We start from the raw sequence: 55991 nt of genomic DNA on the forward strand, positions 1-55991 counted from the left end.
GCCTGGGCGACCATCGGCATCTGCGCGCGGCCGATGCCGAAGCCGGCCCAGGTCAGGCCGTCGGGGATGTTGTCGGCCATGGCCTTCATGGTGGTGGTGTCGGCCGGGGCGCCCCACGGGATGCCGAGGCAGATCTGGATCAGCGGGTCTTCCAGCAGGCCTTCCTTGAGCATCTGCTTGGCGAACCAGAGGTGGCCGGTGTCGAAGATTTCCAGCTCGGCCTTCACCCCCAGCTCGGTGATGCGCTTGGCGCCGGCGCGCAGCTGGGCCGGGGTGGAGACGTAGATGAAGTCGCCGTCGCCGAAGTTCAGGGTGCCGCAGTCCAGGGTGCAGATTTCCGGCAGCAGTTCCTCGACGTGCTTGAGGCGCTCCAGCGGGCCGACCAGGTCGGTGCCGGCGCCGAACTCCAGCGGCTGCTCGCCCTGGCCGATCTGCAGGTCGCCGCCCATGCCGGCGGTGAGGTTGATGATGACGTCGGTGTCGCTCTCGCGGATGCGTTCGACCACTTCGCGATAGAGGTTCACGTCGCGGCTGGGCTTGCCGGTCTGCGGGTCGCGGACGTGGCAGTGGGCGACGGTGGCGCCGGCCTTGGCGGCCTCGATGGCGGCGGCGGCGATTTCCTTCGGGGTGACGGGAATCGCCGGGTGCTTGCCGACGGTGTCGCCGGCGCCGGTCACCGCGCAGGTGACGATCACTTCATAGTTCACGGTGGCAGTCCTTCTTCGGGTCGAACGAACCCGCTGCGCGCCGGGCGACGCGCACGGAGTTACTGGTAGTGGGTTACTTCAGCGAGGCCTGGACGGCGGCGAGGCCGTCCTTGCCGTCGAAGGTGGTCACGCCCTCGAGCCAGGCCTTGAGCGGCTCGGGGTTCTGTTTCAGCCAGGCCTTGGCGGCGTCCACCGGCTGACTGCGGTCGAGGATCGGCACCATCACCTGGCTCACCTGCTCGCTGGTGAACTTGAGGTTGTGCAGCAGCTTGGCGACGTTGCCGCACTGCTCCTGGTAGCCGCCGGCAGTCATGATCGAGACGGTGGCGGAGCCTTCGTCGGGACCGAACACGTCGTCGCTGCCGGTGAGGTATTTCATGTCGATCTGCAGGTTCATCGGGTGCGGCTTCCAGCCGAAGAACACCACCCACTGCTGGCGCTTGATGGCGCGCTTGACCGCGGTGAGCATGCCGGCCTCGCTGGACTCGACGATCTGGAAACCCTTCAGGCCGAACTTGTCCTTGGCGATCATGTCCGCGGTGATACGGTTGGAGCCGCTGCCCGGCTCGATCAGGTAGATCTTGTTGCCCAGCTTGTCCTTGAACTTGGCGATGTCGGCGAAGGTCTTCAGGCCGCCGTCGTAGACGTACTTCGGCACGGCGTAGGTGGACTGCGCATCGGGCAGCGTCGGCGGGGTAATCACGTCGATCTGCTGCTTGTCGAGGTAGGGTTTGGCCACCGGCTGCATGGTCGGTTGCCAGTAGCCGAGAAAGACGTCGAGCTGCTTGTCGGCCATGCCGGCGAGGATGATCTGCTGCGAGGCGCTGGTCTGCTTGACCTTGTAGCCCAGGCCGTCGAGCACGGCCTCGGCCACGGCACTGCTGGCCACCACGTCGGTCCAGTTCACCGTGCCCATGCGCACGTTCTGGCACTGGGCGGGCTCGGCGGCCCAGCTGCTGCCGGCGGCGAGCATGAGCGCGGCACAGCCGAGCGCTTGGATCGATAGCTTCATGACTTCTCCCTCAAGGCCTTTGCGGCGTTGGTTATCGTTGTTGTGTGTCATGCGGCCCCTCACGGGGGGCTGTGTGATCAAGTTACGCAGCTGCGGGGCTGGTGAATCGCACTGCGGCGACCAGCTCTTGCACAGCAGCGACCTCCCCGATTGCCAGGGCGACGTCCCTGGTTCATAAGGGTGGGCACGCTGCCATCAAGCCGCCTTCAGGACGCACGGTACCCGCCATGTCCCAAGACTTCTGGTTCCTGCTGTTGCCCGGTTTTTCCGTGATGGGTTTCGTCTCCGCGGTGGAGCCGCTGCGGGTGGCCAACCGCTTTCGCGGCGAGCTGTATCGCTGGCACCTGATGAGCCTGGACGGCGGCCCGGTGCTGGCCAGCAACGGCATGTCGATGAATGCCGACAGCGGCCTGGAAGCGCTGCGCGAAGGCGACACGCTGCTGGTGGTGGCCGGCTTCGAACCGCTGCGCGCCTGCACCCCGGCGCTGCTGCACTGGCTCAAGCGCCTGGATCGCGAGGGCGTGACTCTGGGCGGCATCGACACCGGCAGCTTCGTGCTGGCCGAGGCAGGATTGCTGCAGCGCCAGCGCTGCACGGTGCACTGGGAGGCGCTGGAGGCCTTCCGGGAGACTTATCCACAGGTGCAGGCGACCCAGGAACTGTTCGAGATCGACGGGCCGCGCATCACCTCCGCCGGCGGCACCGCGTCCATCGACCTGATGCTCGACCTGATCGCCCAGGCCCATGGGCCGGAACTGGCGGTGCAGGTGTCTGAGCAGTTCGTGGTCGGACGCATCCGCACCCGCCAGGACCACCAGCGCCTGCAGATCGCCAGCCGCTACGGGGTGAGCAACCGCAAGCTGGTGCAGGTGATCGGCGAGATGGAGCGCCATACGGAGCCGCCGCTGACCACGCTGGAACTGGCCGAGTGCATCCAGGTGACCCGGCGCCAGCTGGAGCGCCTGTTCCGCCTGCACCTGAACGACACGCCGTCGAACTTCTACCTCGGCCTGCGCCTGGACAAGGCGCGCCAGCTGCTGCGCCAGACCGACATGAGCGTGCTGGAAGTCGGCGTGGCCTGCGGCTTCGAGACGCCCTCGTACCTGTCGCGCAGCTACCGGGCGAAGTTCGGCGTGTGCCCGAGCCAGGACCGGGTGGGGTTGCGCAAGGTGGTGGCCAAGGCTTGAAAACCCTGTCGTAGCGGGTCCTGCTCGTGATCGCGCGCATAGCGCGCTTCTAAAGGGAACTCCACTGCCCGATCGACCTTGTAGGAGCGAGCTTGCTCGCGAACCGCCCAGCTACGGTACTGCCGGTGAATTCTGTTCGCGAGCAAGCTCGCTCCTACGAAGAGCAATGGCTCCGTGCAATCCTGTAGGGCGCACAACGCCTAAGGATTATGCGCCCTACACGTCTGAATAGCCGAGGCCGATTCTGTAGGAGCGAGCTTGCTCGCGAACCGCTCAGCTACGGGACTGCCGGTGAAGTCTGTTCGCGAGCAAGCTCGCTCCTACGAAGAGCAATGACTCCGTGCAGCGATTGGCAATATCTGTGGGATTGCCGTCATTTACCCTGCAAAGGACCGGGCGGAGTATGGACACCAGACACCCAACCCCTCACTGCCCCTGGAGACCACCATGAGCGAAGCCCGTCCCCCGCTGCCGCCCTTCACCCGCGAAACCGCCATTCAGAAAGTCCGCCTCGCCGAGGACGGCTGGAACAGCCGCGACCCGCATCGCGTCTCGCTGGCCTACACGCCGGACAGCCGCTGGCGCAACCGCGCGACATTCGTCCAGGGCCGTGAGCAGATCGTCCAGTTCCTCACCGGCAAGTGGGTGCGCGAGCAGCACTATCGGCTGATCAAGGAACTCTGGGCTTTCACCGAGAATCGCATCGCCGTGCGCTTCGCCTACGAGTGGCACGACGACTCGGGCAACTGGTTCCGCTCCTACGGCAACGAGAACTGGGCCTTCGACGAGAACGGCCTGATGTTCGAGCGCCACGCCTGCATCAACGACCTGCCGATCAGCGAGGACGAACGCCTGTTCCACTGGCCGCAGGGCCGCCGGCCGGACGATCATCCGTCGTTGAGTGAGCTGGGGCTGTAGAAGCTTATCCACAGGGACGCCCGTAGGATGGCGTGGAGCGAAGCGATACCCATCGATTACCGGCAAGTCCGCTGATGGGTATCGCAAGCTCCACCCATCCTACGAATGAGCGTCCCGGGGACGGTGGGAGCGCCCAACCGTAGGGCGCATAACGCGCCGGCGGATAACCTGTTCCAGGTTGTTCGCCCTACGATCCAGCCAGCCACGCACGGCGCTCCCGTAGGAGCGGACCTTGTCCGCGAAAGGCGCCCGGAGGGCGCCCTCGATGTCAGGCCGGAACGGCCCGGGCGGGCGTAGTGGAAGAAATGCGGCTGTCTTCCAGGATCATCGCCGCCGCACGCTCGCCCAGCATGATGCAGGGCGCGTTGGTGTTGCCGCTGATGAGCGTGGGCATGATCGACGCATCTACCACGCGCAGGCCCTTCAGGCCGTGCACGCGCAGGCGCAGGTCGACCACCGCCAGCGGGTCTTCACCCATCCTGCAGGTGCCCACCGGGTGGAACACGGTGGCGGCGTATTCGCGCAGGTGCTCCAGCAGTTGTTCGTCGGTCTGCACCTGCGGGCCGGGGAGCATCTCGGCGCCGCGGATGCTGTCGAACTCCGGCTGGGCGAGGATCCTGCGCGCCAGCTTCACGCCTTCCACCAGCACGCGGCCATCTTCCTCGTTGGCGAGGAAGTTGTAGTCAATCTCGATGTCGCCACCGGACTTCACGCGCAGCTCGCCGATGCTTTTCGGCCGCAGCACGCAGGTGTGCACGGCGTAGCCATGGCCCCATTCGAACAGGCGGCCACGGTGGCTGCGGTAGCCGGGCACGAAGTGGAACTGCACGTCAGCCAGCCCGTCCGCCAACGGCGTACGCGCGAAGCCACCCGCCTCGACGTAGTTGGTGGTCAGCCAGCCCTTCTTCGCCAGCAGGTACTTGAACGGCGAGAGCAGGATCTGCCCCAGCGAGCCGAGGGAAAAGCCCAGGCTCAGCGGGCTGGGCGAGCGCACGGTGACCAGGCCGTCGAGATGGTCCTGGAGGTTCTTGCCCACGCCCGGCAGGTCGTGTTGCACCGGGATGCCGGCGGCCTTCAGCTCCTCGGCCGGGCCGATGCCGGAAGCCAGGAGGATCTGCGGCGAGCCGAGCGAGCCGGCGCAGAGGATCACTTCGCGGCGCGCCAGCAGGCGTTCGCCGCTGCGCAGTTCGATGCCGGTGACGCGCTCGCCTTCGAGCAGCAGGCGGCCCACCTGGCGCTCGGTCAGCACGCTGAGGTTCGGCCGCTGCAGCGGCGCGACGAAAGCGCGGTAGCTGCTCAGGCGCCGAGCGTTCTTCTGGGTCACGTTGTAGATGCCGACGCCTTCGAACTCGCGGCCATTGAAGTCATCGTTGCGGCGCAGGCCGATTCGCTCGCCGGCCCTGATGAACAGGCTGGACAGCGGGTTGGGGTCGCGCGGCTTGTCCACCACCAGTTCGCCCAGGGTGCCGTGCAGCGCCGGGTCCTGGCCGAGCAGGTTGCGCTCGGATTTCTTGAAGAACGGCAGGACGTCCTTCCAGCCCCAGCCCGGGCAGCCTTCGGCTTCCCAGCGGTCGTAGTCCGAGGCGTGGCCACGGATGTAGATCATGCTGTTCATCGAGCTGGAGCCGCCGACGGCCTTGCCGCGCGGGCAGTGCAGCGAACGATTGTTCAGGCGCTTCTGTGGCGCGGATTGGAAGTTCCAGCTGAACACCTTGCTCTTGTACAGGGTGATGGTGCCAGCCGGGGTCTGCACGCGCGGGCTGGCGTCGCTGCCGCCGGCTTCCAGCAGGCAGACGCGCACGGAGGGGTCGGCGCTCAGGCGGTTGGCCAGCACGCAGCCGGCGGAGCCGGCGCCGACGATGAGGTAGTCGAAGGTGGAGTCGTTGGTGGAGGACATTGGGGCTCCCTTTGGAGTGTGGCGTGAATGGGTTGAGGGGCAAGCTCACACACCGCCACAACACCCAACCTGCAGGAGCGAGCTTGCTCGCGAACAAACTCACCCGCAGGTCCGGCGTTGGGCGGTTCGCGAGCAAGCTCGCTCCTGCGAAAAGCACCGCGCTCGCCGGCTAACTACAGCAATAGCCGGGCTCCGTAGGGGGCCCCTCCTCACGGAGAGGGCTGAGGTGAGGGTGGGCGGCGCCGAGTCTCAATGAGCTTCTTCCAGGTCGTCGTGGAGCAACCCGAGGATCTCGCGCTTCATCTCGATGAACGGGCGGTCCATGACCATGTCCAGCGAGCGCGGGCGCTCGATGGGCACGTCGAGGATGCGCTTGATGCGGCCGGGACGAGCGCCCATGACGTAGACGCGGTCGCCCAGCAGAATGGCCTCGTCGATGTCGTGGGTGACGAACACCACGGTCTTCTTGCTGTGGTCCCACACGCGCAGCAGCAGTTGCTGCATCTGCATGCGGGTCTGGCTGTCGAGCGCACCGAAGGGCTCGTCCATCAGCAGGATCTGCGGGTCGTTGGCCAGCGCGCGGGCAATCGCCACGCGCTGCATCATTCCGCCGGAAAGCTGCTTGGGGTAGTTGTTCTCGAAGCGGCGCAGGCCGACCTCGTCGAGGTAGTAGTCGACTATCTCGCGGCGCTCGGCCGCCGCCATGCCGCGGCGCTTCAGGCCGAACTCGACGTTCTGGCGCACGGTGAGCCAGGGGAACAGGGTGTAGCTCTGGAACACCATGCCGCGGTCGGCGCCGGGGCCGTCCACCAGCTGGCCGCCGACGTAGATGTCACCTTCGCTGGGCTCGGACAGCCCGGCGGTGAGGTACAGCAAGCTCGACTTGCCGCAGCCCGATGGCCCGACTATCACGGCGAACTGCTGGTCCGGCACCTCGAAGGAGACGTTCTCCAGCGCGCTGAAGGTGCCGCCGTCCGGCGTGCGGTAGCGCAGGCTGACGTTCTCCACCCGCAGGCGGGCCGGGTTGGCGGCTTGCTGGCCGGTCACGGCGGGTTCTTCCTGCTTGATCGCTACTGCGCCCATGACGCCACCTTCAGTCGGATGAATCGGAAGAGTTGGTCGGTGATCAGGCCCAGCAGGCCGATGATGGCGATCGCCAGGAAGATCACGTCGACCTGGAAGCCGCGCATGGCCTTGAGGCTAATGTAGCCCAGGCCGCTGGAGGCGGCGACCAGTTCGGCGACCACCAGGTAGGTCCAGGCCCAGCCCATGGTCACGCGCAGGGTGTCGAGCACGCCGGGCAGCGAGGCCGGGCCGAGCACGTGGAGGACCACGTCGCGGCGGTTGCAGCCCAGGGTGTAGGAGGCGTTCACCAGGTCCTTGGCGACGCCGCGGGAGACGTCGGCGATCATCACCAGTTGCTGGAAGAACACGCCGAAGATGATCACGGTGACGCGCTGTTCCAGGCCGATGCCGATCCACAGGATGAACAGCGGCACGAAGGAGGTCACCGGCAGGTAGCGGATGAAGTTCACCAGCGGTTCGAGGAAGGCCTGGACGATGCGGAAGCTGCCCATCAGCAGCCCCAGCGGCACGGCCACCAGCGAGGAGACGATGAAGCCGATCATCACCACCTTGACGCTGGCCATCACGTGGGTGGCGAGGGTGCCGTCGCTGGCCAGGCGCACGCCGGCCGCGAGTACCGCGTCCGGCGTGGGCAGGAACATCGCCGGCACCACGCCGCCATAGGAAAGCCCGGCCCACAGGCCGAACACGAGCAGCCAGCACAGGGTGCCGGCGGACCAGACCAGCTTCAGCGGCAGGTCGACCTTGGGCGTCAGGCAACGGCTGAGCCAGGATTGCGAACGACGAGGCATCGCGGATTCCTCCAGGCGAGCGGCGCCAGGCCGCCCGCGGGGACAAGAGAGACGGTTACTCGGAGACGAAGCGCGGGTCGACCAGGTCGTCGTAGCTGACTTCCAGGCGCTTGCCCTGCAGGCCGCTCCAGGTCTCGTTGGCGAGACGGATCAGACCCTTGATGTCGCCGGGCTTGCCGGGGGTGCCGATGAGCTGCTCGCTCATCGCCTTGTCGTAGAAGCGCACGCCCTTCGCCGCATCGGCCAGGGCCTTGGGATCGGCGAGGTAGCCGCCGACACCCTTGGCCATGATCGCGTAGGCCTCGTCCGGGTGCTCCCTGGTGTATTGCACGGCCTTGTACAGGCCTTTCACCAGGGCCTTCACGTCCTCGGGCTGCTTCTCGATGACGTCGCAGTTGAGCGCGACCACGTCGACGATCACGCCGGGGGTGGTGGAGCTGTCCACCAGCACCTTGCCCTGCTGCTTCTCGCGCACCAGCGAGAGATGCGGCTCCCAGGTCACGGCGGCGGGTACGCGGCCGGCGATGAAGGCGCTGGCGGCGTCATCGGCGGTCATGTTCTGCACCTTGATGTCGCTCATGCTCATGCCGGCGTGCTTGAGCAGGTAGGCCAGCCAGAACTGCGAGACGGAGCCTTCGTTGACCGCGACTTCCTGGCCCTTGAGCTGGGCCAGCGAGGTGACGTCCTTGCCCACCAGCACGCCGTCGCCACCATGGCTGTCGTCCAGCGCGGCCACGGCCTTGAAGCAGAACTTGGGACGGTACTTGAGGATTTCGTCGATGGTGGAAGCGGAGCCGGACAGCTGGCCGGAGGCCTGGGCTGCCATGTACATCGAGGCTTCCTCGATGGTGGTCAGCTGCAGGTCCAGGCCCTGCTCCTTGAAGTAGCCCAGGTCACGGGCGAGGTACAGGGTGCCGTAGCCGACCCAGGTGGTGTGGCCGATGGACAGGGTGCCGGCCTGGGCGCCAGTCACGGCGGCGAGAGCCAGGGTGGAACACGCGATGGAACGCACGAGCAAGGACTTGATCATGAAGCACTCCCACAGCCGTTTGGCTTTTTTGTTGATTTACTGCGGCAGTGGCCAGGAGGCCGGTAAAACCGGGACATGGGCGGCGTTAGGCTCTGTGGCCCTTGCGTCTGAAGGCTTTGTCTCGCGACATGTCTGACAGACCGATGGTCGCCGAAGCGGGAGGCTCGGAAAATTATTAAATATGTCGTTGCGCCATAAGAAAAAGCTGCCTTGCCGGCGAAATTGCACCAGCATGGCGCAGGGGAGAGCTCGAACACGCGCGGGTTGTTTCGCGCTGCACTAAGGTTGAACGCAGCTCTCCTCAAGGAAGGTTTCCAGCATGGCTTTACGTCCCGTTCTGTCCGCCCTGGCGCTCGCCATCGGGCTGTCGCTGCACCCCGCTCTCTCCTTCGCCGCCGATCCCCAGGCCCCTGCCGTCACCGAGCTTAAATGGCCGCGGGACTTCGCCCTGGGCGAGCAGCACGTGCAGATCTTCCAGCCGCAGATCGAGGGCTGGGACGGCACCCGCATGAGCGGTCGCGCGGCCATCGCCGTCGGCCCGGCCAACGGCGCGCCGACTTACGGAGTGACGCAGTTCTCCGCCGCCGCCGCCATCGACAAGGCCACGGGGCTGGTGCAGCTCACCGACCTGCGTATCGACAAGGTGGAAGTGCCTACCGCCCCGGACAGCGCCGGCAAGGTGCGCGACGCACTGGTAGCACGGCTGCCCAAGGATGGCCTGACCGTCTCCCTCGATGAGCTGCAGGCCAGCTACGCGGTGAACCAGCAGCTCGACCAGTTGCGCCACGTGGCAGTGAAGAACGACGCGCCACAGATCGTCTTCGCCGCGAGCCCGACTGTGCTGGTGATGATCGACGGCCAGCCGAACTGGCAGGCGCTGCCCGGCAGCGACTTCCAGCGTGTACTCAACAGCCGCGTGCTGATCCTGCGCGATGCCCAGGGCAACCACTACCTCAATGCCGCCGGCAACTGGTTCACGGCGCAGGCGCTGGATGGCAGCTGGCTGGTGCTGAGCCAGCCGCCCAGGGCGCTGCTCAACGCGCAACAGCTGGCGGAGAAGGCCGGCCCGGTAGATGCTCTATTGCCCAAAGACGGCAAGGCGCCCGGTAAGGCGCCGGCAATCCTGGTCGCCACCCGGCCCACCGAACTGATCGTCAGCGACGGCACCCCGCAGATGCAGCCGGTGGACGGTGTCAGCCTGCTGACCATGCAGAATGCCGACCATGCGGTGTTCGTCGATCCGACCCACAACACCTGGTATGTGCTGCTCTCCGGACGCTGGTTCAGCGGGCCCGGCGAAAAAGGCCCGTGGCAGTTCGTCGAGGGCAAGGACCTGCCCGCCGACTTCGCGAAGATCTCGCCCAAGGACCCGAAGGCCAACGTGCTGGTGTCGGTGCCCGGCACGCCGCAGGCCAAGGAAGCGGCCATCGCCGCGAGCATTCCGCAGACGGCGTCTGTCTCGCGCAGCAAGGCGACCATGAAGGTCAGCTACGACGGCGCGCCCAGCTTCCAGCCCATCAGCGGCACCAGCCTGCAGTACGCGGTGAACACGCCGACGCCGGTGATCGAGGTCGCGTCCAACCAGTTCTTCGCCGTCACCAACGGCGTCTGGTTCGTCGCCCCCAGCCCCACCGGCCCGTGGCAGGTGGCGACCGAGGTGCCGGCAGCGATCTACGGCATCCCGCCCAGCTCGCCGGTGTACTACGTGACCTACGTGCACATCTACTCGGTCACCCCGCAGACCGTGGTGGTGGGCTACACGCCCGGCTACCTGGGCGTGGTGGTGAACAGCGACGGCACGGTGGTCTACGGGACCGGCTACACCTATCCGGCCTATGTCAGCCAGACCGTGTACTACGGCTATCCGCCCACCTATGGCTATGGCGCGGGCTTCGCCGTGGGCGCGCTGACCGGCTTCGCCTTCGGTTACGCGGCGGGCGCCTACTGGGGTTCTCCGGAACCCTACTGGGGTCCGTACTGGGGCCCCTACCCGCACGGAGGCTGGAGCTACGCCAACGTCAACCAGGCGAACTTCTACGGCCGCTGGGGCCAGGGCACGGTCACCCACGCCTACGGCTACAACGGCTGGACCGGCACCCAGTGGCAGGGCAGCTCGGCGGTGGGCTACAACCCGCGCACCGGCACGCACTACGAAGGCGCCCGCGGGGCTGCCTTCAACCCGTACAGCGATGACGCCGCCGCTGGCCGGCGCGGCTCCTTCTCCAACGCATCCACCGGCATCTCCGGCGCGGGCCGCAGCGGGGTGGCCGCACATACCGACAGCGGTGACTTCGTCGCGGGACGCCAGGTTGCCACCCACAATGCCCAGACCGGACGCACCACCATCGCCGAACGCGGTGTCTCCGGCGACGTGGACGAAGGGCGCGACAGCTATGACCGGCAGAACCAGGGCATCAGCTACAACCGGCGCACCGGCAACGCCGTGGCCTGGAAGAATGGCGACGTCTATGCCGGCCACGACGGCAACGTCTATCAGCACACCGACAACGGCTGGCAGCAGCACACCAGCAACGGCTGGCAACCGGTGCAGCAGAACCAGGCCAATGTCCGCAGCCAGCTGGACCAGCAGTACCAGTCGCGGCAGATCGGCCAGCAGCGCTTCAGCCAGACCCAGCGCCAGTGGAGCGGCGGCGGCTTCGGTGGCGGGCATTTCGGCGGTGGCCATTTCGGCGGAGGCGGCTTGCGTCGCTGAGTCTGTGGACAAGGTTTTCCACAGCGCCCGTGGCTGTGGAAAACCGCTCCGGGCGAGGTCGTAAACTTACCCACAGGCCTTGCCCTTCCCTGCACGCTCTCGGCATGATGCCCGCACCCACCACCATCGCGGGGTTGCCGTGACCGCTCTGTTCCAGGCCCTCTGGCCGTTGTTCGCGCTGATCGTCGGCGGCTTCGTGCTACGCCGCCGAGGCTTCCCCGGCGACGCCTTCTGGCCGGCGGCGGAGCGGCTCAACTACTTCATCCTGTTCCCCGCGCTGCTGGCCAGCAGCCTGGCCAGCGCACCGCTGAACGACCCGGGCCTCGCGCGCCAGGCGCTGGCGGTGGTGCTGGGCCTGGGCATCGCCTGGATCGCCCTGCTGATCGTCAAGCGCCTGCGTGGCTGGAACGCCGCGCGCTTCGGCGCCATCGCCCAGGGCGTACTGCGCTTCAATACCTACCTGGGGCTCGCCGCTGTCGGCAGCCTGTATGGCAAGCCGGGGCTGACGCTGGCCGCGCTGATGCTGGCGCTGATGGTGCCGACGGTGAATGTGATGTCGGTGTGGGCGCTGACCGCCGAGCGCGGCATCAGCCTGCGCGCGCTGCTGCTGCCCATCGTGAAGAACCCGCTGATCCTCGCCTGCGTCGCCGGCGCCCTGCTCAACGTGACGGGCATCGGCCTGCCCGGCGGCACCGACCGGCTGTTCAACCTGCTCGCGGTTGCCAGCCTGCCGCTGGGCCTGCTCTGCGTCGGCGCCGCGCTGCAGCCGCAGGAACTGCGCGCAGAAGCCTCGGCGCTGGGCTGGAACTGCGCGATCCGCCTGCTGGCCATGCCGCTGCTGGCCTTCGCCCTCGCCCGCCTGCTGGCCCTGCCAGCGCTGGAAAGCGCACTGCTGGTGCTGTTCTTCGCCCTGCCCACCGCCCCGACCGCCTACGTGCTGACCCGTCAGTTGGGCGGCGAAAGTGGGCTGATGGCCGGGATCATCACCCTGCAGACGCTGCTGGCCGGCGCCAGCCTGCTTCTGGTGATGGGGCTGATTCAGGCGCTGGCCTGATTCTGGCTACGCTCGGCTGCCCGATGGGCCAGTGAGTGCCTCGGTAGGATGGGTGGAGCTTGCGATACCCATGCTGTCCGCGTGCCGAATCGATGGGTATCGCTGCGCTCCACGCCATCCTGCAAAGTGTTCCGCCTGCAAGAAGGCACTTACCCACAGAACCGACGTCGGTTCGCGAGCAAGCTCGCTCCTACAGAAACGCCCATCGATCAGCGGTCATCACCTGCGAAAGCCTGCTGAAAGCTTGACCCCCTAGCATCGCCGCCTCGGTCCTCCCGGCCGGACCTGCGTTCGCGCAGCGTACAAAAACAACAATCGGTGATTGCCATGCCCCGTTTCCTGCTCCTGTCCGCCCTCACTCCGTCCACGCCGCGCGTGCTTATCCACAGCCGCGGCTGATCCCCTGCGTCGACCGGAGTTATCCCCATGCTGACTTTCCTCGCCTTCGCCATGGTGGCGACCTTCATGTTCCTGATCATGACCAAGCGTCTGTCGGCGCTGATCGCGCTGATCCTGGTGCCGATCGCCTTCGCCCTGCTCGGCGGCTTCGCCAAGGGGCTGGGGCCGATGATGCTGGACGGCATCCGCACCCTGGCGCCGACCGGCGTGATGCTGATGTTCGCCATTCTCTACTTCGCCATCATGATCGACTCCGGGCTGTTCGACCCGGCGGTGCGGCGCATCCTCCGGCTGGTCAAGGGCGACCCGCTGAAGGTTTCGATGGGTACCGCCGCGCTGGCGATGATCGTCTCGCTGGATGGCGACGGCTCGACCACCTACATGATCTGCGTGGCTGCCGTGCTGCCGCTGTACAGCCGGCTGGGCATGAGCCCGCTGCTGATGGCCTGTCTGATCATGCTCTCCAGCGGCGTGCTGAACATGACCCCCTGGGGCGGCCCGACCGCCCGCGCGGCCAGCGCCCTGCACGTGGACCCGGCGGACATCTTCGTGCCGATGATCCCGGCCATGCTCGCCGGCATCGCGGCGATCTTCGGCCTGGCCTGGGTCTACGGCAAACGCGAGCGCGCGCGCCTGGGCGAACTGCACCTGCCCACCGACCACGAGGCGATGGCCGAGGTCAGCGTCTCGCAGTTTCCTGAAGCGCGCCGACCGAAGCTGCTGTGGTTCAACGCCGTGCTCACGGTGGCCCTGATGGGCACCCTGATCGCTGGCCTGCTGCCGATGCCGGTTCTCTTCATGATTGCCTTTGGCATCGCGATGATCGTGAACTATCCCTGCATCATCGAGCAGAAGAAGCGCATCGGCGCCCACGCCGAGAATGTCCTCGCGGTGGTCTCGCTGATCTTCGCCGCCGGGGTCTTCACCGGGATTCTTTCCGGAACGGGCATGGTCGAAGCCATGTCCAAGAGCCTGCTGGCGGTGATCCCGCCGGCGCTGGGGCCGTACCTGGCGACCATCACCGCGCTGGTGAGCATGCCGTTCACCTTCTTCATGTCGAATGACGCTTTCTACTATGGCGTGCTCCCGGTACTCTCCCAGGCCGCCGCGCAGTACGGCATCAGCCCGGTGGAAATGGCCCGCGCCTCCATCGTCGGCCAGCCGGTGCATCTGCTCAGCCCGCTGGTGCCCTCCACCTACCTGCTGGTGGGGCTGGCCAAGGTGGACTTCGGCGACCACCAGCGCTTCACCCTCCGGTGGGCCGTGCTGGTGTGCCTGGCGATCCTCGCCGCGGCGCTGCTGCTGGGCCTCTTCCCTCTCTTCAACGACTGACTTCGAGTACCGCTCAAATGGAATGGCTGACCAGCCCTGAAATCTGGATTGCGTTCTTCACCCTGACTGCCCTGGAGATCGTCCTGGGCATCGACAACATCATCATGATTTCCATCCTGGTCGGCCGCATGCCCAAGCACATGCAGCCGCGCACGCGCTTCTTCGGGCTGGCGCTGGCAATGGTCACGCGCATCCTGCTGCTGCTCTCGATCACCTGGGTCATGCGCCTCACCGCAGACCTGTTCCAGGTGTTCGGCCAGGGCATCTCCGGACGCGACCTGATCCTGTTCTTCGGCGGCCTGTTCCTCCTGTGGAAAAGCAGTAGCGAGATCTTCCACGGGCTGGAAGGCGAGGACGAAGCCGAGGGCGAACCCAAGAGCGTGATGGGTGGCTTCATCGGCACCATCATCCAGATCGCCATCATCGACATCGTGTTCTCGCTGGACTCGGTGATCACCGCCGTGGGCATGGTCTCCAACGTGCCGGTGATGGTCGCGGCCATTGTCGTCGCGGTACTGGTGATGATGCTCGCGGCCGGCGCCATCAGCGACTTCATCGACAAGCACCCGTCGCTGAAGATGCTCGCGCTGTCCTTCCTCATCGTGGTCGGCACCGTGCTGATCGCCGAAGCCTTCGAAGTCCACGTGCCCAAGGGCTACGTCTACTTCGCCATGGCCTTCTCGCTGGCGGTGGAAGCGCTGAACATCCGCATGCGCACCGCGCGCGGCAAGAAGGAAGACCCGGTAAAGCTGCGCAAGGACATTCCGGGGCAATAGTCCACAGCAACTATCCACAGGCTTCGAATAAAAAACCGGGCTGGTGCAGCCCGGTTTTTTTATCCACAGTTGCTCAGCGAAACCGTCAAGGGCGTGCAACCGGCTCCGGCCAGTTGAGCACGCCCTTGTCGTTGAAACGCACCGTGCCGAACAGCCCGCCGGCCAGCTTGCCGTTGATCTCGTAGGGCATGCCCTGGCGCGGCGGCCCGCCGGACAGGCCCCAGGCCTGGCGGAAGGCGGAGAACGCCGAGATGCTCACCGGCACGCTGATCACTTTTTCGCCAAAGCGCGGCACCTGGCCGCTGGCGTCGCTTACCCCGCTGGCCAGCGGCTGGCCGTTCACCGCGAGGTCCAGGGCGATTCCGTTGTAGTCGATGGCCTGGTCATTGGGATTCTGCACCCGCAGCTTGACGGTGAAGCGCGCCTCCATGCCCTGCCCGGTCGCGGGCTCCAGGCCGACCAGATCGATGCGCAACGGATCACGTGTGCCAAAAAGACTGCTGCAGGCGCCCAGCGCCAGCAGCAGGGCTATCAGGGTGACGCGTCGAATAATGGCCATATCCTTTCCTTTGCCGATTTCACTTCACGGTAGCCGGCCGCAAGCGCCACACCGTATTGCCCACATCGTCGGCGACCAGCAGTCCACCGAACTTATCCACAGCGACGCCCACCGGCCGGCCCATGGCTTCGTCCTTGTCGTTGATGAAACCGTCCAGCACGGTCACCGGCTGGCCATTGGGTTTTCCGCCGCCGAAGGGGATGAATACCACCTGATAGCCGCTGCGCGGCTTGCGGTTCCACGAACCATGCTGGCCGATGAATACCCCGCCACGATAGCGCTCCGGCAGCAGGCTGCCCTGATAGAAGGCAAGGCCCAGGGAGGCAGTGTGAGCGCCGAGGGCATAGTCGGGCACCAGCGCCTTTTCCACCATGTCCGGGCGCGGCGGCTCGACGCGCTTATCCACATGCTGGCCGTAATAGCTCCAGGGCCAGCCGTAGAAGCCGCCGTCCTTCACCGAGGTCATGTAATCGGGCACCAGGTCGTTGCCCAATTCGTCGCGCTCGTTCACCGCTGTCCACAGGGCGCCGCTGTTCGGCTCCCAGCCGAGGCCATTGGGGTTGCGCAGCCCGGAGGCGTAGAGGCGGACATTGCGATTGGACAGGTCGATCTGCAGGATCGCTGCACGATTCTTCTCGGCATCCAGGCCGTTCTCGCCGACGTTGCTGTTGGAACCGACGGTGGCGTAGAGATAGCGGCCATCGGGGCTGGCGAGGATATTCTTGGTCCAGTGGTGATTGATCGGCCCGCCCGGCAGGTCGACGACCTTCTCGGCCCTGGCGCTGATGGTGGTGTCGCCCGTCCTGTACGGGAAGCGCACCACCGCGTCGGCATTGGCAACGTACAGCCAGTTATCCACAAGGGCCATGCCAAATGGGGAGAACAGCCTTTGCAGGAGCACGCTGCGCTGCTCCGGCACACCGTCCCCGTCGGCATCGCGCAACAGGGTGATGCGGTTGGCGCTGGGCACCTGCGAGCCGGCCTTGGCCATGATCTTTCCGGCCACCCAGCCCTTGATGCCTTCGGATTCTTCCTTCGGCGGTGCGGAGCTCTCCGCCACCAGCACGTCGCCATTGGGCAGCACGTAGAGCCAGCGCGGATGTTCGAGCTTGTCGGCGAAGCGCTGTACTTCCAGGCCTTCGGCCGCGCGGGGCGTCTGGTCGACCGGCCAGCCGGTGGCCGTGGCGACGTTGACGGTGGGCAGCAGGCTGCTCTGCGGTTCCGGCAGCTGCGGCTGCGGCCCGGTGCCGGCGGTGAAGGGCAGGGCGGATTTTTCGCCGCAACCGGCAAGCGCCAGTGCGACCAGCAGGGGGAACGACCAACGCATGGGACTTCTCCTCGGCCTGTGGTGGGTTTCTTCGGCAAATGGACAGGCAGTCTAGACATTACCGTCCGCCGTTCCGTGCGAAATAACCGACGCAAAGGCTCTCGCTTCCGGTTCTGATCGGCTTTACTGACAGACAGGAGTCTCGGCAAATCAGCGATTTGGCGAACCCTCAGGGAAGAACGAGGGTCTACCATGACAGTCTTGTGACAATCGCCTGAGCGTTGCCGTGTCCTGCTCGGCCCTCCGCGCTGTCCGTACGGAGCCGCGGGCGAGGTCGTTACAGGGTCCGTCGACGGACGCATCGCCAACGGGCCCGCTTGAGTGCGAGGGGGCCCGACATGCTCAAACTGCTCGATCTGCTCTCTGCCGTTGCCCTGTTGGTGTGGGGCACACATATCGTCCGCACCGGCATCCTCAGGGTCTACGGCAGTAACCTGCGAAAAATCCTCAGCCGCAGCGTGGAAAAACGCCCACTGGCCTTCGCCGCCGGCATTGGCGTCACTGCGCTGGTACAGAGCAGCAACGCCACGGCGCTGCTGGCCACTTCATTCGTCGCGACCGGGCTGATGGCCCTGGCTCCGGCGCTGGCGATCATGCTCGGCGCCGACGTCGGCACGGCGCTGATGGCGCGGGTGCTGACGCTGGACCTGTCCTGGCTGTCGCCGCTGCTGATTTTCTTCGGGGTGATCTTCTTCCTCGGCCGCAAACAGACGCGGCTCGGTCAGATCGGCCGGGTGTTCATCGGCCTGGGGCTGATCATCCTCGCGCTCCAATTGATCGTTGCCGCGGCCGAGCCCATGACCCAGGCCAAGGGCGTGAAGGTGCTGTTCTCCAGCCTCACCGGCGACGTCATGCTCGACGCCCTGACCGGCGCGCTGTTCGCCATGATTTCCTATTCCAGCCTGGCCGCCGTGCTGCTCACCGCGACGCTGGCGGCGTCCAAGGTGATTTCGCTGAAGGTCGCGCTGTGCCTGGTGGTCGGCGCCAACCTGGGCAGCGGCATCCTGGCGATGATCAGCGCCTCCTCGCAGAACGCCGCCGGCCGCCGCGTAGCGCTGGGCAGCCTGCTGTTCAAGGTCGCCGGCTGCGCGCTGGTACTGCCGCTGGTGGGCCCGCTGGCTGGCTGGATCGACCACTGGCAGTTCAGCACCGCCGAACTGGTGATCGCCTTCCACGTGCTCTACAACGCCACCCGTTGCCTGGCCTGCCTGCCGCTGACCGGGCAGATGGCCGCCTTCTGCACGCGCATCATGCCCGACCGCCACTCCCCGGAAGATACCGTGCGCCCGCGCCATCTCGATCCGGCGGCGCTGGACACGCCGAGCCTGGCGCTGGTCAACGCGGTGCGCGAGACCCTGCGCATGGGCGATATCGTCGAGCAGATGCTGAACAACCTGATGCAGGTCATCCACAGCGGCGATCCGCTGCTGGGCAAGCAGATCCGCAAGCTGGACGATGACGTCGACGCGCTCTACACCGCGATCAAGCTCTACCTGGCGCGCATGCCCCGCGAGGACCTGAGCGAGGCGGACAGCCGTCGCTGGGCGGAGATCATCGAACTGGCGATCAACCTCGAGCAGGCCGGCGACATCATCGAGCATATGCTCGGCGCGGTGCAGGACAAGAAGACCTCGCGCAGCCGCTCCTTCTCCGATCACGGCCTGGAGGAGATCACCGTGCTGCACGGCCAGTTGCTGTCGAACCTGCGCCTGTCGCTGTCGGTGTTCCTCAATGGCGACCAGGAGGGCGCCCGGCGCCTGCGCCGCGCCAAGCAGCGTTTCCGCCTGCAGGAACGACGCTTCGCCCACTCCCACGTCGACCGTCTGCGCCAGCAGGTGGTGCAGAGCATCGAGACCAGCTCGCTGCACCTGGACCTGATCAGCGACATGAAGCGCTTGAACTCGCTGTTCTGCGCCATCGCCTATGCTGTTCTGGACAACCCCGATGCCAGCAGTTCGGCAATCGGTGACCCTGTGGAAGACGAGGATTTCGTCGAACGCGAAATCGAAGCGGCACAGGATCATCAGCGGCCGGCTTCCCCCGGCTCCAGCGCGACGGGTTGATGGCCGAGGGGTTGAGCGAGCGTTCTGTCAGAACCGTCGCCAACCCCTGCAAAGTCCTGATATCACGACGCCCAGGGTTCGGGCAGAATCCGCCGCCATGGAAGCATGCACTCACTCTCAACGCCCTCCCTCGGTCAGCGCCAGCCTGACCCAGGCCATCCTGCTGGCGGCTGTGCGTCTCGGCCTGAACCGCGACGCACTGCTGGCTGCCAGCGGCATCCAGGAATCCCAGCTCGCCGACCCGGACGCGCGCATCGACTTCGCGTTGCAGGAGCGCATGTGGCAGGTGATCCAGACCGACCTGGCGCACGACGAGCCCGGACTCGCCATGGGCCGTGCGCTGTCGCCGGCGTCGTTCAGCGCGCTGGGCTTCCTGCTGCAGTCGAGCACCACGATGGGTGACGCCCTCGAATCGGCCATGCGCTACCAGCGCCTGGTGGGCGAAGGCGGCCACGTAGCCATCGAGGCCCAGGCCGAGGTCATCTGGGTGAGTTACCGACCGCTGAACCCTGAACCGCCCGCCACCCGCGCCCGCGCCCTGGCGCTGCTGGGATTCTGGGCACGGCAGCTGCGCGCCCTGCTCAGCGGCCTGCAACTGGCCGGTTGCCGTTTCATGCACAGCCGGCCGGAAACGCTCGCGGACTACGAAAAGGCTTTCGATTGCCCGCTGCAGTTCGATGCGCCGGACTACGCCCTGGGGCTGCCCAAGTCGCTCATCGACGCTCCCCTGCCGCAAGCCAACCCTCCGCTGCGCGACCTGCTGCGCCAGCACGCCGAAGGCCTGCTCGCCAAGCTGCCCAGCGCGAGCATCAGTGGCCGGGTGGTTGCGCTGCTCGGTGAACAGCTGGCCCGCGGCGAACCCGGCCGCGCGGCGATAGCCGACGAGCTGGGCCTGAGCGAACGTACCTTGCAGCGCCGACTGGCGGAGGAAGGCAGCAGTTATCAACAGCTACTGGCGGAGACCCGGCGCCAGCTGGCGGAACGCTATCTGGGTGAAGGCAACCTGCCCGCCACGGATATCGCCGCCCTGCTCGGCTATTCCGAGCCCAGCGTATTCTTCCGCGCCTTCCGCCACTGGACGGGGCTGACGCCGGGCGAATATCGCCAGCAGCGGCGACGATCAGGTAGTTAGGCGGCATCGCTGCGGGGCCCGCTCAGGGCCGAAGTCCGACGAGGTTTTCAACAGACTTGTCGACAGGATATCCCCAGGCTCCTCAGCCGTGCGGCCCCCGCGCGGCGAGATAGGCCAGGAAGGCCTCGCGACTGGAGTAGCGCGGTTCATAGCCGAACTCTTCCTTCAAGCGGCGGTTGTCGAGCACCGGCCGGTAGCGCAGATAGTCCACCTGCTCGGGACCGAAACGCGACAACCCCAGCGGCTTGAGCAGCCCCAGGCCCATGCGCATCAGGCTGGCCGGCATGGGGCGATACGGCTTGTTGAGCAGCCCGGCGATCTCGCGCAGGGACAGCGCCCCATCGCCGGCAAGGTTGTAGATACCCTCGCTGCCACGCTCCAGTCCCTGGCGAATGACATTGACCACGTCCTGGTCCCAGATGAACACGAAGCGGCTGCGATGCCCCAGCACGCCCACCAGGGTGGGCCGCGCGAACAGCTCCGCCAAGGGGTTATGCACACGCCTTCCGAGGATGGTCCCGGGACGCAGAACCAGTTGCTTGAGCTGTGGATAACGCTCCCGCGCGGTGGCCAGCAACTGCTCGATTTCCTGCTTGCAGCGCGCGTGCAGCAGGTGCGGATGACCGCGCAGCGGTTGCGACTCGTCGATCCACTCGGCGTTGTCGCGGTGGAAGCCATAAGCTGCGCCGGAGCTGGTGACTATCAGTTGCTGCACCCCGGTATCGCGCGCCGCCTCGATCAGTGCGCGGGTGCCGCCGACCTCGATCGAGTGGCGTTTCTGCGCCGTCATTTCCCGCGGCGGGTTGACCACCGCGGCCAGGTGCACGATCGCATCGGGCTTCCAGTGTTCCACGCAGGCTCGCGTGTGCGCGGCGACGCTCAGGTCCAGCGTGACCGGCTCGATGTTCGGTCGCAGTCCCTGGGACTTGATCCGCTGCATGTCGGCGGCAATGAGCGTCCAGTCCAGGTGCTGGACGGCAAGCTCACTGAGCAGGCTCTGGCCGAGAAACCCTGCGGCGCCGGTGATCAGGACACGCATGTAGCCTCCAGATCGCCCCGGGCGGAGCGAACAACAGGTCCATCAGTGAGGGTAGATGATCTGAGCGTAGTGGCGCGGCCCGGCGACAACAGTGATCCTGCGGGACAGCCGCCATGACCGAACACGCCACCCGACAAAGGTTGAACGCGGTGGGTTCGTGCCGGTCAATCCGCTATCCTCACGGCTTTGCGTTCAGGCACACCGCTCATGCGTTGGTTGTTCGTCCCCCTGTTATCCCTGCTGCTCAGCGCCCTGTCCCATGCCGACCAGCGGCAGACGGTCGAGGCCTATCAGCTGCAGAACGGCATGGGTGTTCTGTTCAAGCCCACCCGTGAAAAGGGCCACGTGTCGATCCGGCTGATCGTCGGCGTCGGCTTCAGCGACTTCAGCTGCCGCGAGCGGCAGCTTCCCCACCTGATGGAACACCTGTTCTTCAGTGGCCTGGACGGTGGCGACGAGGCCGACCTGGAAGCGCGCATGCAGTCCCTGGGCGGCCAGTGGAATGCCTTCACCAGCGAGGGCGACACGGCCTTCGTGGTCGAATCCCCCGCCGCGACCCAGCGCCAGGTGCTCGACCTGCTGCTGGAGATCATCACCCGCACCCGGCTCGACCAGCGCAGGATCGACTCCGCGAAGCAGGTGCTGGTGCGCGAGGACGGCGGCCACTATTCGCACTTGCAGCGCTGGCTGGACCACCAGAACGTCAGCCGCGCCGGCCAGGAACAATTGGCGGTGGAGCTGGGACTCGCCTGCGATGAGCGCGCACCTGTGGATAACCTCACCCAGGCCCAGCTGGAGCAGCTGCGCAAGGACTGGTATGTCCCCAGCAACATGACCCTGATCATCGTCGGTGACCTCGACCCGCGCCTGCCGGTCTACCTGGGCCGCACCTACGGCGCCCTGGTCGACCACGACACGCCGGAACGTCGCGAGCTGCCGCAGATGAAGAACAACGCCGAGCGCCAGCGCAGCCTGACCACCGGGTTGTTCGGCGAAAGCGCGGTGCTGCACTGGATATTCCCCGAGCCCGAGGATGCCGATGGCGCCACGCTGGACCTGCTGCAGGCCTACCTGAACGACGCGCTGTATACCGAGCTGCGCGTACGCCGCGAGCTGTCCTACGGCCCCTGGAGCGAACGCACCGCCTGGGCCAACCAGGGTTTCATGAGCCTCAATGCGAATGTCGAGCGGGACGAGCAGCAAGCGGCGCAAAAGGCCTTGAGGGAGCTGGTGGAGAAGATCCGCCAGGACGGCCTCGACCCGCAGCGCTTCGCTCGCATCCAGCGCGTGGCGCGGGCGCAACTGGCCTGGAGCACGCCGGGCAATTCGACGCTGGCGGATTACTACTGGGGTGCGCTGGCGGACTTCGACGACGGCAGGTTCCCCGACGAGGACAAGCGCCTGGCGAAGGTCAGCCTGGCTCATGCCAACGACGTGGCGAAGCAGCTGTTCAAGGACGACGGTTATCTGCGCATCGAGAAACCGCTGCTGGATGACGACATGGTCTACCCGCTGGCGGGGTTGGGCGCGGCGTTGCTGGCGGGGCTGCTGGGGCTGGCGCTGTGGCGCCGACGGGGCTGACACCCCGTCGGGACGCCTTCAGGCTTCAGAGTGCGAGGCGGCGGATGACCTGGCAGGAATCGTCCGGGTCGATCTGGGCGCGGAAGCCGAGCTCGCGCGCCATGTCGCGCATGTCGCGGTCCATGGACGAATCGATCGAGTACATCTGGTGGAAGCCATTGCGCTTGGCCACATCGATCAGGTGGCGCATCAGCGCGACGTCCAGGCCCAGTTGCTTGAATTCGTCGGCGATGGTGACAGCGCATTCGCACTGCTGGTTATCCACAGCCGCGTAGCGGCTGATGCCGACTTCGCGCAGCTCGCCATCCACATGGGTCAGGGCGATGAAGGCCATGGTGGTCTGATAATCCACATCCATCAGGCGGTCGAGCAGGCGATCATCGATCTTCACTTCGCCATGGAAGCGGAACTTGCGGGTCATGGGGGACAGGCGCTCGAGGAACAGACGTTCGCGCTCGCGGTCTTCCGCGCGCAACGGACGGATCAGCACGTGGCTGCCGTCTTCGAGGGTTTCTATCCAGTGATCGGCGCCAACAGCCCCGAGGGCTGCGAGCTCGGCTGTAGTGTGGGTGATCATGACGCGTTCTCCGCTGGCGAAGAGGGATTGGGATGACCCTATCCTTCTCCCGCGGGTGCCGGGCGAGCCTGACTTGGGTCAATGCCGCCCGGAACCGTACTGGGACAGAACGTCGCAGCGTCCCTCAGGCGCTGGCAGAGAGCGCTCCGGCGCGCACGCGAGCGCCCTTGCGGAACAGCACCAGGGTGGCGAGCAGGCCGAGGGCTGCCGCGCCGCTGAGCCAGATGCCCGGCGCGGCCTTGTTGTCCAGGGTGTGGATAAGCCAGGTGCAGACCGCCGGGGTGAAGCCGCCGAAGGTCGCGGTCGCCAGGCTGTAGGCCAGGGAGAAACCGGTGGTGCGCACGTCCGCCGGCATGACTTCGGTGAGCGCAACGACCATGGCGCCGTTGTAGCTGCCATAGAGGAAGGACAGCCACAGCTCCACTTCCAGCAGGCGCGCGAAGCTCGGCTCGGCCACCAGCCAGGACAGCATCGGGTAGGCCGTCACCAGCGCCAGCACGGTGGCGGCCAGCAGCAACGGCTTGCGCCCGACGCGGTCGGAGACGGCGCCCATCAGCGGCAGCCAGAGGAAGTTGGAGAGGCCCACGCACATGGTCACCAGCAGGCTGTCGAAGTCCGACAGGTGCAGTTCGTTCTTGCCGAAGGTCGGGGTGTAGGCGGTGATCAGGTAGAAGGACACGGTGGTCATCACCACCATGGCGGTGCCGGCCAGCACCAGGCCGAAGTTCTGGCCGATGGAGCGCAGTACCTGGCTCAGCGTGGGGCGATGCTTGCGTTGCTGGAATTCGGGGGTTTCCTCCAGCGAACGGCGAATGATGAACAGCGCCGGGACGATCAGGCAACCGACGAAGAACGGCACGCGCCAGCCCCACTCGCCCATGTCCTGGGGACTCAGCCAGTGGTTGAGGATCACGCCCAGCAGGCCGGCGAAGACCACCGCCACCTGTTGGCTCGCCGACTGCCAGCTGACGAAGAAGCCGCGCTTGCCGGGAGTGGCGATTTCCGCGAGGTAAACCGACACGCCGCCCAGCTCCACGCCGGCGGAGAAGCCCTGCAGCAGCCGGCCGAACAGCACCAGCAGCGGCGCCGCCACGCCGAGCGTGGCATAGCCCGGTACAAAGGCGATCAGCAGGGTGCCCATGGCCATCAGGCCGAGGGTGATGATCAGCCCCTGACGGCGGCCGTGCCGGTCGATGTACGCGCCGAGGAAGATGGCGCCCAGCGGGCGCATCAGGAATCCGGCGCCAAAGGTCGCCAGCGACAGCATCAGCGAGGCGAAGGGGTCGTCACCGGGAAAGAAGGTCTTGGCAATGGCGGTGGCGTAGAAGCCATACACCATGAAGTCGTACATCTCGAGGAAGTTGCCACTCACCACGCGGAAGACGGCTTTGGCTTTGGAATTGTTCGAGGCCATAAGAACATCACTCAGGGCTGTTACACGGAGATTTCCCAGGGGAAATCGACGGTCCCTGTCCGCGGCAGGCAGCTTCTGGACAGGAAATTATTTGTAACCCTATGTGTAAAAGGACCGGCTCGACAATCGGAAAATGGCTGGAAGGTCCATATTTAGTGGATTTGAAAGCTTCGCGAAAGCTTCGCTACCACTCGTCGGATAGACGAATTCAGCGAACGGAGTCGCACTTATCCAAACATATTCAAATTACATCTCAAACTTGTTGATTACTTAAACAACTTAACTTCCCACAGAACATACTGTAGGAAACTGTCATTATTTAAGATAAGTCTTAAAGAAATATCGCAAGTAACAATCCTATTTTTATATAAGAAATTTCCTCAATTAGAAGTTAGCTTTCCCACAAAAAGGGAGAGCTTTCATATGAACAAATTGTGGGGAATGGGGTTGCTGCTTTTCCTCGCCGGCTGCAACGGCTGGGTCTCGCCGGAAACCGATGGCCACCTGACCGACCGCTACTTCACGGTGCTATCCGGGCCGCCAATCCCGGGGTTGATCGTCGCCTCCGCGGTGCAATGGAACGCCGATTACGCCGTGACCGCCGCCCATACGCCTTTCCTGCGCAACCAGGCCTATCGCTGCAGCACCGGCTGCGACCTGCTGTTCATCGCCCACAAGGCCGACGGCGCCCTGCCGCAATGGCGCCAGTTCCGCCCGGGCGAAGCGGTCACGGCGCTGGGCAGCAGTTCATTGCTGATCCCCATGAGCAGCATGGGCAAGGTCTGGCCGGTGCCCTTCGTCGACGGCGGTTCGGCCAGCGGCGAACGCTACGGCGTGCATGACGCGGCCATCGCCAAGGGGATGTCCGGCGGGCCGCTGATCGCCAACGACGGCAGCGTGCTGGGGATCAATATCGGCTTCCAGGCAGGGTTCCGGCCGCCGGCGAGCCGCCCGGAGCTGGCCGGCATGTCACGCCTGAGCGTGTTCGTGCCCTACAGCGTCATCCAGCGCGAGTGGCTGCTGTTCCAGGCACAGGCGGCGCGCCGGACTCCTCACGCCCTTCAGGCGAAGAACCAGTAGCACACGCCGATGGAGGCCAGCACGCCGGCCAGGTCCGCCAGCAAAGCGCAGCCAACGGCGTGGCGGGCACGCTGGATGCCGACGGCGCCGAAGTACACGGCGAGTACATAGAAGGTGGTCTCGGTGCTGCCCTGGACCGTAGCCGCCACCAGTGCCGGGAAGCTGTCCACGCCATGGGATTGCATGGTTTCCAGCAGCATCGCCCGCGCGGCGCTGCCGGAGAACGGCTTGACCAGCGCGGTAGGCAATGCGTCGACGAAGCGGGTATCCCAGCCCACGCCGTCAACCACCCAGCGAATGCCGTCCAGCGCCATTTCCAGTGCACCGGAGGCACGCAACACGCCGACGGCGCAGAGCATCGCCACCAGGTAAGGCAGCAGGTTCTTGGCGACGTCGAAGCCTTCCTTCGCACCTTCGACGAAGGTTTCGTAGACCGGCACCTTCTTCAGCCAGCCGACGATCAGGAACAGCATGATGATGCCGAACAGCGTCAGGTTGCCCAGCAATGAGGACAGCTGCGCCAGCGCGGTGGCGGAGAGCCCCGCCAGCAGCGCCATGAAGGCGCCGAGCGCCAGCGCGCCGGGAATCAGGTAGGCCAGCACTACCGGGTCCCACAGGCGCAGGCGCTGCATCACCGCCACGCTGAGCAGGCCCACCAGGGTGGAGGCGCTGGTAGCCAGCAGGATCGGCAGGAACACCAGGGTCGGATCCACCGCACCCTGCTGGGCGCGGTACATGAAGATGGTCACCGGCAGCAGGGTCAGCGACGAGGCGTTGAGCACCAGGAAGAGAATCTGCGCGTTGCTCGCGGTGGTGCTGCTGGGGTTGAGCTCCTGCAGCGCCTTCATGGCTTTCAGGCCAATGGGCGTGGCAGCGTTGTCCAGGCCCAGGCCGTTGGCGGCGAAGTTCAGGGTGATCAGGCCGATGGCCGGATGGCCGGCAGGCACTTCCGGCATCAGGCGGCGGAACAGCGGGCCGAGCAGCACCGCGAGCTTCTCCACCAGGCCGGCCTTCTCGGCGATGCGCAGGAAGCCCAGCCACAGGGTCAGGGTGCCGAACAGCAGCACCATGACTTCCACCGACAGCTTGGCCATGGCGAACAGGCTCTCCACCATGGCGGCGAATACAGTGGCCTCGCCACCCAGCAGCCAGCGGGAAAGCGCGGTGACCGCCGCGACGATGAAAAAGCCCAGCCACAGGCCGTTGAGCATGCGATGTCCCCCTTGGAATGGGCGCGATGATAGCGGCACGGGCACCTTGGGCGCCAGAAACGACAAGGCCCCGGACGCTGCCGGGGCCTTGTGGATAACCCTTGCGGGTCAGTGCGGGACAGGGCTCTGCTGGCCCTCCGGGCTCTCACCTTCGAGGAATTCCTCGACGCGCCCGTTGCGCATGGCTTCCCAGTAGCGCGCGCCCTTCTGCGCGTCGTAGACGCCTTCCCACTTGGAGATCACCAGCACTGCCAGGGCGTTGCCGATCACGTTCAGCGCGGTGCGCGCCATGTCCATGATGCGGTCGACGCCGGCGATGAAGGCCAGGCCTTCCAGCGGGATGCCCACGCTGCCCAGGGTCGCCAGCAGCACCACGAAGGAAACGCCCGGCACGCCGGCGATGCCCTTGGAGGTGACCATCAGGGTCAGCACCAGCATCAGTTGCTGGCCGATGGACAGGTCGATGCCGTAGAGCTGGGCGATGAAGATCGCCGCGATGCTCTGGTACAGGGTCGAGCCATCGAGGTTGAACGAATAGCCGGTGGGCACCACGAAGCTGCTTACCGCCTTGGGTGCGCCGTAGGCTTCCATCTTCTCGATGATGCGCGGCAGCACGGTCTCGGAGCTGGCGGTGGAATAGGCCAGGACCAGCTCGTCCTTGAAGATGCGCATCAGCTTGATGATGGAGAAGCCGAACAGCCTTGCAGCCAGGCCCAGCACCATGAAGGCGAAGAAGGCGATGGCGAAGTACACCAGCACCACCAGCTTGGCCAGCGGCAGCAACGAGGCGAAGCCGAAGTTGGCGACCGTCACGGCGATCAGCGCGAACACGCCGATGGGGGCGTAGCGCATGATCATGTGGGTGACGCGGAACATGGCCTCGGCCACGCCCTGGAACATCTTCACCAGCGGCTCGCGGGTCGGCGCCGGCAGCGAGGACAGGCCCAGGCCGAACATCACCGAGAAGAAGATGATCGGCAGCATCTCGCCACGGGCCATGGCCGCGAAGATGTTCGACGGGATCAGGTTGAGGATGGTCTCGACGAACGCGTGGTGATGCTCGACTTCCTTGGCGGTCTGCGCGTACTGGGAGATATCCACAGTGCCCAGGGTGCTCATGTCGATACCGGCGCCGGGCTGGAAGAGGTTCGCCAGCAGCAGGCCGACCACGATGGCGACGGTGGTGATGATCTCGAAATAGACGATGGTCTTCAGGCCGATGCGGCCGAGCTTCTTCGCGTCTCCCATGCCGGCGATGCCGACGATGAGCGAGGAAATCACGATCGGTACGACGATCATCTTGATGAGGCGGATGAAGATGTCGCCCGCCGGCTGGAGGATATTGCTGATCCACCAGGCCTTTTCCGCGCTGAAATGATTGAGCGCGGCGCCCAGTGCGATTCCGAGTACCAGGCCGATGAGGATCTGCCAGGCGAGGCTGAGCTTGGCTTTGCCCATAGTGAGTCACCCTTGATTCTTGTGGAAGTCGGGGTCGCCGAACCATCGGGATGCCGACGGCCAGCGAAAAAAGGGGCGCATGATTCCGACCCACCCTTGTCCCGTCTAATGCCGGAAACGCCTACCCCATGCACAATCGGCATGGGAAAAGGCATCTGAAACCTTGGTTCCAGGTCGTCAGACCCTTGATTTTCTGCATGACACAGGTTCCTCAACGCCTGTCACGCAGCGCTCTTCAAAGCCGTCTAGGCTTGGTGCAAATTGGCCATCAATGGCATGTATCGGTCGGAGAAGAAGCCGGGGCGCGAGGACGACGGCTATCTGTTTCCGGATGTACGGTCGCGCCATGGGACCGTCGGGGATGGCCGTGGGCGAGCAAATAGCCCATCGGCGGCAAGGCTGGCGGGAGCGCGGGCGCTGTGGATAAGTCGCTCGACTCCGCTCTTCATTGTGGCAGCGGTGGCTGAACGTCGATCGGGCAAAACGCCCGACGAGGATCGGCGGGTGATTGTAAGACGTTTCCACAACGCTCCGAATTGACTGACATCAGTGAAGTTCGACCGGCTTCGAGCGAGCGTGCGGCTACCCTGCCGCCGCCGCGACAGCCGGGTAAGCAATGGGTTGTTCAATGTGGTGAAAGCACAACGCGGTGAAACTCTGAATAAGGATGCTCCATGACGCGACGCTACGTAGTACCCACCCTGCTCTTCGCCGGCGCCCTGGCGCTGGCCGGCTGCTCCAGCCAGAAACCGGACGCCTCGCAGTACTCGGGCTTCCTCGGCGACTACTCGCAACTCAAGCCCGCCACCTCCCCCAGCGGCCAGCCGGTGCTGCGCTGGGTCGACCCGAACCTGAAGCTGCAGAACTACAGCTCGGTACTGGTCGAGCGGCCGGTCTATTACCCGCCGCCCAAGCCGAACGAGAACATCGATCAAAAAACACTCAACGAGATCCCCGACTACCTGAAGAAGCAGGTGGAGCTGCAGCTGGGCAGCCGCTATCGCATCGTCCAGCAGGCTGATCGTGACACCCTGGTGCTGCGCACCGCCATCACCGGCGTGAACATTTCCACCGAGGGCCTCAAGGCCTACGAAGTGATCCCGATCGCGCTGGTGGTGGCAGCCACGACCACGGCCATGGGCACCCGTGACCAGGACACCGAGGTCTACGTGGAATTCGAGGCGCTGGATGGCGCGACCAGCAAACCGGTCGCCAAGGTGGTGCGCAAGGGCGCTGGCAAGACGCTGGAGAACACCAGCACTCACCTGAATCTCACCGATCTGAAACCGGTGCTCGACGGCTGGGCGCGCGATGCCGCGAACTTCAAGCCGTAAGGCACTGCAAGACATGAAATGAAGCGCTCCGGAACCGGCGCGAGAATCCCGCGCCGGTTCCGGAGGCTTTGCCTGGCCCGGCCCGCTATTGCGGAGGTACCCCCTGTACCCCTGGGTCATTCAGGACCTGACGCATCCCGAACATCCCGGCCCCCTGGCCGTGCGTACGCCTTCTGGATACGCGAATCTCTGAACCTGCCTGCCGCGTTGAAAACGCTCAGTACCAGTTCGGATCGCTCTTGAGCTGGTCGTCGAGGATCCTTTTCACGGAATCGTCCGGCTCGCCCAGCCAACGGAAGCTGGCGTGCTTGCTCGGCGATTTGTCCGCCGGAAGGTTCTCAGGAACCTTCACATACAGCGCGTAGGCCTTGTCCTTGTCCCAGGTGAAGGCCACGTACAGCCTCTGCGCGGCGCAGTTGTGCTGCTCGCACAGCTGACCGACCAGGTATTTGTCGCCCTGCTCGTCCACCGCCTGCATCGGCGTCGCGGTGCCGCTGAGGTTCATGACCCAGTCGGGCAGGCGACTCTCGTCCTTGATCACCGATTGCCAGGTGTCGCGGTACTGCTCGTCGCTGGCAATCAGCTCGTTGAGGCGGTACTGCGCATCCTTGTCCGCCGCGGCCGCCAGGGCCTGGGCCCCGGCGCCGAGCAGCAGAGCCGACAGCAGCAGATTGCGGGTAAAGCTCATCGCTACGCTCCTTGTTCCACTATTCAGCCGGTTTCCAGGGCATCAACCTCGACGCCGGCCCATGACGAACGACACGATGAACAGCACCAGGAAGATCACGAACAGGATCTTGGCGATACTGGTGGCGGCGCCGGCGATACCGCCGAAGCCCAGGACGGCGGCAATGATGGCGATGATCAGGAATGTCAGTGCCCAGCTAAGCATGGGGTCTCTCCTCTTCTCGTTGTCGGTGTGGCACCGCTTTCGGGTACCTGGTCCGGAGCGCTTGCAGGGCAGTCTCCGGAGGAAGTGTCCGCCCGGGCGCTGCCGGGCACTGCGGACTTATCGGGTACGCCAGCGGCGGACCAGCGATAGGGTTCAGAACACCCAGCCACTCTGGGTCCGCCCCATGGGCTGAACCTGCGCCTGGGTCTGCGCCTGCGGGGCCTGCAGTACTGGGGCCTGGTTGTGAGCGGGCGCGGCCTGTGGATAACGCGACGCTTCGCGGTACAGGCCGGGGGCGCTGGAGGCGGTCGGGACATAAGCGACCGGCGCGCTGGAAGCCTGGGCCTGGGACACCTGCATCTGCAGCTGCACCTGGTTGATGAGCAGCAGCAGCAGGGCACCGGCAAAGAAAATCCGGCTCCATACATCGATACGCGCGACTGGCACTTGGCTGTTGGTTCCGCTGTTCATCCCGTTTCTCCTGCCCGTCGCCGGCCTGTTTGGCGAACCCTTGAACCGGCTCCTCCGGTCTTTCAGGTCCTTCGCCACCGCGGGTGGTTCGTTGACTGTCTTGCACTAGGAATTGCACGGCGCATGCCAGTCTGTGAAATCAACATTTTTCCTTATAAATCAATTAGTTAAATATGGTACTCAAGTCCCTTTGTACCGCATCCTGCACGATGGCTTTGCCAGGGTCGTGCGTTTTGCAATTCCACCTCCGGGCACCTCCCTGTGCCTTTGTGAAGCGCGTCACTCCAGCGAATGCTTGAGCTGGCTCATCTCGTCGTGGCACGCACGCACCTTGGGCAGCTCGGCGCGCAGCAGCGCCTGGGTCTCCGGCGTCCCGTTGTGCAGGGCATCCTCGAATGCGTGAAGGATGCGGTCTTCGGTTTCCTCCAGCTGCGCGACGTAACTGGCGGCCTCGTCGCTGGCCAGGGTCGCGCGCGTGTCGGCATAGACCTGGCGCAGCCGGCCCAGCAGGGTGCCGCCGCCAGCCGGGTCCTCGTGGTTTGCCGCCACGGCTCCCGCCAGGGCGTTGATGACGTCGGTCTTGGCCTGCGCCATCGATTGGAACAGGCGCTGCAGGCGAGCGTCCTTCACTTCCTGGATCGCATGCTGGTAGAAGCGCTGGCCGTCGCGGGTGATCTCGATGAGCTCATTGAGCTGACTGGTCGTGCGGGTCATGACAGGTTCTCCTGCGTAGTGGGGTGGAATCAGGCGGCCTGGCCGGCCACCTTCAAGGCGGTGGCGTCCACATCACGCACACCGCGGGTCTTGCGAGCCGAGTCGATCAATTGCTGGCGCTCCGCGGCGCTGGGCACCTCGCCGCTCAGCGTGACCACGCCGTCGCGGGTCGAGACGCCAATGGAAAGCCCGCCCAGCGCACGGGCGGAGAGGATGCCGGCCTTGATCTGGCTGGTGATCCAGGCATCGCTGACCGCGGCCTGGGCGTCGCCGACGGATTTTTCGAAGCGCTGGGTCGAGGCGGCGTCCGGGTCGACCTTCAGCCGGTTATCCACCGAGCTGACACCCTCGGTCTGCGCCGCAAGGTGCGCGGCTTCCTGGCTGGCCGCCTCACTGACCACGGTGCCCTCCAGGGTGATGGCGCCCGCCCGGCTGCCGACCTTGATATCCAGGCCTTCACCGTGCTTCTCCAGCAGCAGCCGGGATTTCACCCGGGCGGCCAACGTAGCGTCGTCCCAACGCTGGACCGCACCTGGCTCGGTGGCGGGCTCGGCCTTCTGCGCAGTGGCCAGCGAGGGGTCGACGCCCAGCTGGTTATCCACAGCCGTGATGCCTTCGATGCTGCCGGCGATCTGCCCGGCCAGCGCCTTCTGTTCATCGCTGGCCACCGCGCCGGTGAGCTGGGCCCGTCCGCCCTCGACATCCACCTTGATGGTGAAAGGCTTGAGCTCGCGGTTGAGGTTGATGGCCGTCCAGATGGAACCTTCCTGGCGCGCTTCGACCAATTGAGCGGATAGCCCGGCTTCGGCGGCATGGCCGGCGGATGGCTGCAGGGCGAGCAACGCGGAGCTCAGGGCAAGGGCAAGGATCCTGGGATTGGGCGACTTGGACATGACGGTCTCCGGCAAACGATGGTGCAGCATTGGATCCGCAAGCGCCGTGCCAGTGCCTTTTGTGGATAAAATTCCTGTAATTCAATGTGTTGGGCGGTCCATGCACAGCCTGCTCCTGTGCACCCTGCCCGAGGGGACAGAAAGATTCTTGCAACTTGCACGAAAAACCCTGGACTAAGAAAAATCGCACCCCTTACAACTACGAATCACACAACGAGGAAATCGCTGAATGGACGCAACGCCTGAACAGCAAGGCCGGATCCTGCTGGTCGATGACGAGTCCGCCATCCTGCGCTCGTTCCGCTACTGCCTGGAGGACGAGGGCTACAGCGTCGCCACCGCCAGTAGCGCGCAGCAGGCGGAGAACCTGCTGCAGCGCCAGGTATTCGATCTGTGTTTCCTGGACCTGCGCCTGGGCGACGACAACGGCCTGGACGTACTGGCGCAAATGCGCGTGCAGGCACCCTGGATGCGCGTGGTGATAGTCACCGCCCACTCCGCCGTGGACACCGCCGTCGACGCCATGCAGGCCGGCGCCGCCGACTACCTGGTGAAACCCTGCAGCCCCGATCAGCTGCGCCTGGCCGCCGCCAAGCAGCTGGAAGTACGCCAGCTCACCGCGCGCATCGAGGCGCTCGAAGGAGAGATGCGCAAGCAGGGCGATGTGCTGGAGTCCCACAGCCCGGCGATGGCTGCCGTGCTGGAAACCGCTCGCCAGGTAGCCGCCACCGACGCCAACATCCTCATCCTCGGGGAATCCGGCTCGGGCAAGGGCGAGCTGGCGCGGGCCATCCACGGCTGGAGCAAACGCGCGAAGAAATCCTGCGTCACCATCAACTGCCCTTCGCTGTCCGCCGAACTGATGGAAAGCGAGCTGTTCGGCCACAGCCGCGGCGCCTTCACCGGGGCGACGGAAAATACCCTGGGGCGAATCAGCCAGGCCGACGGCGGGACGCTTTTCCTCGACGAGATCGGCGATTTTCCCATCACGCTGCAGCCAAAACTGCTGCGCTTCATCCAGGACAAGGAATACGAGCGTATCGGCGATCCGGTCACCCGCAACGCCGATGTGCGGATCCTCGCGGCCACCAACCGCGACCTGGCCGGCATGGTCGCCCAAGGCACGTTCCGCGAAGACCTGCTCTACCGCCTGAACGTGATCGTGCTCAACCTGCCCCCGCTGCGCGAACGCGCGGAGGACATCATCGGCCTGGCGGAACGCTTCCTGGCCCGCTTCGTGAAGGACTATGGCCGTCCGGCCCGGGGCTTCACCGACGAGGCGCGTGCCCTGCTGCGTCGCTACAACTGGCCGGGCAATGTGCGCGAGCTACGCAACGTAATCGAACGTGCAAGTATCATCTGCAATAACGAGCTGATCGGGGTGGAACAGCTGGCAATCGGCGAGCAGACTACCAGCTCCGCTCCGCGCATTGGCGAGGCCATGAGCCTGGAGGAACTGGAGAAAGCCCACATCGCTGCCGTCATGGCCTCCAGCGCCACCCTGGACCAGGCGGCCAAGACCCTGGGAATCGACGCCTCAACCCTGTATCGCAAGCGCAAGCAGTACAGCCTGTGAAACTGCCGATCCCGATGACGCTGCGCACCCGGCTCTTCGTGAGCATCTCGGCGCTCATCACGGTCGCGCTGCTGGGACTGCTGCTCGGACTGTTCAGCGTGATGCTCACCGGCCGCGAGCAGGCGCAGCTGATCCAGCGCAACTTCGCGGTCATCGAGGTCAGCCAGCGCCTGCGCCAGGCGCTGGGCGACGAACTGGTGCAGGTGCTCAGTGCGCGTCCGAGCGCGGAACACCTGGAAGCGGCACGTCTTCACTTCGCCCAGGCTCTGGAGCGGGGCCGCCTGCTGGCGCGCAACGGCAGCGAAAGGCTGGCGATGAGCGAGATCGCCGACGCCCATCGGCTGTTCGTCGAGGCCACCGAAACCCCCGGCCCCGGCCGGCCGGAGTTGCTGGCGGACAGCGACCTGAGCCGCTCTCTGGACGGCCTGCGCAGCCGCCTGCAGACCCTGCATCAGGACGCCATCCAGCGGATCAGCGAGGACGAGCGCTCTTCCCGTGACCGGGTGCTGCTGGTCACCGGCCTGCTCAGCCTGATCGGCATCGCCATCCTGGTGGTCGGCTTCATCACCGCCCACAGCATCGCCCGCCGCTTCGGCGCACCCATCGAGACCCTGGCCAAGGCCGCCGACAAGATCGGCCAGGGCGACTTCGACGTCACCCTGCCGGTTTCCGGTGTCGCCGAGATGTCTTCCCTGAGCCGCCGCTTCGGCCTGATGGCGGAAGCGTTGCGCCTTTACCGCGCCAGCAATACCGAGGCGCTGGGGTCGGGTCGCAAACGCCTGCTGGCGGTGCTCGACAGCATCGACGATGGCCTGGTGATCCTCGATCGCCACGGCCGCATCGAGCACGCCAATCCGGTCGCCACCCGCCAGCTGTTCTCCCAGAGCGACCCCCAGGGCCAGGAGCTGGGTGCGCTGCTGAACAATCCGGCACTGACCCAGGCCGTCCAGCGCGTCCTGAGCGGCAACCTGCTGGAAGAAACGCCCCAGGACCTGGTCGTCGAGGTCAGCGGCGAAAGCCGCCTGCTGACCTGGGGCATGTCGCCGGTCAGCCATGACGACGGGCGCAATATCGGTGCGGTGATGGTGGTGCGCGACGTCACCGAACAGCGCGCCTTCGAACGCGTGCGCAACGACTTCGTGCTGCGCGCCTCCCATGAACTGCGCACGCCCATGACCGGCATGCACATGGCCTTCGGGTTGCTCGCCGAACGCCTGAGGTTTCCCGAAGAGTCACGCGAGCGCGACCTGGTGCGCACCGTGGACGAGGAGATGCACCGCCTGGTGCGGCTGATCAATGACCTGCTGAACTTCTCGCGCTACCAGAGCGGCACCCAGAAGCTGGAATTGCAGCTGTGCGACATCGGCGATCTGCTGAGCCAGGCACACCATCGCTTCGCCGGTCTTGCCGCGGAGAAACACATCGAACTGGTCCTGGAGATCGCCGAGGGCCTGCCGCCGATCAACATCGACCGCACGCAGATCGAACGGGTGCTGGACAACCTGATCGGCAACGCGCTGCGCCATACGCCCGAGGGCGGCACCATCCGCCTCCAGGCACGCTGCCAGGAGGATCGCGTGGCTATTGCCGTGGAGGACAGCGGCGACGGCATCCCGCTGAGCCAGCAGGGACGGATCTTCGAACCTTTCGTGCAGGTCGGCCGCAAGAAGGGCGGTGTCGGGCTCGGCCTGGCACTTTGTCGGGAAATCGTGCAACTGCATGGCGGGCGCATCGCCCTGCGTTCGCAACAGGGCAAGGGCTCGCGCTTCTACCTGCTGCTGCCGGTCTAGGAAGTCGGTACCGCCAGCAGCAGTGCGGCGGTTTCCAGGTCCGGCTCGCCGTCGAAGCGCTCCGGGCGGAAGCGCATCTGGAACGCCGCGATCACGTTGCGGGTTTCCTCGTCCATCACTCCATTGAGCGGCACTGCGTAACCGTGGCGCGCCAGCTGCTGCTGGAACCAGCCCGGCGCTGGCAGCTGGCCATTCAGTTCGGCCAGGCGACGCGCCAGTTCGCCCGGTTTCGGCCAGGGGATCAGGCCGGCTTCGGCAAGCCTCTTCCAGGGGAACAGCGGACCCGGGTCGACCTTGCGCTGTGGGGCGATATCGCTGTGGCCGAGGATGTGCTCGGGGGTTATGCCCTGGCGCCGGGTGATGTCCTTCAGCAACGCGATCAGTGCCTCGATCTGCGCATCCGGGTAGGGGTACCAGATCTTCCCGCTCGGGGTGTCGCGGTAGCCGGGGTTCACCAGCTCGATGCCGATGGAGGTGGAATTGAGCCAGGTCCGCCCCTGCCATTCGCTGGCGCCGGCGTGCCAGGCGCGGCGGTTCTCGTCCACCAGCTGGTAGATGGTCGGCGGGTTGTCGCCGATCAGGTAGTGCGCGCTCACCTCGCCATGGGTAAGCAACGCCAGCGAGCGCGGCAGGTTGGCCGAGGTGTAGTGGACGATGACGTACTGGATGCGGCTGTCCTGGTTCTTCGACACGTGCTCGCGATCGATCTGCAGGCCCTTGTCAGCGCAGCCGGCGAGCAGGGTGGCGAGGAATGCGAAGGTCAGGGCACGCGACATCATGGTGGTCTCGAATCAGGCGGCGATGTGCAGGAAGCTGCGCACGTTCTGCAGGAGCATGTTCACGCTGAGCATGATCAGCAGCATGCCGGCCAGACGTTCCACCGCCATCAGCCCGCGCGGCCCGAGGAAGCGCTGGAGGAAGGCCGCCTGCATCAGGATGAAGGCGGTCGCCGCCCAGGCCAGGATCACCGCCAGGTACAGCTCCCACAAGGGACCAGTGTAGGTGCTGCGCAGGGTAATCAGCATCGCCAGCGCGGACGGCCCGGCCACCGCCGGAGTGGCCAGCGGCACGAACAGCGGCTCGTTGTCCGGCATGTCGCCCAGCACGCCCTGGGGGGTGGGGAAGATCAGCCGCATGGCGACCACGAACAGGATGATGCCGCCGGCGATGCCCGTGGCTTCCTTGGATAAGCCCAGCCCGGTGAGGATGTGCTCGCCCAGGGTAAGGAACAGCAGCAGCAGGCCGAGGGCGAACAGCAGCTCGCGCAACGCCACTTTTAGACGGCGTTCGGCAGGAACCGACTTGAGGGCGGCGAGGAACACAGCGATGTTGCCGAACGGGTCGGTGATCAGAAAGATCAGGATGGCGACGCCAAGCATGACCGGGAAGACTCCAGCGAGAACGAGCCATTCCGCGGTTTGCGATGGCCTGTGTATAACAGAAGGAACCAACACCCTGTGGATAAGAAGTTACCCACAGGGCGATGACGGGTGCGTCAGGACTTCCTGATCTTTTCCGGGCGCTTCCACCCTTCGATCACCCGCTGCTTGGCACGCCCGACGCCCAGCGTGCCGGCCGGAACCTCGGCGGTGATAGTGGAGCCCGCGCCAGTCGTGGCACCGGCGCCGATATCCACAGGCGCCACCAGCGAGTTGTTAGAACCGATGAAGACATCCTCCCCAATGGTGGTGCGCCACTTGTTCGCGCCATCGTAATTGCAGGTGATGGTGCCGGCGCCAATGTTGGTGCGGGCGCCGACTTCGCTGTCGCCCAGGTAGGTCAGGTGGCCGACCTTCACGCCATCCTGCAGGTGGGCGTTCTTCAGCTCGACGAAGTTACCCACATGCACCTTGCGCTCCAGCACGCTGCCCGGACGCAGGCGGGCGAACGGGCCGACATCGCTGTCGGGGCCGACGTGGGCACCTTCGAGATGCGAGTTGGCCTTGATGATGGCGCCGCGACGCAGGGTGCTGTCCTTGATGTAGCAGTTCGGGCCGATCTGTACATCGTCCTCGATCTCCACCTGGCCTTCGAGGATCACGTTGACGTCGATGGTCACGTCGCGGCCGACGCTCACTTCGCCACGCACGTCGAAGCGCACCGGATCGATCAGGGTGACGCCCTGGGCCATCAGTCGACGCGCCACACGCTGCTGGAAGAAGCGCTCCAGCTCGGAGAGCTGCAGGCGATCGTTGGCACCCTGGGTTTCCATCGCCACCAGGGGTTGGGCGGTGGCCACGCGCAGGCCGTCGGACACCGCCATGGCGATAACGTCGGTGAGGTAGTACTCGCCCTGGGCGTTGGCGTTGGACAGGCGCGACAGCCAGCCCAGCAGGCGTTCGCGCGGCGCGGCAAGAATGCCGGTGTTGCCTTCGCGGATGGCGCGCTGCTCGGCGGTGGCGTCCTTCTGCTCGACGATGGCCTGAACCTCGCCGGCTCCGTCGCGGATGATGCGGCCGTAGCCGGTGGGGTCTTCCAGCTCGACGGTCAGCAGCGCCAGTTGCTGCGGCGTGGCCTGCGCCATCAGGCGCTCGAGGGTCGGCTGCTCGATCAGCGGCACATCGCCGTAGAGGATCAGCACATTCTCAGCGCTCAGGAAGGGAGCGGCCTGCGCCACGGCGTGGCCGGTGCCCAGTTGCTCTTCCTGGATCACGAAATTCAGGTCATCCGCCTGCAGGCGCTCACGTACGAGGTCGGCTCCGTGGCCGATCACCACATGGATGCGCGACGGGCCGAGGCCACGAGCGGTATCGATCACATGGGCGAGCATCGGTTTGCCAGCGACCGGATGCAGGACTTTCGGCAGGGCCGAGCGCATGCGGGTGCCCTGGCCTGCGGCGAGGATGACGATTTCGAGGGACATGAGTGAGGGACCGTCCTGGTGAGCGGGAAAAGACCAAGTGTATAAAAAGAAAAAGGGTAGCCAAGGCTACCCTTTTCCCATTTGTCGCTAAAGCCCGAGGGCTTCGCGCCGGCTTAGCCGCCGTACTTCTTGCGAACCTGCTGGACCGTGCGCAGTTGCGCTGCGGCTTCGGCCAGGCGGGCTGCGGCGGAGCTGTAGTCGAACTCTGCACCTTTGCCTTGCAGAGCCTTCTCAGCTTCCTTCAGTGCGGTCTGGGCAGCCGCTTCGTCGAGGTCACCTGCACGAATCACGGTGTCGGCGAGAACCTTGACCATGTTCGGCTGTACTTCGAGGAAGCCACCGGAGATGTAATACACCTCCTGCTCGCCACCCTGCTTCACCAGGCGGATCGGACCCGGCTTGAGCTCGGTGATCAGCGGCGCGTGGCCCGGAGCGATACCCAGATCGCCCAGGGAGCCGTGCGCTACGACCAGCTCGACCAGACCGGAGAAGATCTCCGCTTCGGCGCTGACGATGTCGCAGTGGACAGTAATAGCCATACCCTTGCCTCACGTAAGCGCCCGTTGCCGGGCGCACGGATTACAGCTTCTTCGCTTTCTCGATGGCTTCTTCGATGCCGCCGACCATGTAGAACGCCTGCTCGGGCAGGTGATCGTAGTCGCCGTTGAGGATGCCTTTGAAGCCAGCGATGGTGTCCTTCAGGGAGACGTATTTGCCCGGCGAGCCGGTGAATACTTCAGCCACGAAGAACGGCTGGGACAGGAAGCGCTGGATCTTACGAGCACGGGCCACCAGCAGCTTGTCGGACTCGGACAGTTCGTCCATGCCGAGGATCGCGATGATGTCCTTCAGCTCCTTGTAGCGCTGCAGAACGTACTGCACGCCACGAGCGGTGTCGTAGTGATCCTGGCCGATGACCAGCGGGTCCAGCTGACGGGAAGTCGAGTCCAGCGGATCGACGGCCGGGTAGATACCCAGCGAGGCGATGTCACGGGACAGTACGACGGTGGCGTCCAGGTGGGCGAAGGTGGTCGCCGGGCTCGGGTCGGTCAGGTCGTCCGCGGGTACGTAGACGGCCTGGATCGAGGTGATCGAGCCTTTCTTGGTGGAGGTGATGCGTTCCTGCAGAACGCCCATCTCTTCGGCCAGGGTCGGCTGGTAACCTACTGCGGAAGGCATACGGCCCAGCAGTGCGGATACTTCGGTACCGGCGAGGGTGTAACGGTAGATGTTGTCGATGAACAGCAGTACGTCACGGCCTTCGTCACGGAACTTCTCGGCCATGGTCAGGCCGGTCAGTGCAACGCGCAGACGGTTGCCCGGCGGCTCGTTCATCTGGCCGTAAACCAGGGCTACCTTGTCCAGTACGCCGGAATCCTTCATCTCGTGGTAGAAGTCGTTACCCTCACGGGTACGCTCACCCACACCCGCGAACACAGAGTAACCGCTGTGCTCCATGGCGATGTTACGGATCAGTTCCATCATGTTCACGGTCTTGCCGACACCGGCGCCACCGAACAGACCGACTTTACCGCCCTTGGCGAACGGGCAGACCAGGTCGATAACCTTGATGCCGGTTTCGAGCAGGTCGTTGCCGCCAGCCTGGTCAGCGTAGGACGGAGCGTCGCGGTGAATACCCCAGCGCTCTTCCTCGCCGATGGGACCGGCTTCGTCGATCGGGTTGCCCAGCACGTCCATGATACGGCCCAGGGTCTTGGTGCCGACCGGGACGGAGATGGCTGCGCCGGTGCTTTCCACGTTCAGGCCACGCTTGAGGCCTTCGGTGGAACCCATCGCAATGGAACGAACCACGCCGTCGCCCAGCTGCTGCTGGACTTCCAGGGTGGTTTCGACGCCCTGAACTTTCAGGGCCTCGTAGATGCTCGGCACGGCATCGCGCGGGAATTCCACGTCGATCACGGCGCCGATGATTTGAACGATACGTCCGCTACTCATGTCTGGTTCCTCTGAATTTTGAACCTGTTCTTACACCGCGGCAGCGCCGCCGACGATTTCCGAGATTTCCTGGGTGATCGCCGCCTGACGTGCCTTGTTGTAGATCAGTTGCAGACCACTGATCAGATCACCGGCGTTGTCGGTAGCGTTCTTCATTGCAATCATCCGGGCCGCCTGTTCACAGGCGTTGTTCTCAACCACGGCCTGGTACACCTGGGATTCCACGTAGCGCACCAGCAGGCCGTCGAGGAGGGCCTTGGCGTCGGGTTCGTAGAGGTAGTCCCAGTGGTGCTTCAGCTCGGCATTGTCCTCGGCCACCAGGGGAATCAGCTGTTCCACGGTCGGCTTCTGGGTCATGGTGTTGACGAACTTGTTGGAAACCACGTACAGGCGATCGATACGACCTTCCAGGTAGGCATCCAGCATGACCTTGACGCTGCCGATCAGATCATTGATCGACGGCTCTTCGCCCAGGTGGCTGATAGCTGCAACCACGTTGCCGCCATAGCTCTTGAAGAAGGATGCACCCTTGGAGCCGATCACGCAGAGGTCGATCTCCGCGCCACGATCGCGCTGCCCGCTCATGTCCTTGACCAGAGCCTTGAACAGGTTGATGTTCAGGCCGCCAGCCAGGCCACGGTCGGAGCTCACCACGATGTAGCCGACGCGTTTTACTTCACGCTCGACCATGAACGGGTGACGGTATTCCGGGTTGGCGTTGGCCAGATGGCCGATCACCTGGCGAATGCGCTCCGCGTAGGGACGGCCGGCCGCCATGCGCATTTGTGCCTTGCGCATCTTGCTCACCGCCACCTTTTCCATGGCATTGGTGATTTTTTGCGTGCTTTTGATGCTCGCAATCTTGCTGCGAATCTCTTTTGCGCCTGCCATTTCACACCTATCGGTTTAGCAGGCGGGGGCCGCTAGCGACCCCCGCTGCGGCTTACCAGGTTTGGGTGGCCTTGAACTTCTCGATGCCGGCCTTGATGCCTGCGTCGATTTCGTCGTTGAAGTCACCCTTCTCGTTGATCTTCGCCAGCAGAGCGGCGTTCTCACGTTGGAAGTAGGCGATCAGCGCTTGTTCGAAGGCGCCCACCTTGGCGATCTCGACGTCCTGCAGGAAGCCACGCTCGGCGGCATACAGGGACAGCGACATCTCGGCGATGGACATCGGCGCGTATTGCTTCTGCTTCATCAGCTCGGTAACGCGCTGACCATGTTCCAGCTGCTTGCGGGTCGCGTCGTCCAGGTCCGAAGCGAACTGGGCGAAGGCCGCCAGTTCACGGTACTGGGCCAGCGCGGTACGGATACCGCCGGACAGCTTCTTGATGATCTTGGTCTGGGCCGCGCCACCGACACGGGATACCGAGATACCGGCGTTGACGGCCGGACGGATACCCGAGTTGAACATTGCGGATTCGAGGAAGATCTGACCGTCGGTGATGGAGATCACGTTGGTCGGAACGAACGCAGAAACGTCGCCAGCCTGGGTTTCGATGATCGGCAGGGCGGTCAGGGAACCGGTCTTGCCTTTCACTTCGCCGTTGGTGAACTTCTCTACATACTCTTCGGAAACGCGGGAAGCGCGCTCCAGCAGACGGCTGTGGAGATAGAACACGTCGCCCGGATAAGCTTCGCGGCCCGGCGGACGGCGCAGCAGCAGGGAGATCTGGCGGTAGGCCACGGCCTGCTTGGACAGGTCGTCGTACACGATCAGGGCGTCTTCACCGCGGTCGCGGAAGTATTCGCCCATGGTGCAGCCGGAGTACGGAGCCAGGTATTGCAGAGCGGCGGATTCCGAAGCGCTGGCAACCACCACGATGGTGTTGGCCAGGGCGCCGTTTTCTTCCAGCTTGCGAACGACGTTGGCGATGGTCGACTGCTTCTGACCGATGGCAACGTAGACGCAGCGGATGCCGCTGTTCTTCTGGTTGATGATGGCGTCGATGGCCAGAGCGGTTTTACCGATCTGACGGTCACCGATGATCAGCTCGCGCTGGCCACGGCCAACCGGGATCATGGCGTCGACCGACTTGTAACCGGTCTGAACCGGCTGGTCTACCGACTTACGCCAGATCACGCCCGGTGCCACTTTCTCGACTGCGTCGGTCAGCTTGGCATCGATCGGGCCTTTGCCATCGATCGGGTTACCCAGGGCGTCGACGACGCGACCCAGCAGTTCCGGACCAACCGGTACTTCCAGGATGCGGCCGGTGCACTTGGCGTTCATGCCTTCTTTGAGGTCCTGGTATTCACCCAGTACCACAGCACCGACGGAGTCTTGCTCCAGGTTCAGCGCCATACCGTAGACGCCGCCCGGGAATTCGATCATCTCGCCGTACATGACGTCGGCCAGACCGAAGATGCGCACGATGCCATCGGAAACACTGACGATGGTGCCTTCGTTGCGCGCTTGCGAGGCGACGTCGAGTTTCTCGATGCGCCCCTTGATGATTTCACTAATTTCGGAAGGATTGAGTTGCTGCATGCCGCTGCCCCTTCAAACTCAAGATTTCAACGCTTCGGCCAGTTTCGCGATTTTGCCGCGCACCGAGCCATCGATTACCAAGTCACCGGCGCGAATTACCACGCCGCCGATCAGGCTCGCGTCTTCCGACGCATGTAGTCGCACTTCGCGACTGAGCCGGGCGCTGAGAGCCTTGGCGAGTTTGTCCTGCTGTTCTTGGTCCAGGGCGAAGGCACTGGTGACCTCGACCTCGACCAGCTTTTCCTGCTCGGCCTTGAGTTGCTCGAACATCACGAAGATGGTCGGCAGCAGGTCGAGCCGCTTGTTTTCAGCCACAGTCCGGACGAAGTTCTGGGCCGGAGCATTGAGCTTGTCGCCACACACGTCGATCAGCGCGTCAGCCTTGGCTGCCGCGGTCAGCTGGGGCTCCTTGAGCAGCTGGCGCACGGTGTCGTCCCGCGACACTGCAGCCAGCACACCCAGAGCAGCGGACCAGTCGGCCAGTTGCTGATGAGCCTGGGCGTACTCGAAAGCCGCCTTCGCGTATGGACGAGCCAATGTGGTCAGTTCTGCCATATCGCCCTCTGCTTAGATCTCGGCGGCCAGTTGATCAACCAGCTGCTTTTGCGCGTTGGCATCGATCGAAGCACCCAGGATCTTCTCGGCGCCGGAGACGGCCAGGGCACCCACTTGGGCACGCAGGGCGTCCTTGACGCTGTTGAGTTCCTGTTCGATCTGGGCCTTGGCCTGGGCGATCATGCGATCACCTTCGGCACGGGCCTGATCACGGGCTTCGTCAACGATCTGGTTAGCGCTCTTCTTCGCCTGCTCGATGATTTCGGCTGCCTGAGCCTTGGCTTCGCGCAGTTGCTGACCCGCTTTCTCGTGGGCCAGTTCCAGGTCACGAGCCGCGCGGTTGGCAGCGTCCAGGCCGTCGGCGATCTTCTTCTGACGCTCGTGCAGAGCCGCGATGACCGGAGGCCATACGAACTTCATGCAGAACAGGACGAAGATGGCGAACGCGATGGCCTGGCCGATCAGAGTTGCATTAATGTTCACGCCAATACCTCGCTCGTTCGTTGTTCAGTCACAGATTTCCGCGCTGCGGAAATTACTGGGCAACCTGAGCAATGAACGGGTTAGCGAAGGTGAAGAACAGAGCGATACCAACGCCGATCATGGTCACGGCGTCGAGCAGGCCGGCGACGATGAACATTTTGACCTGCAGCATCGGAACCATTTCCGGCTGGCGAGCAGCGCCTTCCAGGAACTTGCCGCCCAGCAGGCCGAAGCCGATGGCGGTACCCAGAGCGCCCAGACCGATCAGCAGAGCAACGGCGATAGCAGTGAGTCCAACTACAGTTTCCATTTTTCCTCCCGACTTTTTTGTCGTGTTGGTTAAAGGTGAAGCAAGTTAAGGTGGTGAAGCTCTTCTTTCACCCCTTCCGCAAGGGAAGGGGCGTACAGAATCTTTGGATCAGTGGCTGTCTTCGTGGGCCATCGACAGGTAGACGATGGTCAGCATCATGAAGATGAAGGCCTGCAGGGTGATGATCAGGATGTGGAACACGGCCCACGCCCAGTTCAGCACGACGCCCATGCCGCCCAGCCAGAGGATGCCGGAACCGAACATCACGGCGATCAGGATGAAGATCAGCTCGCCGGCGTACATGTTGCCGAACAGACGCAGTGCCAGGGATACCGGCTTGGCGATCAGGGTCACGAACTCCAGCAGGAAGTTCACAGGGATCAGGATGATCTGAACCACCATGTTGCTGCTGTGGAACGGGTGCAGGGTCAGTTCGCCGAGGAAGCCGCCGATGCCCTTGACCTTGATGCTGTAGAAGATGATCAGCGCGAACACCGCGATCGACATGCCGAAGGTGGCATTCGGGTCGGTGGTGGCCACGGCGCGGAAGAACAGGTGCTCGTTGCCGGTGACCGCCTGCGCCGCGAGCGGCAGGAAGTCCACGGGCACCAGGTCGATCAGGTTCATCAGGAAGATCCAGACGAACACGGTCAGCGCCAGCGGTGCGATGAGCGGGTTACGGCCGTGGAAGGTGTCCTTCACGCTGCCGTCGACGAACTCCACGAGAACTTCGACGAAGTTCTGCAGGCCGCCGGGTTGACCGCTGGTGGCCTTCTTGGCTGCCATGCGGAAGATCAGGATGAACACCAGGCCGAGGAATACGGACCAGCCCAGGGTATCAACGTGGAATGCCCAGAAGCCCATTTCCTTGGCTTGTTCGGCGGTGTGGGCGAACCCCCAGGAACCATCCGGCAGACGACCCAGAGTCAGGTTCTGCAAGTGGTGCTGGATGTAACCCGAAGCGCTTTCTGCTGCCATGTTTGCCTCAATCGCTCTAAGGTCTTGTAAATGTGTTTCGCATCAGCAGGGGTGCAAACCAGCTGACCGCGAGGGTCAGCAGGTAGAGGCCGAACAGCGCCAGGGGCGCCAGGGGCTTCACACCTGCGAACGCCAGTGCGAAGAGCACTGCCGTCAGTATCAGTTTTCCCGCCTCACCGGCATAAAAGGACCGGACTATCAGCTGGGCAGAACGCGCGCCGCTGTAGCGGAACGCCTTGCGAGCAAAGTACAGATTCGGCAACCACGCAATCAGGCCCCCGAGCAATCCGGAATAGCCTGCGACCGATCCCCGTGCAAACCACAGGGCTGCTGCACCGATAAGCAGCACCACCAGTTGGACGAGCAACAGGCGAAATGCCGGTTGGCGATGGAAGGGCAAACGATGGGGCTTGCGGGGTTCCATCTCTGGCTCAAAGTCCTCTGGTGTCGGCTTCACAAATCAATAACTTGGCATACTTTGTGCCGACAAAATTGCGCGCAGAGTATAGGGGGCGCCGCATACCCGTTCAACCGTCAGGTAGTGATTTCCGACGACCCCCTACATAGCCTTTCGTATCAGCGTATGTGGGCCAGGACGCCCTGCAGTTCATCCAGGGAGTTGTAGCGGATCACCAACTGGCCCTTGCCCTTCTGGCCATGCCGAATCTGCACGGGAGCGCCCAGGCGCTCGGCCAGGCGCTGTTCGAGGCGGCTGATGTCGGGGTCGGTCCTGACCGCTTTGACAGTTTCCTCGGGAGCATTGAGCCACTGGCGTACCAGTGCTTCGGTCTGACGCACCGTGAAGCCGCGTGCGACAACATGTCGCGCACCTTCAACCTGCCGATTCTCGGGCAATCCGAGCAGGGCGCGGGCATGGCCCATTTCCAGGTCGCCATGCGAGAGCAGGGTCTTGATCTCTTCGGGCAGGGCGATCAGGCGCAGCAGGTTGGCCACGGTCACCCGGGATTTGCCCACGGCGTCGGCGACCTGCTGCTGGGTCAGCTGGAATTCCTGCTGCAGGCGCTGCAGGGCGGCGGCTTCTTCGATGGGGTTGAGGTCCTCGCGCTGGATGTTCTCGATCAGCGCCATGGCGATGGCGGCTTCGTCCGGTACTTCGCGGACCATGGCCGGGATCTTTTCCAGGCCGGCCTGCTGACTGGCGCGCCAGCGACGCTCGCCGGCGATGATCTCGTAGCGGCCCTTGTCGATCGGGCGCACCACGATCGGCTGCATCACACCCTGGGCCTTGATCGACTGGGCGAGTTCTTCCAGGGCCTGCGGGTCCATGTCGCGACGGGGCTGGTACTTGCCGCGCTGGATCAGGTCCAGCGGCAGGTGTTGCAGCTCCTTGCTGTCCACCTGAACGGCTTCTTCCTGCAGCGTAGCGGCGCTGGAGCCACTGAGCAGGGCGTCCAGCCCGCGTCCGAGACCTCGTTTCTTGGCGGCCATGCGGGTTCCTTAATCTCTTAGGCGGGGGCGGTGGTGCGGGCGGCGCGCTGACGGCGCACCAGCTCGCCGGCCAGCGCCAGGTAGGCGAGGGCACCGCGCGATTGCTTGTCGTAGACCAGCGCCGGCATGCCGAAGCTGGGTGCCTCGGCCAATCGCACGTTGCGCGGGATCACGGTGGTGTAGAGCTTGTCGCCGAAGTGTTCCTGCAGCTGCGCACTGACGTCGTTGGTCAGGCTGATGCGCGGGTCGTACATGGTACGCAGCAGGCCCTCGATCTTCAGCGCCGGATTGAGCCGCTCGGCGATGCGCTGGATGCTGTTCATCAGGTCGGTCAGGCCTTCGAGTGCGTAGTACTCGCACTGCATCGGGATGATCACGCCGTCCGAGGCGGACAAGGCGTTGACCGTCAGCATCGACAGCGACGGCGGGCAGTCAATGAGGATGAAGTCGTAGTTCTCGCGGATCGGCGCCAGCGCGTGGCGCAGGCGGTGTTCCTTCATGTCCATCTCCAGCAGTACCACTTCCGCCGCGGTGAGATCGCGGTTGGCGGGCAGCAGCTGGTAGCCGCCGTGCTCGGAGAACTGCATGGCCTGGGCCAGGTCGCATTCGCCGGTGAGCACGTCGTAGACGGAATGATCCAGGGACAACTTATCCACACCGCTGCCGGTGGTGGCGTTGCCCTGTGGATCGAGATCGATCAGCAGCACGCGGCGCTTGGTGGCGACCAGCGATGCCGCGAGGTTGATACAGGTCGTGGTCTTGCCGACGCCGCCCTTCTGGTTGGCGATCGCGAATACCTTAGCCATGGTTTTCCCCACTCCCCGTCATGCAGTGCGGCGCAGTATCAGCAGATGGCGCTGGCCTTGGCAACCCGGCACCGCCAGAGCGCGTTCGGCTTCGACGCGGAAATCTTCCGGAAGTGCCGCGAGCTCGTCGCTGGGGTGTACGCCTTTCATGGCCAGCCAGTTGGTCCGGGCATCGCCCAGGTGACGCGTCCAGTTGGTGAAGTCTTCGAGGCTGCTGAAAGCCCGGGAGACGATGCCGTTGAACGGCAGCTGGGGCTGGAAGGCTTCCACACGGCTGTGGATAACCTGCAGGTTGTCCAGCTTGAGCTCCAGCTTCACCTGGGTGAGGAAGCGGGTCTTCTTGCCGTTGCTGTCCAGCAGGGTCAGCGACTTGCCGGGGAACAGGATGGCCAGCGGGATGCCGGGCATGCCGCCGCCGCTCCCCACGTCCAGCCAGCGCTCGCCGCCCGCGGCTTCGAACTGCGGGACGATGCTCAGGCTGTCGAGCAGGTGGCGCGAGACCATTTCATCCACATCGCGCACGGCGGTGAGGTTGTAGGCCTTGTTCCACTTGGCCAGCAGGGCCAGGTAGTCCAGCAGGCGCTGCTGGGTTGCGGCGTCGATATCCAGGTCGAGCGTCTGGATGCCGCGCGCGAGTTCTTCGGCGTGGCGGGCAGTGACCAGGGACATCAGGCGCTCTGCTCCAGCTGACGACCGGACGAGCGCTTCTTCAGATGGATCAGCAACAGGGAGATCGCCGCCGGCGTAACGCCGGGGATGCGGCCGGCCTGTCCGAGGGTTTCCGGACGGGCATTGCCGAGCTTGAGCTGGATCTCCTTGGACAGCCCGGAGATGGACTGGTAGTCGATATCCACAGGCAGGCGGGTGTCTTCGCTGGCACGCAGGCGCGCGATCTCTTCCTGCTGGCGATCGATGTAGCCGGCGTACTTGGTACGGATTTCCACCTGTTCGGCGACCTGTGGGTCCTGCGCGCCGGCGCCAGTCACTTCGGCGAGGCTGGCGTAGTCGATTTCCGGACGGGCCAGCAGGTTCAGCAGGTTGTACTCGTGGGCCAGCGGCGTGCCGAAGCGCTCGGCGATCGCATCGCCCTGCGGCGTGTTGGGGCGAACCCAGGTGCTCTTCAGGCGCTGTTCTTCCTGCTCGATGCCTTCGCGCTTGGCTTCGAAGACTGCCCAGCGCTCGTCGTCGATCAGGCCCAGTTCGCGGCCTTTCTCGGTCAGGCGCAGGTCGGCGTTGTCCTCGCGCAGGATCAGTCGGTATTCGGCGCGCGAGGTGAACATGCGGTACGGCTCCTGGGTGCCGAGGGTGATCAGGTCGTCGACCAGCACGCCGATGTAGGCCTCGTCGCGACGCGGGCACCAGCTTTCACGGCCCTGCGAACGCAGCGCGGCGTTGGCGCCGGCGAGCAGCCCCTGGGCACCGGCTTCTTCGTAACCGGTGGTGCCGTTGATCTGGCCGGCGAAGAACAGGCCGCCGATGACCTTGGTCTCCAGGCTGTACTTCAGGTCGCGCGGATCGAAGTAGTCGTACTCGATGGCGTAGCCGGGGCGAACGATGTGGGCGTTCTCCATGCCGCGGATGGAACGCACGATATCCAGTTGCACATCGAAGGGCAGCGAGGTGGAGATGCCGTTCGGGTAAAGCTCATGGGTGGTCAGGCCTTCCGGCTCCAGGAAGACCTGATGGCTGTCCTTGTCGGCGAAGCGATGGATCTTGTCCTCGATCGACGGGCAATAGCGCGGGCCGACGCCTTCGATGACCCCGGAATACATGGGCGAGCGATCGAGGTTGGACGCGATGATCTCGTGGGTCCGCGAATTGGTATGGGTGATCCAGCAGCTGACCTGGCGCGGATGCATTTCCCTGGAGCCCAGGAAGGACATCACCGGGATCGGCGTATCGCCGGGCTGCTCGGTCATCACGCTGAAATCGACACTGCGTCCATCGATGCGCGGCGGCGTCCCGGTCTTCAGCCGGCCAACCCGCAGCGGCAGCTCGCGCAGGCGGCGCGCCAGGGCGATCGAAGGCGGATCGCCCGCCCGGCCACCGGAGTAGTTCTCCAGGCCGATGTGGATAAGTCCACCGAGGAAGGTGCCCGCGGTGAGGACGACGTTATCTGCGTGGAATTTCAGACCCATCTGAGTCACCACGCCGCGCACCTGATCCTGTTCGACGATCAGGTCATCGCAGGCCTGCTGGAATATCCACAGGTTCGGCTGGTTCTCCAGGATCTCGCGTACGGCAGCCTTGTAGAGCACACGGTCGGCCTGGGCCCGGGTCGCACGGACTGCCGGACCTTTGCGGCTGTTCAACACGCGGAACTGAATGCCGCCCTTATCGGTGGCCAGTGCCATGGCACCGCCCAGCGCATCGATTTCCTTTACCAGATGGCTTTTGCCGATCCCACCGATGGCGGGGTTGCAGCTCATCTGGCCAAGGGTTTCCACATTGTGGGTGAGCAGCAGCGTCTTCACGCCCATGCGTGCAGCCGCTAGTGCGGCCTCTGTGCCGGCATGGCCGCCGCCGATCACGATCACGTCAAAACGGGAAGGGAAATCCACCACGCACCTCGTGCCTGTTGATCAAGGAGAAAGAAGAGAGCCGGACAGTATAGGGGGTTAGGGCTTTCGATTGAAGGCACCTGAACAAAAAATAGCCAATGGACGCTATTCGCCTCTATAGAAAATAAAAGAGAGGAATCTTTTTAAATCTTTTTAGAGCTTGTGTTTATGTATGGTGAAGCCGTTTTCTGTGGATAAGCATCTGTAGGCCAGGTACAGCGATGGTTACAGCGACTGATAACCCTGTGTCGATGCTGTACGGTTGCGGGGGATCTCCCGTGTCCAGCCTGTGGATTAACTGCGTTGTTATCAACAGGCGGGTTTACCCACAGGGTCAGGCAGGGTTTGTTAACCTATCTGTACGCGAATTTTCCACAAGGTTCACGGAGCCCTGTGGAATTTGCATTTTCCGCCCTGTAAGCCCCATATACAGGGCGTCTCTACGAATTACCGGCTGTGGATAGTTGCCCGTGCGAAAAGCATCGGGCAGGGGGAGGCGCGGTGACGAGACGGGCCCGTCACCGGTCGGGGAAAGCAGCGTTGTGGATTACTTGCCGATGCAGAAGCTGGAGAAGATGCGTCCCAACAGGTCGTCCGGCGTGAAGGCACCGGTAATCTCGCCCAGCGCCTGCTGTGCTTGACGCAGGTCCTCGGCCAGCAGCTCGCCTGCGCCGCTCAGGGTGAGCTGGGCGCGACCGTGCTCGAGGCTGTCTCCAGCCAGGCGCAAGGCCTCCAGGTGGCGGCGGCGCGCGCTGAAGCTGTTCTCGGCGGTCTGCTCGAAGCCCATGCAGGCTTTGAGATGCTCGCGCAGCAGGTCCAGGCCGTTGCCGGAACGGGCGGAGAGGGTAATGGTGACGTGACCGTCAGCGCTCTGTTCGAGCCCGATGCTCTCTGTGGATAAATCCGCCTTGTTACGGATCAGGGTGACGTGCGCCGGGTCGGGGCGGCTGTCGAGGAATTCCGGCCACAAGGCAAAGGGATCGCTGGCCTCAGGCGCGGTGCAGTCGACCACCAGAAGGACGCGATCCGCCTCGTTGATGGCCTTCAGGGCGCGTTCCACGCCGATCTTTTCCACATGGTCATCGGTACTGCGCAGGCCCGCAGTGTCGATGATGTGCAGCGGCATGCCGTCGATGTGGATATGTTCGCGCAGTACGTCGCGAGTGGTGCCGGCGATATCGGTGACGATGGCCGCTTCGCGCCCTGCCAGGGCATTCAGCAGGCTGGATTTGCCGGCATTGGGGCGTCCGGCGATCACCACCGTCATGCCGTCGCGCAGCAGCGCGCCCTGGCCTGCCTCGCGCAGCACCGAAGCCAGTTCGGCGCGCACCGCGTCCAGTTGCGAGAGGACATGGCCGTCGGCAAGGAAGTCGATTTCTTCTTCCGGGAAGTCGATGGCGGCTTCTACGTACATGCGCAGGCCGATCAGCTGGTCGGTCAGGCTGTGTACGCGACGGGAGAACTCGCCCTGCAGCGAGCGCACGGCGTTGCGCGCCGCCTGCGCGGAGCTTGCCTCGATGAGGTCGGCAATGGCTTCGGCCTGCGCCAGGTCGAGCTTGTCGTTGAGGAAGGCGCGCTCGCTGAACTCGCCGGGGCGGGCCTGGCGCGCTCCCAGCTCCAGGCAGCGCTGCAGCAGCATGTCCATTACTACCGGACCGCCGTGCCCCTGCAGTTCCAGCACATCTTCGCCGGTGAAGGAGTTCGGGCCGGGGAAATACAGCAACAGTCCTTCGTCGATGACCTCGCCGTCATCGGCGTGGAACGGCCCGTAGTGGGCGTAGCGCGGTTGGGGCTCGCGGCCGCTGAGGATGATGGCCATGGCGCGGGCGCGGGGACCGGAGACGCGGACGATGCCCACCCCGCCACGGCCCTGGGCGGTGGCGACGGCGGCGATGGTTTCACGGGCTGCATTCATGTCGGCGGTCTCGCGATGGTTGCCGTGGCTGGCGGCAAGGCAAGGTTATCCACATAGCAAAACGCCCCACGAGGGGGCGTCTTGTCGATCTTTGTCGGGCGGCGACGTCAGGCGGAAGCCTTCTTCGCGGCACCTTCGATCCGACGGGTAATGTACCACTGCTGTGCGATGGACAGGCAGTTGTTCACAACCCAGTACAGGACCAGACCAGCCGGGAACCACAGGAAGAAGAAGGTGAAGATGATCGGCATCAGCTTCATCACCTTGGCCTGCATGGGGTCCGGCGGCGTCGGGTTGAGCATCTGCTGGACCAGCATGGTGGCGCCCATGATGATCGGCAGGATGAAGAACGGATCCTTCACCGAGAGGTCGACGATCCAGCCCAGCCAAGGCGCCTGGCGCATCTCGACGCTTTCCAGCAGTACCCAGTACAGGGAAAGGAAGACCGGCATCTGCACCAGGATCGGCAGGCAGCCGCCCAGCGGATTGATCTTCTCCTTCTTGTACAGCTCCATCATCGCCTGGGACATCTTCTGGCGATCGTCGCCATGCTGTTCCTTGAGCGCCTGCAGCTTCGGCGACACGGCGCGCATGCGGGCCATGGAGCGGTAGCTGGCAGCGGACAGCGGGAAGAAGGCCAGTTTGATGACGATGGTCAGGAAGATGATCGACCAGCCCCAGTTACCCACCAGGTTGTGGATATGTTGCAGCAGCCAGAAGATCGGCTGGGCGATGAACCACAGCGGACCGTAGTCGACGGTGAGTTCCAGGCCCGGGGACAGTTCCTTCAGGTACGCCTGCAGTTTCGGGCCGGCATACAGGGTCATGCTGGTTTCGCCCTTGGCACCCGGCGCGACGGTCAGGTTGGGACCGGTATAGCCGACGATGTAGTTGCCCTGGGCGTCCTTGCGGGTCATCACGCTGTGGGTATCGCCCTTGGCGGGAACCCAGGCGGTGACGAAGTAGTGCTGCAGCCAGGCTACCCAGCCACCCTGGACGGTTTCCTTGAACTGCTCCTTGTCCATGTCCTTCATGGACACTTTCACGTAGGGCTTTTCAGGGGTCCAGACCGCGGCACCGAGGTAGGTCGATACGCCGGTAGCGGTGGTGGAGGACGGGTCGACACTGGCGTCACGCTTGAGCTGGGCGAACAGCGAGGCGTTCCACGGTTTGTCGCTCTGGTTGTCGATCAGGTAGGTCACGCCGACCTGATAGGCGTTGGGATTGATGCACTCGAGCTTCTTCTGCGCCTTTTCCTTCTCGGTGCAATCGTTCTTCAGACCGCGGTGGAAGGTGAAGCGCTTGATGTAGCTCACGCCGTCCTGTGCATAAGTCAGGTCGACGACCATCTGGTCCTGGCCGTCGGCCAGTTCGTAGACGGGTTTGGCCGAGGCGTAGAGCGGGCGGCCGCTGGCGGCGGCATCCGGGCCGTTGGCGCCGGTCAGGCCGCTCTGGGCCAGGTAGGTGCGCTGGTTGTCACGCTCGAACAGCGGGAACGGCACGTCCGGGCGATCCTGGCGCAGCGGGTACTGGGTCAGGCCGAGCTTGATCACGTCGCCGCCGCGCGGGTCGATGGTCAGGTCCAGGACATCGGTCTTCACGCGGATCAGCTGTTCGCTGGCCGCCACCGGCTTCTGCTCGTTGGGCAGGCTGGCCTGGGCGTTCTGCGTGGTGGGTACGTCGGCATTGGCCGCGTTGCCGGCAGGCACGGAAGTGTCCGGCAGGCCTTCAGTCTGGTTGAAGGTCGCGGTCTGCGCCGGCAGTTCGGGCTGGCCGTAGTCCTTGTTCCACTGGAGAACCAGCGCATAGGACACGATTGCCAGGGCGACGAATAGGATTGAACGTTTGATGTCCATGGTTACTCGGCCGTCGAGGAAGGGGCGGGCTTGGATGGATCTGGCGGTACCGGATCGTAACCACCGGGATGCCAGGGGTGGCAGCGGCCGAGGCGACGAGCGGCCAGCCAGCCACCACGCAGGAAGCCATGGGTTTCAATGGCCTCCTGCGCGTAGCAGGAACAGCTGGGGTAGAAACGACAGTGCCTGCCCATCATGGGACTGATGGCGTAGCGGTAAAACTGGATCAGTAACAGCGCCAGTCTACGCATGGGAACTGTCGGCCACTCCCGGAGATTCTGTCGAAGGTCCCGGGCTGGGCCGATTGCGCAACAGGCGTTTCCAGAGCTTGCCGAACTGCTGGTGCAGCTCTTCATTCTCCAGATCGCCGAGGCCCTTGCGCGCGATCACCACGACATCCAGGCCAGCCAGCTTCTGCTGGTTATGCCGGAAGGATTCACGGAGAAGGCGTTTGAGGCGGTTGCGCTCGACGGCGAGCTTGACGTTCTTCTTGCCGATCACCAGACCCAGACGGGGATGATCGAGACCGTTTTCGCGCGCCAGCAGCAGGATGTGCTTGCCGGGAACCTTGGAGGTGGGGGAGTCGAAGACTGCTGTGAATTGCCGGGCTGTCAGAAGACGTTTATCCCGGCTGAAATCCCGACTCACCACCTGTGTCAGACAAATCAGACGGTCAGACGCTTACGGCCCTTGGCGCGACGACGCGACAGAACCTGACGACCGTTCTTGGTGGCCATGCGAGCGCGGAAACCGTGGACGCGAGCGCGCTTGAGGGTGCTGGGTTGGAAAGTACGTTTCATGATTCGGTACCTGGGCTTGACGACATGAGGTCGTAGTGACCCCGTTTAAAGAGACCGGCGATTCTAGTGAAATCGGGCGGTCAGGTCAATTTCCAACCAACCCCGGATACAAAATCTATAGAAAGGGAGGAAATCTCTTTTTTTAAAGATTGAAGCGATGATTATGTTTATGCAGGCCTCTGGCTGTGCATAACTCGACCGGGGCCTTTGAATAAGCGATATCGGGGAAATGATAACTCTGTCGGGAAGCGGTGCGTTGCTTGTGCGGGGCCGGTTGGAAAGCTGGGCATGGAATGCCGATTTTTCCACAAGGATTTTTTCCACAGAACGATCACCAGAGTCTTCCCCTGCCCCATCAAGCTGTTATCCACAAGGTTCGAGGCGCCATTACCCGACCGCCGGTAAAATCATTAACACCTTGATTTTGCTTGCATCCCGGCGCGCTTAACTGTGGATAAGTTGGTCCGGCGAGGCTACAATAGCGGCCTGTTTCGCTTTGCGACTTCTTTTGGGGGATATCCGTGTCCGTGGAACTTTGGCAGCAGTGCGTGGAGCTTCTGCGCGACGAGTTGCCGTCCCAGCAATTCAACACCTGGATCCGACCTCTGCAGGTCGAGGCCGAGGGTGAGGAGTTGCGCGTCTATGCACCCAACCGCTTCGTACTCGACTGGGTCAACGAGAAGTACATGGGCCGCCTGCTCGAACTGCTGGGCGAGCGCGGCAATGGACAGATCCCGGCGATCTCGCTGTTGATCGGCAGCCGCCGCAGCCGTACGCCGCGCCCTGCCCTGGTACCGACGCCTCAGGTCGCCGTTCAGCCGGTAGCGCAGCCCGTGGTTGCGCCCGCGCCCGTCGTTTCTGCGCCGGTGGCTCTGGCGGTCGCCGAACCTCAACCGGTTCAGGTGGCGCCGGTACAGACGCTGGCGGATCTGGACGAGTCCAGTCCGGGCATCGACCC

The 55991-nt window shown here is 64.5% G+C and carries 53 protein-coding genes (1 of these 53 running past the window's edge); 14 read left to right on the top strand and 39 right to left on the bottom strand.

Translation table 11 applies throughout. The features are described from left to right. Window positions 1-707: 3-keto-5-aminohexanoate cleavage protein (locus ACCC94_RS02355; protein WP_413347864.1), on the bottom strand; the 707-nt coding region annotated here is incomplete at its 3' end. Window positions 708-780: 73 nt separating this feature from the next. Next, complete coding sequence (locus ACCC94_RS02360) at window positions 781-1719, bottom strand: choline ABC transporter substrate-binding protein (protein WP_413347865.1); 939 nt, start codon at window positions 1717-1719, stop codon at window positions 781-783. A 227-nt stretch (window positions 1720-1946) separates the two neighbouring features. Here ACCC94_RS02360 and ACCC94_RS02365 point away from each other — a divergent pair, with 227 nt between their 5' ends. Both ACCC94_RS02365 and ACCC94_RS02370 read left to right on the top strand, forming a co-directional pair. Then, complete coding sequence (locus tag ACCC94_RS02365) at window positions 1947-2906, top strand: GlxA family transcriptional regulator (protein WP_413347866.1); 960 nt, start codon at window positions 1947-1949, stop codon at window positions 2904-2906. A gap of 447 nt (window positions 2907-3353) precedes the next feature. After that, the gene (locus ACCC94_RS02370; protein WP_413347867.1) at window positions 3354-3824 is read left to right on the top strand and encodes a DUF1348 family protein; all 471 of its coding nucleotides are present in this window, start codon (window positions 3354-3356) and stop codon (window positions 3822-3824) included. A gap of 268 nt (window positions 3825-4092) precedes the next feature. On the opposite strand, the gene ACCC94_RS02375 is transcribed toward ACCC94_RS02370, so the two are convergent. The 4 genes from ACCC94_RS02375 to ACCC94_RS02390 form a co-directional block, all read right to left on the bottom strand. Then, on the bottom strand, window positions 4093-5721 hold the full coding sequence (locus ACCC94_RS02375) for a GMC family oxidoreductase (protein WP_413347868.1): 1629 nt from the start codon (window positions 5719-5721) through the stop codon (window positions 4093-4095). A 249-nt stretch (window positions 5722-5970) separates the two neighbouring features. Continuing rightward, window positions 5971-6804, bottom strand: coding sequence for an ABC transporter ATP-binding protein (locus ACCC94_RS02380; protein ID WP_413347869.1), 834 nt, complete (start codon window positions 6802-6804; stop codon window positions 5971-5973). Next, a complete protein-coding gene (locus ACCC94_RS02385; protein ID WP_088420737.1) occupies window positions 6792-7598 on the bottom strand; it encodes an ABC transporter permease in 807 nt (268 codons plus the stop codon). The genes ACCC94_RS02380 and ACCC94_RS02385 overlap by 13 nt, the downstream gene beginning before the upstream one ends. A gap of 55 nt (window positions 7599-7653) precedes the next feature. Beyond that, on the bottom strand, window positions 7654-8628 hold the full coding sequence (locus ACCC94_RS02390; protein WP_413347870.1) for an ABC transporter substrate-binding protein: 975 nt from the start codon (window positions 8626-8628) through the stop codon (window positions 7654-7656). Window positions 8629-8947: 319 nt separating this feature from the next. Between ACCC94_RS02390 and ACCC94_RS02395 the strand changes: the two genes are divergently transcribed. From ACCC94_RS02395 to ACCC94_RS02410, 4 genes are all read left to right on the top strand, one after another. Then, window positions 8948-11341: a carbohydrate-binding family V/XII gene (locus ACCC94_RS02395; protein ID WP_413347871.1), complete on the top strand. Its 2394-nt coding sequence runs from the start codon at window positions 8948-8950 to the stop codon at window positions 11339-11341. A 79-nt stretch (window positions 11342-11420) separates the two neighbouring features. Next, window positions 11421-12395 (top strand): AEC family transporter, encoded by a 975-nt coding sequence (locus tag ACCC94_RS02400; protein ID WP_413347872.1) that lies wholly within the window; start codon window positions 11421-11423, stop codon window positions 12393-12395. Window positions 12396-12821: 426 nt separating this feature from the next. Continuing rightward, on the top strand, window positions 12822-14126 hold the full coding sequence (locus ACCC94_RS02405; protein ID WP_413347873.1) for a CitMHS family transporter: 1305 nt from the start codon (window positions 12822-12824) through the stop codon (window positions 14124-14126). Between the two features lie 17 nt (window positions 14127-14143). Beyond that, the gene (locus ACCC94_RS02410; RefSeq protein WP_192294445.1) at window positions 14144-14902 is read left to right on the top strand and encodes a TerC family protein; all 759 of its coding nucleotides are present in this window, start codon (window positions 14144-14146) and stop codon (window positions 14900-14902) included. Window positions 14903-14987: 85 nt separating this feature from the next. Here ACCC94_RS02410 and ACCC94_RS02415 read toward each other — a convergent pair whose 3' ends face one another. After that, window positions 14988-15461, bottom strand: a complete 474-nt coding sequence (locus ACCC94_RS02415) for an LEA type 2 family protein (protein WP_413347874.1) — start codon at window positions 15459-15461, stop codon at window positions 14988-14990. Between the two features lie 19 nt (window positions 15462-15480). After that, window positions 15481-16788 carry a PQQ-dependent sugar dehydrogenase gene (locus tag ACCC94_RS02420; protein ID WP_413347875.1) on the bottom strand — a complete coding sequence of 436 codons (1308 nt, stop codon included), beginning with the start codon at window positions 16786-16788 and terminating at the stop codon, window positions 15481-15483. A 338-nt stretch (window positions 16789-17126) separates the two neighbouring features. Here ACCC94_RS02420 and ACCC94_RS02425 point away from each other — a divergent pair, with 338 nt between their 5' ends. Next, the gene (locus ACCC94_RS02425) at window positions 17127-18851 is read left to right on the top strand and encodes a Na/Pi cotransporter family protein (protein ID WP_413347876.1); all 1725 of its coding nucleotides are present in this window, start codon (window positions 17127-17129) and stop codon (window positions 18849-18851) included. A gap of 97 nt (window positions 18852-18948) precedes the next feature. After that, the gene (locus ACCC94_RS02430; RefSeq protein ID WP_413347877.1) at window positions 18949-19983 is read left to right on the top strand and encodes an AraC family transcriptional regulator; all 1035 of its coding nucleotides are present in this window, start codon (window positions 18949-18951) and stop codon (window positions 19981-19983) included. Between the two features lie 82 nt (window positions 19984-20065). On the opposite strand, the gene ACCC94_RS02435 is transcribed toward ACCC94_RS02430, so the two are convergent. Further along, window positions 20066-21022, bottom strand: coding sequence for an NAD-dependent epimerase/dehydratase family protein (locus tag ACCC94_RS02435; protein ID WP_413347878.1), 957 nt, complete (start codon window positions 21020-21022; stop codon window positions 20066-20068). A gap of 207 nt (window positions 21023-21229) precedes the next feature. On the opposite strand from ACCC94_RS02435, the gene ACCC94_RS02440 reads away from it, so the two are divergent. Next, a complete protein-coding gene (locus ACCC94_RS02440; RefSeq protein ID WP_413347879.1) occupies window positions 21230-22603 on the top strand; it encodes a M16 family metallopeptidase in 1374 nt (457 codons plus the stop codon). Window positions 22604-22628: 25 nt separating this feature from the next. Here the strand turns inward: ACCC94_RS02440 and ACCC94_RS02445 are convergent, their stop codons facing one another. After that, complete coding sequence (locus ACCC94_RS02445) at window positions 22629-23180, bottom strand: GNAT family N-acetyltransferase (RefSeq protein ID WP_017521434.1); 552 nt, start codon at window positions 23178-23180, stop codon at window positions 22629-22631. Between the two features lie 124 nt (window positions 23181-23304). Continuing rightward, on the bottom strand, window positions 23305-24594 hold the full coding sequence (locus ACCC94_RS02450; protein ID WP_413347880.1) for an MFS transporter: 1290 nt from the start codon (window positions 24592-24594) through the stop codon (window positions 23305-23307). A gap of 423 nt (window positions 24595-25017) precedes the next feature. Here ACCC94_RS02450 and ACCC94_RS02455 point away from each other — a divergent pair, with 423 nt between their 5' ends. Beyond that, complete coding sequence (locus ACCC94_RS02455) at window positions 25018-25674, top strand: serine protease (protein ID WP_413347881.1); 657 nt, start codon at window positions 25018-25020, stop codon at window positions 25672-25674. Here the strand turns inward: ACCC94_RS02455 and ACCC94_RS02460 are convergent. Further along, complete coding sequence (locus ACCC94_RS02460) at window positions 25656-26885, bottom strand: nucleoside recognition domain-containing protein (RefSeq protein ID WP_413347882.1); 1230 nt, start codon at window positions 26883-26885, stop codon at window positions 25656-25658. The two genes, ACCC94_RS02455 and ACCC94_RS02460, sit on opposite strands and share 19 nt — an antisense overlap. Before the next feature lie 108 nt (window positions 26886-26993). Beyond that, a complete protein-coding gene (gene gltP, locus ACCC94_RS02465) occupies window positions 26994-28343 on the bottom strand; it encodes a glutamate/aspartate:proton symporter GltP (RefSeq protein WP_413347883.1) in 1350 nt (449 codons plus the stop codon). Between the two features lie 674 nt (window positions 28344-29017). Here gltP and ACCC94_RS02470 point away from each other — a divergent pair. Further along, window positions 29018-29677, top strand: a complete 660-nt coding sequence (locus ACCC94_RS02470) for a DUF3313 domain-containing protein (RefSeq protein ID WP_413347884.1) — start codon at window positions 29018-29020, stop codon at window positions 29675-29677. A gap of 217 nt (window positions 29678-29894) precedes the next feature. Here ACCC94_RS02470 and ACCC94_RS02475 read toward each other — a convergent pair whose 3' ends face one another. The 5 genes from ACCC94_RS02475 to ACCC94_RS02495 all read right to left on the bottom strand — a co-directional run bounded on the left by ACCC94_RS02475 (window position 29895) and on the right by ACCC94_RS02495 (window position 32647). Continuing rightward, a complete protein-coding gene (locus ACCC94_RS02475; RefSeq protein WP_413347885.1) occupies window positions 29895-30365 on the bottom strand; it encodes an inhibitor of vertebrate lysozyme family protein in 471 nt (156 codons plus the stop codon). Window positions 30366-30407: 42 nt separating this feature from the next. Continuing rightward, window positions 30408-30569, bottom strand: coding sequence for a DUF1328 domain-containing protein (locus ACCC94_RS02480; RefSeq protein WP_081519001.1), 162 nt, complete (start codon window positions 30567-30569; stop codon window positions 30408-30410). 153 nt (window positions 30570-30722) lie between these two features. Continuing rightward, window positions 30723-31040: a hypothetical protein gene (locus ACCC94_RS02485; protein ID WP_413347886.1), complete on the bottom strand. Its 318-nt coding sequence runs from the start codon at window positions 31038-31040 to the stop codon at window positions 30723-30725. A gap of 279 nt (window positions 31041-31319) precedes the next feature. After that, window positions 31320-31754, bottom strand: a complete 435-nt coding sequence (locus ACCC94_RS02490) for a PA2169 family four-helix-bundle protein (RefSeq protein WP_413347887.1) — start codon at window positions 31752-31754, stop codon at window positions 31320-31322. Window positions 31755-31783: 29 nt separating this feature from the next. Further along, window positions 31784-32647 (bottom strand): BON domain-containing protein, encoded by an 864-nt coding sequence (locus tag ACCC94_RS02495; protein ID WP_413347888.1) that lies wholly within the window; start codon window positions 32645-32647, stop codon window positions 31784-31786. A 229-nt stretch (window positions 32648-32876) separates the two neighbouring features. Here ACCC94_RS02495 and algB point away from each other — a divergent pair, with 229 nt between their 5' ends. Beyond that, window positions 32877-34223: a sigma-54-dependent response regulator transcription factor AlgB gene (gene algB / locus ACCC94_RS02500; protein WP_413347889.1), complete on the top strand. Its 1347-nt coding sequence runs from the start codon at window positions 32877-32879 to the stop codon at window positions 34221-34223. Continuing rightward, window positions 34220-36013, top strand: a complete 1794-nt coding sequence (locus ACCC94_RS02505; RefSeq protein ID WP_413347890.1) for an ATP-binding protein — start codon at window positions 34220-34222, stop codon at window positions 36011-36013. Before algB ends, ACCC94_RS02505 begins: the two co-directional genes overlap by 4 nt. Here the strand turns inward: ACCC94_RS02505 and ACCC94_RS02510 are convergent. The 21 genes from ACCC94_RS02510 to rpmH all read right to left on the bottom strand — a co-directional run bounded on the left by ACCC94_RS02510 (window position 36010) and on the right by rpmH (window position 55033). After that, window positions 36010-36792 (bottom strand): N-acetylmuramoyl-L-alanine amidase, encoded by a 783-nt coding sequence (locus tag ACCC94_RS02510; RefSeq protein WP_413347891.1) that lies wholly within the window; start codon window positions 36790-36792, stop codon window positions 36010-36012. The two genes, ACCC94_RS02505 and ACCC94_RS02510, sit on opposite strands and share 4 nt — an antisense overlap. Window positions 36793-36804: 12 nt before the next feature. After that, window positions 36805-37392, bottom strand: coding sequence for a MarC family protein (locus ACCC94_RS02515; protein WP_017518835.1), 588 nt, complete (start codon window positions 37390-37392; stop codon window positions 36805-36807). Between the two features lie 116 nt (window positions 37393-37508). Next, entirely contained in the window at window positions 37509-38876 is a 1368-nt protein-coding gene (gene glmU / locus ACCC94_RS02520; RefSeq protein ID WP_413347892.1) for a bifunctional UDP-N-acetylglucosamine diphosphorylase/glucosamine-1-phosphate N-acetyltransferase GlmU, read from the bottom strand. Between the two features lie 113 nt (window positions 38877-38989). Beyond that, complete coding sequence (locus ACCC94_RS02525) at window positions 38990-39415, bottom strand: F0F1 ATP synthase subunit epsilon (RefSeq protein WP_017518837.1); 426 nt, start codon at window positions 39413-39415, stop codon at window positions 38990-38992. A gap of 40 nt (window positions 39416-39455) precedes the next feature. Then, window positions 39456-40832, bottom strand: a complete 1377-nt coding sequence (atpD, locus tag ACCC94_RS02530; protein WP_045213787.1) for a F0F1 ATP synthase subunit beta — start codon at window positions 40830-40832, stop codon at window positions 39456-39458. Between the two features lie 30 nt (window positions 40833-40862). Then, window positions 40863-41723 carry a F0F1 ATP synthase subunit gamma gene (gene atpG, locus ACCC94_RS02535; protein ID WP_017518839.1) on the bottom strand — a complete coding sequence of 287 codons (861 nt, stop codon included), beginning with the start codon at window positions 41721-41723 and terminating at the stop codon, window positions 40863-40865. A 52-nt stretch (window positions 41724-41775) separates the two neighbouring features. Further along, window positions 41776-43320: a F0F1 ATP synthase subunit alpha gene (gene atpA, locus ACCC94_RS02540; protein WP_017518840.1), complete on the bottom strand. Its 1545-nt coding sequence runs from the start codon at window positions 43318-43320 to the stop codon at window positions 41776-41778. 18 nt (window positions 43321-43338) lie between these two features. Further along, window positions 43339-43875: a F0F1 ATP synthase subunit delta gene (locus ACCC94_RS02545; RefSeq protein WP_017518841.1), complete on the bottom strand. Its 537-nt coding sequence runs from the start codon at window positions 43873-43875 to the stop codon at window positions 43339-43341. 12 nt (window positions 43876-43887) lie between these two features. After that, window positions 43888-44358, bottom strand: coding sequence for a F0F1 ATP synthase subunit B (locus ACCC94_RS02550; RefSeq protein WP_017518842.1), 471 nt, complete (start codon window positions 44356-44358; stop codon window positions 43888-43890). Window positions 44359-44410: 52 nt separating this feature from the next. Continuing rightward, a complete protein-coding gene (gene atpE / locus ACCC94_RS02555) occupies window positions 44411-44668 on the bottom strand; it encodes a F0F1 ATP synthase subunit C (protein WP_003457994.1) in 258 nt (85 codons plus the stop codon). 108 nt (window positions 44669-44776) lie between these two features. Next, on the bottom strand, window positions 44777-45646 hold the full coding sequence (gene atpB, locus ACCC94_RS02560; protein WP_017518843.1) for a F0F1 ATP synthase subunit A: 870 nt from the start codon (window positions 45644-45646) through the stop codon (window positions 44777-44779). 16 nt (window positions 45647-45662) lie between these two features. Then, window positions 45663-46070, bottom strand: a complete 408-nt coding sequence (locus tag ACCC94_RS02565) for a F0F1 ATP synthase subunit I (RefSeq protein ID WP_413347893.1) — start codon at window positions 46068-46070, stop codon at window positions 45663-45665. Window positions 46071-46222: 152 nt separating this feature from the next. Further along, window positions 46223-47095: a ParB/RepB/Spo0J family partition protein gene (locus tag ACCC94_RS02570; protein ID WP_413347894.1), complete on the bottom strand. Its 873-nt coding sequence runs from the start codon at window positions 47093-47095 to the stop codon at window positions 46223-46225. A gap of 17 nt (window positions 47096-47112) precedes the next feature. Next, a complete protein-coding gene (locus ACCC94_RS02575) occupies window positions 47113-47901 on the bottom strand; it encodes a ParA family protein (RefSeq protein ID WP_413347895.1) in 789 nt (262 codons plus the stop codon). Window positions 47902-47919: 18 nt separating this feature from the next. Next, on the bottom strand, window positions 47920-48570 hold the full coding sequence (gene rsmG / locus ACCC94_RS02580; protein WP_413347896.1) for a 16S rRNA (guanine(527)-N(7))-methyltransferase RsmG: 651 nt from the start codon (window positions 48568-48570) through the stop codon (window positions 47920-47922). Next, complete coding sequence (gene mnmG / locus ACCC94_RS02585; protein ID WP_413347897.1) at window positions 48570-50462, bottom strand: tRNA uridine-5-carboxymethylaminomethyl(34) synthesis enzyme MnmG; 1893 nt, start codon at window positions 50460-50462, stop codon at window positions 48570-48572. Before mnmG ends, rsmG begins: the two co-directional genes overlap by 1 nt. A 547-nt stretch (window positions 50463-51009) precedes the next feature. Then, window positions 51010-52377: a tRNA uridine-5-carboxymethylaminomethyl(34) synthesis GTPase MnmE gene (gene mnmE / locus ACCC94_RS02590; RefSeq protein WP_413347898.1), complete on the bottom strand. Its 1368-nt coding sequence runs from the start codon at window positions 52375-52377 to the stop codon at window positions 51010-51012. A gap of 107 nt (window positions 52378-52484) precedes the next feature. Beyond that, window positions 52485-54233, bottom strand: coding sequence for a membrane protein insertase YidC (gene yidC, locus ACCC94_RS02595; RefSeq protein WP_413347899.1), 1749 nt, complete (start codon window positions 54231-54233; stop codon window positions 52485-52487). Between the two features lie 2 nt (window positions 54234-54235). Further along, window positions 54236-54484, bottom strand: coding sequence for a membrane protein insertion efficiency factor YidD (gene yidD, locus ACCC94_RS02600; protein WP_015479779.1), 249 nt, complete (start codon window positions 54482-54484; stop codon window positions 54236-54238). Beyond that, window positions 54477-54884, bottom strand: a complete 408-nt coding sequence (gene rnpA, locus ACCC94_RS02605; RefSeq protein ID WP_413347900.1) for a ribonuclease P protein component — start codon at window positions 54882-54884, stop codon at window positions 54477-54479. Before rnpA ends, yidD begins: the two co-directional genes overlap by 8 nt. 14 nt (window positions 54885-54898) lie before the next feature. Continuing rightward, window positions 54899-55033 carry a 50S ribosomal protein L34 gene (gene rpmH, locus ACCC94_RS02610; RefSeq protein ID WP_003100258.1) on the bottom strand — a complete coding sequence of 45 codons (135 nt, stop codon included), beginning with the start codon at window positions 55031-55033 and terminating at the stop codon, window positions 54899-54901. A 521-nt stretch (window positions 55034-55554) separates the two neighbouring features. Between rpmH and dnaA the strand changes: the two genes are divergently transcribed. Then, on the top strand, window positions 55555-55991 hold the beginning of the coding sequence (dnaA, locus tag ACCC94_RS02615) for a chromosomal replication initiator protein DnaA (RefSeq protein WP_413347901.1). It continues 1093 nt past the right edge of the window; the window shows 437 of its 1530 coding nt (coding positions 1-437); the start codon lies at window positions 55555-55557; its stop codon lies off the right edge, out of view.

The organism is Pseudomonas sp. Pseusp97 (genome assembly GCF_047304025.1).
GTDB lineage: Bacteria > Pseudomonadota > Gammaproteobacteria > Pseudomonadales > Pseudomonadaceae > Pseudomonas.

What these genes read in the sequence shown, in the direction of transcription:
- ACCC94_RS02375 (WP_413347868.1), bottom strand. Translation starts at nt 5,721, where the DNA reads ATGTCCTCCACCAACGACTCCACCTTCGACTACCTCATCGTCGGCGCC.
- ACCC94_RS02390 (WP_413347870.1), bottom strand. Translation starts at nt 8,628, where the DNA reads ATGATCAAGTCCTTGCTCGTGCGTTCCATCGCGTGTTCCACCCTGGCT.
- rsmG (WP_413347896.1), bottom strand. Translation starts at nt 48,570, where the DNA reads ATGTCCCTGGTCACTGCCCGCCACGCCGAAGAACTCGCGCGCGGCATC.
- ACCC94_RS02455 (WP_413347881.1), top strand. Translation starts at nt 25,018, where the DNA reads ATGAACAAATTGTGGGGAATGGGGTTGCTGCTTTTCCTCGCCGGCTGC.
- ACCC94_RS02525 (WP_017518837.1), bottom strand. Translation starts at nt 39,415, where the DNA reads ATGGCTATTACTGTCCACTGCGACATCGTCAGCGCCGAAGCGGAGATC.
- ACCC94_RS02365 (WP_413347866.1), top strand. Translation starts at nt 1,947, where the DNA reads ATGTCCCAAGACTTCTGGTTCCTGCTGTTGCCCGGTTTTTCCGTGATG.
- ACCC94_RS02410 (WP_192294445.1), top strand. Translation starts at nt 14,144, where the DNA reads ATGGAATGGCTGACCAGCCCTGAAATCTGGATTGCGTTCTTCACCCTG.
- algB (WP_413347889.1), top strand. Translation starts at nt 32,877, where the DNA reads ATGGACGCAACGCCTGAACAGCAAGGCCGGATCCTGCTGGTCGATGAC.
- gltP (WP_413347883.1), bottom strand. Translation starts at nt 28,343, where the DNA reads ATGGGCAAAGCCAAGCTCAGCCTCGCCTGGCAGATCCTCATCGGCCTG.
- ACCC94_RS02380 (WP_413347869.1), bottom strand. Translation starts at nt 6,804, where the DNA reads ATGGGCGCAGTAGCGATCAAGCAGGAAGAACCCGCCGTGACCGGCCAG.
- ACCC94_RS02395 (WP_413347871.1), top strand. Translation starts at nt 8,948, where the DNA reads ATGGCTTTACGTCCCGTTCTGTCCGCCCTGGCGCTCGCCATCGGGCTG.
- ACCC94_RS02445 (WP_017521434.1), bottom strand. Translation starts at nt 23,180, where the DNA reads ATGATCACCCACACTACAGCCGAGCTCGCAGCCCTCGGGGCTGTTGGC.
- ACCC94_RS02480 (WP_081519001.1), bottom strand. Translation starts at nt 30,569, where the DNA reads ATGCTTAGCTGGGCACTGACATTCCTGATCATCGCCATCATTGCCGCC.
- ACCC94_RS02420 (WP_413347875.1), bottom strand. Translation starts at nt 16,788, where the DNA reads ATGCGTTGGTCGTTCCCCCTGCTGGTCGCACTGGCGCTTGCCGGTTGC.
- ACCC94_RS02460 (WP_413347882.1), bottom strand. Translation starts at nt 26,885, where the DNA reads ATGCTCAACGGCCTGTGGCTGGGCTTTTTCATCGTCGCGGCGGTCACC.
- atpB (WP_017518843.1), bottom strand. Translation starts at nt 45,646, where the DNA reads ATGGCAGCAGAAAGCGCTTCGGGTTACATCCAGCACCACTTGCAGAAC.
- ACCC94_RS02545 (WP_017518841.1), bottom strand. Translation starts at nt 43,875, where the DNA reads ATGGCAGAACTGACCACATTGGCTCGTCCATACGCGAAGGCGGCTTTC.
- mnmE (WP_413347898.1), bottom strand. Translation starts at nt 52,377, where the DNA reads ATGAATGCAGCCCGTGAAACCATCGCCGCCGTCGCCACCGCCCAGGGC.
- yidC (WP_413347899.1), bottom strand. Translation starts at nt 54,233, where the DNA reads ATGGACATCAAACGTTCAATCCTATTCGTCGCCCTGGCAATCGTGTCC.
- ACCC94_RS02405 (WP_413347873.1), top strand. Translation starts at nt 12,822, where the DNA reads ATGCTGACTTTCCTCGCCTTCGCCATGGTGGCGACCTTCATGTTCCTG.
- ACCC94_RS02430 (WP_413347877.1), top strand. Translation starts at nt 18,949, where the DNA reads ATGGAAGCATGCACTCACTCTCAACGCCCTCCCTCGGTCAGCGCCAGC.
- ACCC94_RS02370 (WP_413347867.1), top strand. Translation starts at nt 3,354, where the DNA reads ATGAGCGAAGCCCGTCCCCCGCTGCCGCCCTTCACCCGCGAAACCGCC.
- ACCC94_RS02515 (WP_017518835.1), bottom strand. Translation starts at nt 37,392, where the DNA reads ATGCTTGGCGTCGCCATCCTGATCTTTCTGATCACCGACCCGTTCGGC.
- ACCC94_RS02440 (WP_413347879.1), top strand. Translation starts at nt 21,230, where the DNA reads ATGCGTTGGTTGTTCGTCCCCCTGTTATCCCTGCTGCTCAGCGCCCTG.
- ACCC94_RS02475 (WP_413347885.1), bottom strand. Translation starts at nt 30,365, where the DNA reads ATGAGCTTTACCCGCAATCTGCTGCTGTCGGCTCTGCTGCTCGGCGCC.
- atpA (WP_017518840.1), bottom strand. Translation starts at nt 43,320, where the DNA reads ATGCAGCAACTCAATCCTTCCGAAATTAGTGAAATCATCAAGGGGCGC.
- ACCC94_RS02425 (WP_413347876.1), top strand. Translation starts at nt 17,127, where the DNA reads ATGCTCAAACTGCTCGATCTGCTCTCTGCCGTTGCCCTGTTGGTGTGG.
- ACCC94_RS02435 (WP_413347878.1), bottom strand. Translation starts at nt 21,022, where the DNA reads ATGCGTGTCCTGATCACCGGCGCCGCAGGGTTTCTCGGCCAGAGCCTG.
- ACCC94_RS02415 (WP_413347874.1), bottom strand. Translation starts at nt 15,461, where the DNA reads ATGGCCATTATTCGACGCGTCACCCTGATAGCCCTGCTGCTGGCGCTG.
- atpD (WP_045213787.1), bottom strand. Translation starts at nt 40,832, where the DNA reads ATGAGTAGCGGACGTATCGTTCAAATCATCGGCGCCGTGATCGACGTG.
- ACCC94_RS02565 (WP_413347893.1), bottom strand. Translation starts at nt 46,070, where the DNA reads ATGGAACCCCGCAAGCCCCATCGTTTGCCCTTCCATCGCCAACCGGCA.
- ACCC94_RS02495 (WP_413347888.1), bottom strand. Translation starts at nt 32,647, where the DNA reads ATGTCCAAGTCGCCCAATCCCAGGATCCTTGCCCTTGCCCTGAGCTCC.
- ACCC94_RS02470 (WP_413347884.1), top strand. Translation starts at nt 29,018, where the DNA reads ATGACGCGACGCTACGTAGTACCCACCCTGCTCTTCGCCGGCGCCCTG.
- ACCC94_RS02490 (WP_413347887.1), bottom strand. Translation starts at nt 31,754, where the DNA reads ATGACCCGCACGACCAGTCAGCTCAATGAGCTCATCGAGATCACCCGC.
- ACCC94_RS02485 (WP_413347886.1), bottom strand. Translation starts at nt 31,040, where the DNA reads ATGAACAGCGGAACCAACAGCCAAGTGCCAGTCGCGCGTATCGATGTA.
- atpE (WP_003457994.1), bottom strand. Translation starts at nt 44,668, where the DNA reads ATGGAAACTGTAGTTGGACTCACTGCTATCGCCGTTGCTCTGCTGATC.
- ACCC94_RS02575 (WP_413347895.1), bottom strand. Translation starts at nt 47,901, where the DNA reads ATGGCTAAGGTATTCGCGATCGCCAACCAGAAGGGCGGCGTCGGCAAG.
- ACCC94_RS02450 (WP_413347880.1), bottom strand. Translation starts at nt 24,594, where the DNA reads ATGGCCTCGAACAATTCCAAAGCCAAAGCCGTCTTCCGCGTGGTGAGT.
- ACCC94_RS02360 (WP_413347865.1), bottom strand. Translation starts at nt 1,719, where the DNA reads ATGAAGCTATCGATCCAAGCGCTCGGCTGTGCCGCGCTCATGCTCGCC.
- atpG (WP_017518839.1), bottom strand. Translation starts at nt 41,723, where the DNA reads ATGGCAGGCGCAAAAGAGATTCGCAGCAAGATTGCGAGCATCAAAAGC.
- rpmH (WP_003100258.1), bottom strand. Translation starts at nt 55,033, where the DNA reads ATGAAACGTACTTTCCAACCCAGCACCCTCAAGCGCGCTCGCGTCCAC.
- ACCC94_RS02570 (WP_413347894.1), bottom strand. Translation starts at nt 47,095, where the DNA reads ATGGCCGCCAAGAAACGAGGTCTCGGACGCGGGCTGGACGCCCTGCTC.
- ACCC94_RS02385 (WP_088420737.1), bottom strand. Translation starts at nt 7,598, where the DNA reads ATGCCTCGTCGTTCGCAATCCTGGCTCAGCCGTTGCCTGACGCCCAAG.
- glmU (WP_413347892.1), bottom strand. Translation starts at nt 38,876, where the DNA reads ATGTCCCTCGAAATCGTCATCCTCGCCGCAGGCCAGGGCACCCGCATG.
- yidD (WP_015479779.1), bottom strand. Translation starts at nt 54,484, where the DNA reads ATGCGTAGACTGGCGCTGTTACTGATCCAGTTTTACCGCTACGCCATC.
- ACCC94_RS02510 (WP_413347891.1), bottom strand. Translation starts at nt 36,792, where the DNA reads ATGATGTCGCGTGCCCTGACCTTCGCATTCCTCGCCACCCTGCTCGCC.